General features: G+C 62.5%; 47 protein-coding genes and 2 pseudogenes. 17 read left to right on the top strand and 32 right to left on the bottom strand.

Going from position 1 to position 42,888, the window contains the following annotated elements; all coding sequences use genetic code 11:
- Positions 1-116: 116 nt before the first annotated feature.
- The 6 genes from AC0L25_RS26450 to AC0L25_RS26425 form a co-directional block, all read right to left on the bottom strand.
- The gene (locus tag AC0L25_RS26450) at positions 117-659 is read right to left on the bottom strand and encodes a MerR family transcriptional regulator (RefSeq protein WP_123147533.1); all 543 of its coding nucleotides are present in this window, start codon (positions 657-659) and stop codon (positions 117-119) included.
- Positions 660-855: 196 nt separating this feature from the next.
- Entirely contained in the window at positions 856-1,179 is a 324-nt protein-coding gene (locus tag AC0L25_RS26445) for an integration host factor subunit alpha (protein ID WP_095485783.1), read from the bottom strand.
- A gap of 104 nt (positions 1,180-1,283) precedes the next feature.
- The gene (locus tag AC0L25_RS26440) at positions 1,284-2,255 is read right to left on the bottom strand and encodes a beta-ketoacyl-ACP synthase III (protein WP_473598206.1); all 972 of its coding nucleotides are present in this window, start codon (positions 2,253-2,255) and stop codon (positions 1,284-1,286) included.
- Between the two features lie 9 nt (positions 2,256-2,264).
- On the bottom strand, positions 2,265-3,335 hold the full coding sequence (gene plsX, locus AC0L25_RS26435; protein WP_473598205.1) for a phosphate acyltransferase PlsX: 1,071 nt from the start codon (positions 3,333-3,335) through the stop codon (positions 2,265-2,267).
- A 131-nt stretch (positions 3,336-3,466) separates the two neighbouring features.
- The gene (locus AC0L25_RS26430; protein WP_473598204.1) at positions 3,467-4,015 is read right to left on the bottom strand and encodes a YceD family protein; all 549 of its coding nucleotides are present in this window, start codon (positions 4,013-4,015) and stop codon (positions 3,467-3,469) included.
- Between the two features lie 7 nt (positions 4,016-4,022).
- Entirely contained in the window at positions 4,023-4,565 is a 543-nt protein-coding gene (locus tag AC0L25_RS26425) for a ubiquinol-cytochrome C chaperone family protein (RefSeq protein WP_473598203.1), read from the bottom strand.
- Positions 4,566-4,679: 114 nt separating this feature from the next.
- On the opposite strand from AC0L25_RS26425, the gene AC0L25_RS26420 reads away from it, so the two are divergent.
- Positions 4,680-5,225 carry an outer membrane protein assembly factor BamE gene (locus tag AC0L25_RS26420; protein WP_473598202.1) on the top strand — a complete coding sequence of 182 codons (546 nt, stop codon included), beginning with the start codon at positions 4,680-4,682 and terminating at the stop codon, positions 5,223-5,225.
- Positions 5,226-5,482: 257 nt separating this feature from the next.
- Here the strand turns inward: AC0L25_RS26420 and AC0L25_RS26415 are convergent, their stop codons facing one another.
- Positions 5,483-7,624, bottom strand: a complete 2,142-nt coding sequence (locus tag AC0L25_RS26415; protein ID WP_473598201.1) for a sodium-translocating pyrophosphatase — start codon at positions 7,622-7,624, stop codon at positions 5,483-5,485.
- Between the two features lie 445 nt (positions 7,625-8,069).
- On the opposite strand from AC0L25_RS26415, the gene AC0L25_RS26410 reads away from it, so the two are divergent.
- Both AC0L25_RS26410 and AC0L25_RS26405 read left to right on the top strand, forming a co-directional pair.
- Positions 8,070-8,270 (top strand): type II toxin-antitoxin system HicB family antitoxin, encoded by a 201-nt coding sequence (locus AC0L25_RS26410; protein ID WP_023798395.1) that lies wholly within the window; start codon positions 8,070-8,072, stop codon positions 8,268-8,270.
- A complete protein-coding gene (locus AC0L25_RS26405) occupies positions 8,267-8,473 on the top strand; it encodes a type II toxin-antitoxin system HicA family toxin (RefSeq protein WP_473598200.1) in 207 nt (68 codons plus the stop codon). Before AC0L25_RS26410 ends, AC0L25_RS26405 begins: the two co-directional genes overlap by 4 nt.
- Positions 8,474-8,482: 9 nt before the next feature.
- On the opposite strand, the gene AC0L25_RS26400 is transcribed toward AC0L25_RS26405, so the two are convergent.
- From AC0L25_RS26400 to AC0L25_RS26325, 16 genes are all read right to left on the bottom strand, one after another.
- Positions 8,483-9,247 (bottom strand): ABC transporter permease, encoded by a 765-nt coding sequence (locus tag AC0L25_RS26400; protein ID WP_473598199.1) that lies wholly within the window; start codon positions 9,245-9,247, stop codon positions 8,483-8,485.
- Positions 9,244-10,182, bottom strand: a complete 939-nt coding sequence (locus AC0L25_RS26395; protein WP_473598198.1) for an ABC transporter ATP-binding protein — start codon at positions 10,180-10,182, stop codon at positions 9,244-9,246. The genes AC0L25_RS26400 and AC0L25_RS26395 overlap by 4 nt, the downstream gene beginning before the upstream one ends.
- Positions 10,179-11,345 (bottom strand): ABC transporter permease, encoded by a 1,167-nt coding sequence (locus tag AC0L25_RS26390; RefSeq protein WP_473598197.1) that lies wholly within the window; start codon positions 11,343-11,345, stop codon positions 10,179-10,181. Before AC0L25_RS26390 ends, AC0L25_RS26395 begins: the two co-directional genes overlap by 4 nt.
- A gap of 260 nt (positions 11,346-11,605) precedes the next feature.
- Positions 11,606-12,517, bottom strand: coding sequence for a glycine betaine ABC transporter substrate-binding protein OsmF (gene osmF / locus AC0L25_RS26385; protein ID WP_473598196.1), 912 nt, complete (start codon positions 12,515-12,517; stop codon positions 11,606-11,608).
- A gap of 252 nt (positions 12,518-12,769) precedes the next feature.
- Complete coding sequence (locus AC0L25_RS26380) at positions 12,770-13,990, bottom strand: MFS transporter (protein ID WP_473598195.1); 1,221 nt, start codon at positions 13,988-13,990, stop codon at positions 12,770-12,772.
- On the bottom strand, positions 13,987-14,487 hold the full coding sequence (gene nusB / locus AC0L25_RS26375) for a transcription antitermination factor NusB (protein WP_023759899.1): 501 nt from the start codon (positions 14,485-14,487) through the stop codon (positions 13,987-13,989). The genes AC0L25_RS26380 and nusB overlap by 4 nt, the downstream gene beginning before the upstream one ends.
- The gene (gene ribH / locus AC0L25_RS26370) at positions 14,484-14,978 is read right to left on the bottom strand and encodes a 6,7-dimethyl-8-ribityllumazine synthase (RefSeq protein ID WP_123147542.1); all 495 of its coding nucleotides are present in this window, start codon (positions 14,976-14,978) and stop codon (positions 14,484-14,486) included. Before ribH ends, nusB begins: the two co-directional genes overlap by 4 nt.
- A gap of 95 nt (positions 14,979-15,073) precedes the next feature.
- Positions 15,074-15,691, bottom strand: a complete 618-nt coding sequence (locus tag AC0L25_RS26365; RefSeq protein ID WP_473598194.1) for a riboflavin synthase — start codon at positions 15,689-15,691, stop codon at positions 15,074-15,076.
- 61 nt (positions 15,692-15,752) lie between these two features.
- A complete protein-coding gene (gene ribD, locus AC0L25_RS26360) occupies positions 15,753-16,874 on the bottom strand; it encodes a bifunctional diaminohydroxyphosphoribosylaminopyrimidine deaminase/5-amino-6-(5-phosphoribosylamino)uracil reductase RibD (RefSeq protein WP_473598193.1) in 1,122 nt (373 codons plus the stop codon).
- Between the two features lie 2 nt (positions 16,875-16,876).
- Positions 16,877-17,353: a transcriptional regulator NrdR gene (nrdR, locus tag AC0L25_RS26355; protein WP_023798407.1), complete on the bottom strand. Its 477-nt coding sequence runs from the start codon at positions 17,351-17,353 to the stop codon at positions 16,877-16,879.
- A gap of 150 nt (positions 17,354-17,503) precedes the next feature.
- Entirely contained in the window at positions 17,504-18,088 is a 585-nt protein-coding gene (locus AC0L25_RS26350) for an invasion associated locus B family protein (RefSeq protein WP_473598207.1), read from the bottom strand.
- Between the two features lie 82 nt (positions 18,089-18,170).
- Positions 18,171-19,484, bottom strand: coding sequence for a serine hydroxymethyltransferase (gene glyA / locus AC0L25_RS26345; protein WP_473598192.1), 1,314 nt, complete (start codon positions 19,482-19,484; stop codon positions 18,171-18,173).
- A 305-nt stretch (positions 19,485-19,789) separates the two neighbouring features.
- A complete protein-coding gene (locus AC0L25_RS26340) occupies positions 19,790-21,043 on the bottom strand; it encodes a L,D-transpeptidase family protein (protein WP_473598191.1) in 1,254 nt (417 codons plus the stop codon).
- 335 nt (positions 21,044-21,378) lie between these two features.
- Positions 21,379-21,894 carry a transcriptional regulator LdtR gene (ldtR, locus tag AC0L25_RS26335; protein ID WP_027154640.1) on the bottom strand — a complete coding sequence of 172 codons (516 nt, stop codon included), beginning with the start codon at positions 21,892-21,894 and terminating at the stop codon, positions 21,379-21,381.
- A gap of 274 nt (positions 21,895-22,168) precedes the next feature.
- Positions 22,169-22,591 (bottom strand): DUF6163 family protein, encoded by a 423-nt coding sequence (locus tag AC0L25_RS26330; RefSeq protein WP_473598190.1) that lies wholly within the window; start codon positions 22,589-22,591, stop codon positions 22,169-22,171.
- Positions 22,588-23,631, bottom strand: a complete 1,044-nt coding sequence (locus tag AC0L25_RS26325) for an enoyl-CoA hydratase/isomerase family protein (protein ID WP_473598189.1) — start codon at positions 23,629-23,631, stop codon at positions 22,588-22,590. Before AC0L25_RS26325 ends, AC0L25_RS26330 begins: the two co-directional genes overlap by 4 nt.
- A 206-nt stretch (positions 23,632-23,837) precedes the next feature.
- Between AC0L25_RS26325 and hemB the strand changes: the two genes are divergently transcribed.
- The 4 genes and pseudogenes from hemB (at position 23,838) to AC0L25_RS26305 (ending at position 26,368) form a co-directional block, all read left to right on the top strand.
- Positions 23,838-24,869: a porphobilinogen synthase gene (hemB, locus tag AC0L25_RS26320; RefSeq protein ID WP_473598188.1), complete on the top strand. Its 1,032-nt coding sequence runs from the start codon at positions 23,838-23,840 to the stop codon at positions 24,867-24,869.
- Positions 24,870-24,917: 48 nt separating this feature from the next.
- Entirely contained in the window at positions 24,918-25,214 is a 297-nt protein-coding gene (locus AC0L25_RS26315; protein ID WP_473598187.1) for a nucleotidyltransferase family protein, read from the top strand.
- Positions 25,214-25,565 (top strand): annotated as a pseudogene (locus tag AC0L25_RS26310) (HepT-like ribonuclease domain-containing protein). The gene AC0L25_RS26315 and the pseudogene AC0L25_RS26310 overlap by 1 nt, the downstream one beginning before the upstream one ends.
- Before the next feature lie 158 nt (positions 25,566-25,723).
- Positions 25,724-26,368, top strand: a complete 645-nt coding sequence (locus AC0L25_RS26305; RefSeq protein ID WP_473598186.1) for a dihydrofolate reductase family protein — start codon at positions 25,724-25,726, stop codon at positions 26,366-26,368.
- 240 nt (positions 26,369-26,608) lie between these two features.
- Here the strand turns inward: AC0L25_RS26305 and ppk2 are convergent, their stop codons facing one another.
- The gene (ppk2, locus tag AC0L25_RS26300) at positions 26,609-27,529 is read right to left on the bottom strand and encodes a polyphosphate kinase 2 (RefSeq protein WP_473598185.1); all 921 of its coding nucleotides are present in this window, start codon (positions 27,527-27,529) and stop codon (positions 26,609-26,611) included.
- 273 nt (positions 27,530-27,802) lie between these two features.
- Here ppk2 and AC0L25_RS26295 point away from each other — a divergent pair, with 273 nt between their 5' ends.
- A complete protein-coding gene (locus AC0L25_RS26295; RefSeq protein ID WP_473598184.1) occupies positions 27,803-28,846 on the top strand; it encodes an aldo/keto reductase in 1,044 nt (347 codons plus the stop codon).
- Positions 28,847-28,882: 36 nt separating this feature from the next.
- On the opposite strand, the gene AC0L25_RS26290 is transcribed toward AC0L25_RS26295, so the two are convergent.
- Positions 28,883-29,443: a glycosyl transferase family 90 gene (locus AC0L25_RS26290; protein WP_473598183.1), complete on the bottom strand. Its 561-nt coding sequence runs from the start codon at positions 29,441-29,443 to the stop codon at positions 28,883-28,885.
- Between the two features lie 616 nt (positions 29,444-30,059).
- Here AC0L25_RS26290 and AC0L25_RS26285 point away from each other — a divergent pair.
- Positions 30,060-30,218, top strand: a complete 159-nt coding sequence (locus tag AC0L25_RS26285; protein WP_023798419.1) for a hypothetical protein — start codon at positions 30,060-30,062, stop codon at positions 30,216-30,218.
- A 56-nt stretch (positions 30,219-30,274) separates the two neighbouring features.
- Here the strand turns inward: AC0L25_RS26285 and AC0L25_RS26280 are convergent, their stop codons facing one another.
- Both AC0L25_RS26280 and AC0L25_RS26275 read right to left on the bottom strand, forming a co-directional pair.
- Entirely contained in the window at positions 30,275-30,508 is a 234-nt protein-coding gene (locus AC0L25_RS26280) for a DUF982 domain-containing protein (RefSeq protein ID WP_473598182.1), read from the bottom strand.
- An 86-nt stretch (positions 30,509-30,594) separates the two neighbouring features.
- A complete protein-coding gene (locus tag AC0L25_RS26275; protein WP_473598181.1) occupies positions 30,595-31,260 on the bottom strand; it encodes a GntR family transcriptional regulator in 666 nt (221 codons plus the stop codon).
- Positions 31,261-31,440: 180 nt separating this feature from the next.
- On the opposite strand from AC0L25_RS26275, the gene AC0L25_RS26270 reads away from it, so the two are divergent.
- Positions 31,441-32,700, top strand: a complete 1,260-nt coding sequence (locus AC0L25_RS26270) for a multidrug efflux MFS transporter (protein WP_473598180.1) — start codon at positions 31,441-31,443, stop codon at positions 32,698-32,700.
- Between the two features lie 41 nt (positions 32,701-32,741).
- Positions 32,742-33,116: a DUF423 domain-containing protein gene (locus tag AC0L25_RS26265; RefSeq protein WP_473598179.1), complete on the top strand. Its 375-nt coding sequence runs from the start codon at positions 32,742-32,744 to the stop codon at positions 33,114-33,116.
- 98 nt (positions 33,117-33,214) lie between these two features.
- On the opposite strand, the gene AC0L25_RS26260 is transcribed toward AC0L25_RS26265, so the two are convergent.
- The gene (locus AC0L25_RS26260; protein WP_473598178.1) at positions 33,215-33,376 is read right to left on the bottom strand and encodes a hypothetical protein; all 162 of its coding nucleotides are present in this window, start codon (positions 33,374-33,376) and stop codon (positions 33,215-33,217) included.
- Positions 33,377-33,438: 62 nt separating this feature from the next.
- Positions 33,439-33,582, bottom strand: coding sequence for a hypothetical protein (locus AC0L25_RS26255; RefSeq protein WP_473598177.1), 144 nt, complete (start codon positions 33,580-33,582; stop codon positions 33,439-33,441).
- A gap of 136 nt (positions 33,583-33,718) precedes the next feature.
- On the opposite strand from AC0L25_RS26255, the gene AC0L25_RS26250 reads away from it, so the two are divergent.
- Positions 33,719-34,801, top strand: coding sequence for a LacI family DNA-binding transcriptional regulator (locus AC0L25_RS26250; RefSeq protein WP_473598176.1), 1,083 nt, complete (start codon positions 33,719-33,721; stop codon positions 34,799-34,801).
- A gap of 10 nt (positions 34,802-34,811) precedes the next feature.
- On the opposite strand, the gene AC0L25_RS26245 is transcribed toward AC0L25_RS26250, so the two are convergent.
- Complete coding sequence (locus AC0L25_RS26245) at positions 34,812-36,035, bottom strand: OpgC family protein (RefSeq protein WP_473598175.1); 1,224 nt, start codon at positions 36,033-36,035, stop codon at positions 34,812-34,814.
- A 205-nt stretch (positions 36,036-36,240) separates the two neighbouring features.
- Between AC0L25_RS26245 and AC0L25_RS26240 the strand changes: the two genes are divergently transcribed.
- Both AC0L25_RS26240 and AC0L25_RS26235 read left to right on the top strand, forming a co-directional pair.
- Positions 36,241-36,981: an alpha/beta hydrolase gene (locus AC0L25_RS26240; protein WP_473598174.1), complete on the top strand. Its 741-nt coding sequence runs from the start codon at positions 36,241-36,243 to the stop codon at positions 36,979-36,981.
- A gap of 2 nt (positions 36,982-36,983) precedes the next feature.
- A complete protein-coding gene (locus AC0L25_RS26235; RefSeq protein ID WP_473598173.1) occupies positions 36,984-37,451 on the top strand; it encodes a hypothetical protein in 468 nt (155 codons plus the stop codon).
- Between the two features lie 53 nt (positions 37,452-37,504).
- Here AC0L25_RS26235 and sthA read toward each other — a convergent pair.
- A pseudogene (gene sthA, locus AC0L25_RS26230) lies at positions 37,505-38,891 on the bottom strand (Si-specific NAD(P)(+) transhydrogenase).
- A gap of 203 nt (positions 38,892-39,094) precedes the next feature.
- Between sthA and AC0L25_RS26225 the strand changes: the two are divergent.
- The 3 genes from AC0L25_RS26225 to AC0L25_RS26215 all read left to right on the top strand — a co-directional run bounded on the left by AC0L25_RS26225 (position 39,095) and on the right by AC0L25_RS26215 (position 41,492).
- The gene (locus tag AC0L25_RS26225; RefSeq protein ID WP_258117860.1) at positions 39,095-39,565 is read left to right on the top strand and encodes an RDD family protein; all 471 of its coding nucleotides are present in this window, start codon (positions 39,095-39,097) and stop codon (positions 39,563-39,565) included.
- A 138-nt stretch (positions 39,566-39,703) separates the two neighbouring features.
- A complete protein-coding gene (locus AC0L25_RS26220; protein ID WP_473598172.1) occupies positions 39,704-40,468 on the top strand; it encodes an arginyltransferase in 765 nt (254 codons plus the stop codon).
- A gap of 127 nt (positions 40,469-40,595) precedes the next feature.
- The gene (locus AC0L25_RS26215; protein WP_473598171.1) at positions 40,596-41,492 is read left to right on the top strand and encodes a DMT family transporter; all 897 of its coding nucleotides are present in this window, start codon (positions 40,596-40,598) and stop codon (positions 41,490-41,492) included.
- Here the strand turns inward: AC0L25_RS26215 and AC0L25_RS26210 are convergent.
- Positions 41,480-42,688: an AI-2E family transporter gene (locus tag AC0L25_RS26210; RefSeq protein ID WP_473598170.1), complete on the bottom strand. Its 1,209-nt coding sequence runs from the start codon at positions 42,686-42,688 to the stop codon at positions 41,480-41,482. The two genes, AC0L25_RS26215 and AC0L25_RS26210, sit on opposite strands and share 13 nt — an antisense overlap.
- Between the last annotated feature and the right edge of the window lie 200 nt (positions 42,689-42,888).

Below are 42,888 nucleotides of genomic sequence, written 5' to 3'. Positions count from 1 at the left end.
TCCTATCCCACGCCGCGTCACTCAATATCAACCGATCCATTACACCCAAGGCTGCCTCCAAAAGCAGTCTTGAATCAGGCTACGGTCAAAAAGGGAATCCTAAGAGTCCACACCACCTAGCGCACCTGATCGAGCAGGCGCTTGCATTCCAGAAGGTCGAACAGCGCCTCCTGCAGCAAAGCACGGTTGTCGCGCGAGAGTTTCGACGTGCCCGGCTGCACCGGCCCGTCGTCGTCGGTCTTGCCGAGGCCGAAAAAGCGCCGGCTGGGTTTCACCTTGGGCTCGCCGACCAGCATCTCGTCATCGGCGCCGCGCGGTTGGGCCGCTGGCGTCAGCGGCACCGCATCGGCCTGCCGGCGTTGCGAGATCGCCTCGACGGCCGCCATGTCGCCACTGCCGATGGCGACGAGGAAATGGTTGCCGTTCTCGCGCAGCAGCTTCTGCACGCCCTTGATCGTATAACCCTGGTCGTAGAGCATGTGGCGGATGCCCTTGATCAGTTCGACATCCTGCGGCCGGTAGTAGCGGCGGCCGCCGCCGCGCTTCATCGGCTTGATCTGGTTGAAACGCGTTTCCCAGAAACGCAGCACATGCTGCGGCAGGTCGAGATCTTCTGCGACCTCACTGATGGTGCGGAAAGCATCGGGGCTCTTGTCCATGGGCGAAATCCTCACGCTGGAGCATGATCCCGAAAAGTGGGAATCGGTTTTCGGCCAAGATCACGCTCAACAAAGAGTCATTCCGATCCGGCTTGTTCTGCCGAATCGGGCCTTATATCAGCGGTTTATGAAACAATATTCAAGCCCGGCATCAAAGGTACCAACCGTTTTCAACCGGGCTTTTGAAGCGCAGGCGCTATTTGCTGCCCTTGGCCTTGCTGTTCTGGTGGGCGCGCAGGATACGGTTCTTCAGCACATTCGACGATTTGAAGGTCATCACGCGGCGCGGCAGGATCGGCACTTCCTCGCCGGTTTTCGGATTGCGCCCGATGCGCTCGTTCTTGGAGCGGACATGGAACGTCGCGAACGACGACAATTTCACCGTCTCACCGCGAACGATCGCTTCGCAAATCTCGTCCAGAACCGCTTCGACGAGCTCGGCTGATTCAGTGCGCGACAAGCCCACCTTGCGATAAACGGCTTCAGCAAGATCGGCGCGCGTAAGTGTCTTTCCCCCCATGCGAACCGTCCCCATCAGCTCAAAAACATAACTCTATACAAGCAAAGATAGAGCCTAAGTAATTGATCCGGCAAGGTCAAGGACCGAACCTGTCAGTTCGGCACTTACCAGCGAACCAAAACCGCGCCCCAGGTGAAGCCCCCGCCCATCGCCTCGATCAGCACCAGATCACCCTTCTTGATACGGCCGTCGGCGACCGCCACCGACAGAGCCAGCGGCACGGAAGCAGCCGAGGTGTTGCCGTGCAAATTAACCGTAACCACCACCTTTTGCTCTGCTATCCCGAGCTTTTTGGCTGAAGCGTCGATAATCCGCTTATTGGCCTGATGCGGCACGAACCAGTCGAGATCCTCAGCGGTGATGCCGGCAGCTGAGAACGTCGCCTCGATGACATCGGTGATCATGCCGACGGCGTGCTTGAACACTTCGCGGCCTTCCATCCTGAGATGCCCCACCGTTCCGGTGGTCGACGGTCCACCATCGACGAACAGCTTGTCCTTGTGGGCGCCGTCGGAGCGCAGGCTGGCCGCCAGCACGCCGTGGTCGGCAATGCTGCCCGCTCCCTCTCCTGCTTCCAGCACCATCGCGCCGGCGCCGTCGCCAAACAGCACGCAGGTCGAGCGGTCGCTCCAGTCGAGGATGCGCGAGAAGGTTTCCGAGCCGATCACCAGCACGCGTTTGGCCAGACCGCCGCGGATATAGAGGTCGGCGGTCGTCACGGCATAGACGAAGCCCGAGCACACCGCCTGCATGTCGAAGGCGAAGCCATGATGCATGCCGAGCCGGTTCTGGATGTCGACGGCGGTCGCCGGAAAGGTGTTGTTGGGAGTCGAGGTCGCCAGCACGATCAGGTCGATATCAGCCGGCGTCAGGCCAGCATTGTCGAGGGCTGCGCGCGCCGCCGCCTCGCCGAGCGAAGCCGTCGTCTCATCGTCGGCCGCGATATGGCGCTGGCGAATGCCGGTGCGCTGGGCGATCCATTCATCCGACGTCTCGACCATGCCTTCGAAATCGGCATTCTTCATGATGCGGCGGGGCAGCGCGGCGCCTGTGCCGCGCACGACTGATCTGATCAAGGCTCTTTCCTATTCCTCTGCGTCGGCAACGACGTCGGATTTCCGAGTTGTCTGGGCATGCGGATTGCGCGCATGGAACAGGTCGAGATCGGCTTCGATGCGATCGAGCAGATTGTTGCGTACCATGTCGTAGCCAAGCTCGATCGCCGCCGCGAAGCCGTCCGAATCGGCCCCGCCATGGCTTTTCACCACGATGCCATTCAGACCCAGGAAAACGCCGCCATTGGAGCGGCCGACATCCATCTTTTCGCGCAGGCGATCGAAGGCGCCCTTGGCGAATACATAGCCGATCCTGGCCATCAGCGTCCGGTCCATCGCGGCGCGCAGGTAACCGGCGATCTGTCGTACCGTGCCTTCCGCCGTCTTCAGCGCGATGTTGCCGGCGAATCCTTCGGTGACGACCACGTCGACCGTGCCCTTGCCGATGTCGTCGCCCTCGACGAAACCATGGTAGTTCATCGAGGCCATGTTGGCCTCGCGCAACATGCGGCCTGCTTCCTTGACCTCTTCCTGGCCCTTGATCTCCTCGACGCCAACGTTGAGCAGACCGATGCTCGGCCGTTCGATGCCGAAAACCGAGCGCGCCATGCCGGTGCCCAGAATGGCGAAATCAACCAGTTGATGCGCATCCGCGCCGATGGTGGCGCCGACGTCCAGCACCACGCTTTCGCCGCGCAGTGTCGGCCAGAGCGCCGCGATCGCCGGACGGTCGATGGTCGCCATAGTGCGAAGACAGAACCTCGACATCGCCATCAGCGCGCCGGTGTTGCCGGCCGAGATGCAGGCGTCGGCAGTACCTGCCTTGACCGCCTCGACCGCTTTCCACATCGACGACTTCCAGCGGCCATGGCGCAGCGCCTGGCTCGGCTTGTCGTCCATCCTGACTGCTATCTCACAGTGAATGAACTCGCACACTTCCGCCAGCTTGGGGAGTTTTGCGAGTTCGGGGCGCACCGCCTCCTCGCGACCATAGATGACGAAGCGGATGTCGGGACGCCGGGTCGCGACCGTCATGAGCGCCGGGATGACCACGCTTGGTCCGTGATCGCCACCCATGGCATCGATGGAAATCCTGATCACGCGGTGTTCATCTCACAGTTTGCTTGAGCGAGCGCCTGGCGCTGGCAACGGTTTTGGGGCTCGCGAAGGTTCGGCGAAAATAGCGTTTTTGGGCTGCCGCACAACCGGCTTTCTCTGATTGGGTCGGGTTTTCAGGATTTTCCCAGCAGGGAACGCAGCTTTTGCTGGAATTCGCTTTCCGCAGTCCCGGCATCGTCGGCAGCCTCCACTGAAACGCCTTGCTTGCGCGGATAGGGATCGATCGCCAACCCAAAGAACTGTTCGGCGAGCGCCCCGACATCGATCGTATTGCCGGAAAATGTTTCCGGGCTGTCCGGCCCTTCGGCATCGAGCATTATCTCGCCGCCGCCCTCGAAACCCTGCCGCCCGAGCTTGGACTGCTCCGGCAGGAACAGTCCGTCGACCGCCTCGTCGATATGCGCCTCGACCGGGTCGAGGGTGACGATGCAGGCCTGGGTGATATCGGCCTCGACGCGGCCGCTGACCTTGACGCCGTTGCGCTTCCATGGCGTCACCAGCAGTTCGGCACGGTAGTTCTCGACCGAGAGCAAATCGTGCTCGCCCGCCAGCGCGGCGCGCTGCGCGGCGTCGGCCTCGATCACCACCGGCAGTCCCTTTTGCGGCAGCCGAGCGACATTGGCCACGAAGGACACGGGGCTCTGGGAATCGGCGCGTTTCATCTTTTCCTTAGATAGTCTTGGGGACGGGGAATGCCACCGTGCCGGAAACAATCGATTTTGTCGGCTGTTCCGCGAGTCGCCTGGAGACATCGGCGAGGTAGCCGGCCAGATGCGTTGCTTGTGGCCAGGTGCCGGCATCTGGCCTGACATTGCGGGCAAGGGCGGCGATGAGTGCATCATGGTCGTCTCGTTCCAGCGCATCGTCATAGGCGGCGGTCCGGCCATAGAACATCTTCGCCAGTTTCTTCATGCGCTTCGGCACGCCGACGTCGCCGATGCCCAGTTCCCGCAGCGAATGCTCGACATCCATGAAGAATTCGTCGATCAGCACCTGCGCGACCTCCCCGGCAACACCGCCCTCGCCGCGCAGCCGGTGCTGAAACAGGAACATGTGCAGCGACAGCATCTCGAAGCGGCCAAGCGGCGTGTCCGGTACATTCCAGTCGGAATAAAACACGGTTTGCCGCGCCGCTGCCACGATTTGTGCGTAAAGCGCCTCGGTGATAGCGCGGTTGGCGTGACGTTCGCGACCAAAAAGGCGCTGGAACATTGAGGGTGGTCTCCCGGGGACCGTTTGTTGAATTGGCCTTGTTGCATCGACGAGCAAGCTGGTTTACCGGTTTTGCGGCCCAGCGCAAGTTGCGGCCAGCTAATGGAGTTGTAGTTGCGCGCGCTGAAATTCAAGTCGACTTTTCTGTCCAGGTCCGCTTTGTCCAGGTCCACGGGCGCGGTCTCGCTGCTGGTGATTGCTTCGGCGCTGTCCGCTTGCAACTCGTCGAAGATGATCGGTGATCTCAATCCGAGCGAGACGCTGACGCAAGGCTACGTCATCGACCAGCAGGCGATTGACCTGGTGCCGGTCGGCTCAAGCCGGGAACAGGTGCTTCTGGCGCTCGGCACCCCGTCGACGAAGGCGACTTTCGACAACGAGGCCTTCTACTACATCTCACAGACGCGCAAGCGTTACGTCGCCTTCGACAAGCCAAGGCTGGTCGACCAGAAGGTGCTGGCCGTCTATTTCGGCGAGGACGGGCGCGTTACCCAGATCGCCAATTACGGCTTGAAGGACGGCAAGGTGTTCGACTTCATCTCGCGGACCACGCCGACCGGCGGCAAGGACCAGAACTTCCTCAGCCAGATCATCAACGGCGCCAGCAAGCTGGCGCCCGGCCTCCCAGGTGGTGGCGGCAGCTCGCTCAGCGGCACCTGATCCATCCCGACAGAATCGGCTTCTCATCCTTTCCCTTTGCTTCCCTGGAAGCAGACCGAAAACCCGCGAGAGCGATCCTGCGGGTTTTTGTTTTGAGACAGCAGCTATTGTCGCAAGCTGCGGGCCCAAGACGACTTGAACGCGTCGACCCGTCACGGGCGTCAATGCCCTATGCTGGACGTCCAAAACGGAAGAACCCGCGGGATCGCTCCCGCGGGTTCGGTTCTGGATTTCGGGCCCGGAAGGGCCGAGCGGCCTCAGCCGTGCGCGAGCACGGCCAGCAGCAGCAGGGCGACGATGTTGGTGATCTTGATCGCCGGGTTGACTGCCGGGCCGGCGGTGTCCTTGTAGGGATCGCCGACCGTGTCGCCGGTCACCGAAGCCTTGTGCGCCTCGGAACCTTTGAGGTGCTTGACGCCGTTCTTGTCGGTGAAGCCATCCTCGAACGATTTTTTCGCGTTGTCCCAGGCGCCGCCACCAGAGGTCATCGAGATGGCGACGAACAGGCCGTTGACGATGACGCCGAGCAGCGAAGCGCCAAGCGCTGCAAAGGCGGACGCCTTCGAGCCCGAGATCAGCAGCACGCCGAAATACACGACCAGCGGCGCCAGCACCGGCAGCAGCGAGGGAATGATCATTTCCCGGATCGCCGCCTTGGTCAGAAGGTCGACCGCACGCGCATAGTTCGGCTTCGACGTGCCGGCCATGATGCCCGGATCCTCGCGGAACTGCTTGCGCACCTCCTCGACGATGGCGCCCGCCGCACGGCCGACAGCCGTCATGGCGATGCCGCCGAACAGATACGGGATCAGACCGCCGAAGATCAGACCGGCGACGACGTAAGGGTTGGAGAGGTCGAAAGAAACTTCGCCCATGCCCTGGAAGTAAGGATATTTGTCGCTATTGGCGGCAAAGAACTTCAGGTCGTTGGAGTAGGCCGCAAACAGCACCAGCGCGCCGAGACCGGCTGAACCGATGGCGTAACCTTTGGTCACCGCCTTGGTGGTGTTGCCGACCGCGTCGAGCGCATCGGTGGATTGGCGCACTTCCTTGGGCAAGCCGGCCATTTCGGCAATGCCGCCGGCATTGTCGGTGACCGGGCCGAAGGCGTCGAGCGCAACGATCATGCCGGCAAGGCCGAGCATCGTTGTGACTGCGATCGCCGTGCCGTAGAGGCCGGCGAGCTGGTAGGTCGAAATGATGCCGCCGACGATGACGATTGCCGGAAGTGCCGTCGATTCCAGCGAGACCGCAAGACCCTGGATGACGTTGGTGCCGTGACCGGTGACCGAAGCCTGGGCGATGGAGTTCACCGGGCGCTTGTCGGTGCCGGTGTAGTATTCGGTGATCACCACGATGAGGCCGGTCACCGCGAGACCGACCAGGCCGCAGATGAACAGGTTCGTGCCGGTGATGGTCATGCCGGCGACTGTGCCGATCTCGCCCCAGCCCAGCGTTGCCGAGGTGGCGATGCCGAGGCCGACGATCGACAGCAGGCCGGTGACGATCAGGCCCTTATAGAGCGCGCCCATGATCGAGCCGTTGGAGCCGAGCTTGACGAAGAAAGTGCCGACAATGGAGGTCAGGATGCAGGCACCGCAGATGGCCAGCGGATAGAGCATCGTGGCACTGAGAACGGCGGTGCCGCCGAAGAAGATGGCGGCGAGGACCATGGTGGCAACCACGGTCACCGCATAGGTCTCGAACAGGTCGGCGGCCATGCCGGCGCAGTCGCCGACATTGTCACCGACATTGTCGGCGATGGTGGCCGGATTGCGCGGATCGTCTTCGGGAATGCCGGCTTCGACCTTGCCGACCAGATCGCCGCCGACGTCAGCGCCCTTGGTGAAGATGCCGCCGCCGAGACGGGCGAAGATCGAGATCAGCGAAGCGCCGAAGCCGAGCGAAACCAGCGAGTCGATGACGACACGGTCGTTGGGCTGGAGGCCCATGAATTGGGTGAGGATCAGGTAGTAGATCGAGACGCCGAGCAGGGCCAGGCCAGCGACAAGCATGCCGGTGATGGCGCCCGACTTGAAGGCGATCTCGAGGCCGGCAGCGAGGCTGTTGGAAGCCGCCTGCGCGGTGCGGACATTGGCGCGCACCGAGACGTGCATGCCGATGAAGCCGGCAGCGCCCGACAGAACGGCGCCGATCAGGAAGCCGATGGCGGCGGTGATCGAAAGCAGCCACCAGGCGAGCAGCAGGACCACGACGCCGACGATGGCGATGGTGGTGTACTGGCGCGCCAGATAGGCCTGCGCGCCTTCGCGGATGGCCGCGGAAATTTCCTGCATGCGTGCATTGCCCTGATCGGCCGCGAGGACCGAACGTGTCGCCCAGATGGCGTAAAGGACTGAAAGCAGACCGCAGGCGATGACAGCCGAAATTATGGTCATTGCCGGATTTTCCTCGCTTGATGACCCAAAAGAACCCCTCCCTGGGCCGTTGAGACGGGGAGCGGATTCCGCGCGCGGAATCCGCTCCCTTCGTACCGGCTTATGCGAAACAGGGTTGCGAACGTCAAGATATTGTTCGGTTTTTGCCCGGCTTTCGCCCAAAAGCCACGGCTTTCGCCCAAAAGCAATGGGCGGCATCACGCTCGCCAGCGCCGCCGTCCCATAAGATCGATTGAAATCGGCTGGCGGTCGTCAGCCTTTGCACCGACCGCCGTCCGGCTGGACGACTAAGATCAGCAGACGGGCACCCACGGTCGAGGTGACGCTCGATCACCCGGCGCGAACCTGATCAGGCGTAGCAAGAAAGTTGCGATAGACGGCGCTCGTCCTGCTTTGCAAACACTGACGGGGTAGCCTATCTTCAAGGTCGAACTGGAGTTGACTCATGAAGTTCAAGGCGATCATTCACGAAGCCGAAGAAGGTGGCTACTGGGCCGAAGTGCCGGCAATTCCCGGCTGCGCGACCCAGGGTGAAACCTTGGACGAACTTGTCGAGAACTTGCGTGAAGCGATCGAAGGCTGCCTCTCGGTAGAGCCGCTATCTTTCACCTCAGAACCCGGCCGGGTCATGGAAATCGCTGTTTGAAGTCTGTTTCCGGCAAGGAGCTTGCACGCGCCATCGAGCGGCAAGGCTGGAAACTCTTGCGTGTCGCCGGCAGTCATCACATCTACGGCAAGGAAGGCAGCATCGTGCGTCTTTCAATTCCGATTCACGGCAACAGCCCGCTCAAAACAGGGCTCTTGCGACATCTCTTGGCGCTGGCCGAGATGAGCCAACGCGACATCTGAGTTTGGCGACTACGCCGTCTCCCGCCCCATGCGGCGCGCGGTGTAGCGCTCGATCGCCGACAGCCCGTCATAGATCAGCACGGCAAGGGCGGCAACGATCAGGCCGCCCTGCAGGACGAAGGCGAGGTTGTTCGACAACAGACCGGCGATGATCACCTCGCCCAGCGTCCTGGCCGCCACGGTCGAGCCGATCGTCGCGGTGGCGAGGCTGATGACCACTGACAGCCGGATACCGCCGAGAATGATCGGCGCGCTGAGCGGCAGCTCGACCCTAACCAGCCTTTGCCAGCCGGTCATGCCGGCGCCGCGCGCCGCCTCGACCACGTTTGCCGGCAGCGTCGTCAGTCCGGTCAGCGCGTTCTCGAAGATCGGCAGCAGGCCGTAGAGAAACAGCGCGATCAGCGTCGGCTTCTCGCCGAAGCCGACCGCCGGCACGGCAAGCGCCAGCACGGCCACCGGCGGAAATGTCTGGCCGATATTGACCAGGCTGCGCGACAGCGGCAGGAATTCGACGCCGGCCTGCCTGGTGACCAGGATGGCAAGCGCCACGGCAACGATGGTCGCCGCCACCGTCGCGATCAGCACGGTCCTCAGATGCAGGAGCGTCAAGGTCAAAAGGCTGCCCTGATTGTAGATCGCCGGCGCGTTGTTCTCGGTCAGCGGCTTCAGCAGCGGCTCGAACCAGCCGGGATTGGTCACGAAAGCAATGAGCAACACCACCAGGACAAGCCTGAGCAGCGACGGAAGCCAGGCTTTTACACCGGCATTCTTCATGCCGGCCTCGCGGCGCGTTTCACCAGCCCGTCCACCGTCACGCGGCCGAGCGGCTTGCCGTCGGCACCTTTCACTGGCAGCGCCGGGCGTCCTGACCAGAGGAGTTCGGCCAGCGCATCGCGCTGGCTGGCGTCGTCGGGGATAGCCTCGCCTTCGGCGGTGCCCTTCTCGACCGCGTCGCGGACGCGGCCAAGCGACAGCAGCCTGAACGGTTTTTCGCTGGCGCCGACCAGGGTCTCGACGAAAGCGCTGGCCGGCTTCGCCAGGATCTCGGCGGGCTTGGCATATTGCACCAGCTTGCCGGCATCCATCACCGCGATCTTGTCGCCCATATGCACCGCCTCCTCCATGTCATGGGTGACGAGGATGATGGTGGTGCCAAAGCGCTTCTGGATCGCCAGGAGATCCTCCTGCGCCTTGTTGCGGATGATCGGGTCGAGGGCGCCGAACGGCTCGTCCATCAACAGCACGTTCGGCTCCGCGGCAAGCGCGCGGGCGACGCCGACGCGCTGCTGCTGGCCGCCGGAGAGTTCGTGCGGATAGCGTGGCCCGAACGCTTGGGGATCGAGTTGGTAGAGCGTCATCAACTCGTCGACACGACTCTTGATGCGGGCCGCGTCCCAGCCGAGCAGCACCGGCACGGTGGCGATATTCTGCGCCACCGTGCGATGCGGAAACAGCCCATGGCCCTGGATGGCGTAGCCGATGCTGCGGCGCAGCTGGTAGCCGGGCAGCGAGCGGTTGTCGGCGCCGTCGAGCCTGATCACGCCCGCGGTCGGCTCGATCAGCCGGTTGATCATGCGAAGCAGCGTCGTCTTGCCAGAGCCTGAGGTGCCGACAATGACGGCGATGGTGCGCGGCTCGATCACCATCGACACGTCGTCAACTACCGCTGTGGCGTCGTAGCGCTTGGTAATGCCTTCGATCTCGATCATGCCGGTTGCGCCTCGCGTCTCCTGGTGGAGGTCATTTCGATCACCGCGTCGAGGATGATCGCGGCGGCAAAGGCCATAGCCACCGTCGGCACGGCGCCGAGCAGCACCAGGTCCATCGCCGTCTGGCCAACGCCCTGGAACACGAACACGCCGAAGCCGCCGCCGCCGATCAGCGCGGCAATGGTGGCAAGGCCGATGTTCTGGACCAGCACGATGCGGATGCCGGTGAGGATCACCGGGAAGGCCAGCGGAAATTCGACGCCGAACAGGCGCTGGCGATCGGTCATGCCCATGCCGCGTGCGGCGTCGTTGGCGGCGCGCGGCACGCCAGCAAGACCGACCACGGTGTTGGCCACCACCGGCAGCAGCGAATACAGGAACAGGGCGACGAAAGCGGGCGCGGTGCCGATGCCGCGAATGCCGAGGGAGGCTGCGCCGGGCACATGCGTTGCGACCCAGCCGAGCGGCGCGATCAAAAGGCCGAACAGCGCGATCGAGGGAATGGTCTGGATGATGTTCAGCACGTTGAGCACGCCGGCCCGCAATTTTTCGATGCGGTGGCAGAGGATGCCGAGCGGCAGGCCTGATATCACTGCTGCCGCCAGCGAGCCCAGCGCCAGCGTCACATGCTTGGAGCCTTCCGCCCAGAAACTGTCGGCACGGTTGGCATATTCCTTCAGGATCGACAGACTGTTCCAGCTTCCCGAGACCAGCAGCAGGCCGATGGCCAGAGCTGCGACGACGAGCACGCCGATCCGCCCCCATGGCGACAGGTTCAATCTCGTCAGCACATCGGCGAGCAAAAGCGTAAAGGCGAAGATGAGCAGCCAGAAACCGGAGGCCGGCGAGATGCGGGCAAAGGTGTTGCCCTCAGGCGTCAGGAAGCTGCCGGCGATACCGATCAGCAGCGCCAGTGCTGCAAGCGCGACCACACTGGCGGCCAGGCGCAGGATCAGCGGCGTCTTCAACAGCGCGATGAGCGCCGCGGCGACGACGATCGCCAGCAGCAGCGGGCCTGCCGCCGCAGGCAGAGCCTCGAGGATCGAGCGTGCCTCGCCGGGTACGATGCGGTTTGCGCGAAAAGTGGCGAACGGCGCCGCGAAGGCGGCATAGGCAGCGATCGCGGCGATGACCACGCCGAGCTTGTCGAACCGGACGGTCATGACGCACGCCTGTGCGAAACGACGTACGCTGGGGGAGATGCGGCTACGGGATTGAGACCTTGGCGCGCGGCGCCCCCCTCTGGCCTGCCGGCCATCTCCCCCTCAAGGCGGGAGATTGGCAGCGTCAGCGCCGGTACACACCTTGCACCGCTGAAAGGTGGCGAAAGCCGTCGGGACATCCGATCTCCCCCCTTGAGGGGGAGATGGCCGGCAGGCCGGAGGGGGGCGCCGCGCACCGATGTCACGATTTCAGGAACGGCCTACTTCAAAAACCCGTTCTGCTTCAAAAAGTCTTCGGCGACGCCCTTGACCGGCTCGCCGCCGACCTGCACGCGGCCGTTCAACTCCTGCAGGGTGACGAGGTCGAGCTTGGCGAAGACCGGCTTCAGCAGCGTCTCGATTTCGGGATGCTCCTTCAGCACCGCCTCGCGGATGATCGGCGCCGGCTGGTAGACCGGCTGTACGCCCTTGTCGTCTTCGAGCACGACCAGACCGGACGGCGCGATGCCGCCATCGGTGCCGTAGACCATGGCGGCGTTAGCGCCGTTGGTCTGGTTCGCCGCAGCAGCGATGGTCGCTGCCGTGTCGCCGCCGGACAGCGTGATCAGCTGGTCCGGCTTAAGCGTGAAGCCATAGGTGGTCTGGAAAGCCGGCAGGGCGGCAGCCGAATTGACGAATTCGGCCGAGGCCGCCAGCACCACCTGGCCGCCGCCGGAGACATATTTGCCGAAGTCGGACAACCTCGCCAGCTTGTTGGTCTCGGCGACGTCCTTGCGCAGCGCAATCGCCCAGGTGTTATTGGCCGGCGACGGCGATAGCCAGACGATCTTGTTGGCGTCGTAGTCGAGCTTCTTGGCCATTTCATAGCCCTTGGCGGCGTCCTTCCACACGGGATCGTCGGCCTTTTCGAAGAAGAAGGCGGCATTGCCGGTGTATTCCGGGTAGATGTCGATCTCGCCGGCGGTGATCGCCTTGCGCACCACAGGAGTGCCGCCGAGCTGGATGCGATCGGTGGTCTGGATGTTGTTGGCGTTCAGCACCAGCTGGATGATGTTGCCGAGCACGCCGCCTTCGGTGTCGATCTTCGACGACACGACCACCTGAGCGCTCGCCGAGGCTGCGGTGATGCCGAGCGCCAGAGCCGCGCCGGCCAGAACCTTGACTGAAAACATTTCACAAATCCCTTGCTGAGAACCGGATTACGGCTGCCGCATATGAGCATGGCTTCAATGCCCCGTCGGGGCACACGGTTTCATAAGAAGGGGGATGGGGGCAATAATTTTGTTCGGATGCGGGTGAATCCGCTGCTGTCTGATCCCGACAGCGTCATGTCACTACAGCGCCGCGCGTCCGCTCGGACGCACAAACGACGCTTTAGCACTTTTGATTTTGCGCATGATCCTTTCCGAGCCTTCGGTTCGGGATCATGCGCTGGTCGGCCGCGCACTCGTCATTTTTAATACGCCCAGAGCCACGAAGCACAGCACCGCCACCGGGAAGATGATCCAGTTCAGCATCTCCCAACCCCAGGCATTGTAGACCGCGCCCGACATCAGCGAGGCGAAGGCGACGGAGCCGAATAGGACAAAGTCGTGAAAACCCTGGACCTTGCCCTTTTCGGATGGCCGGTAGCTGTCGGCGACCATGGCGGTGGCGCCGATGAAGCCGAAATTCCAGCCAAGGCCGAGCAGGATCAGCGCCGTCCAGAACTGCCACAGCGCCAGGCCCGACAGCGCCACCACGGCGCAGCCGATCAGCAGCACAAGTCCGGTTGCGACAATCCGTTCAGCGCCGAAGCGATAGATCAGCGAGCCGGTGAAGAAGCTCGGCGCGAACATCGCCATGACATGCCAGGAAATGCCGAGCGTGGCGTCGTCCGTCGACAGGCCGCAGCCGACCATGGCGAGCGGTGCGCCGGTCATAACGAAGCTCATCAGCGCATAGCTGCCGACGGCACAAAACAGCGCTGCCACGAAGCGCGGCCTAGTCACGATCTCCGCGAGCGGCCGCGCGTCGCTGTCGGCGATTTCCGCTTTGCCCGTCGCCTTGGCAGGGATGCGCAGGAGCGACAGGATGGCGGCGCCGACCGCCGCCAGCACCAGGATGGACGCAAACGAGCCGGCAAACATCACCGGCGCAAACAATTCGCGAGTGAAGATGACGATTTGCGGCCCGAGTATAGCGGTGACGATGCCGCCGGCCAGGACGAAGGAGATGGCGCGCGCCTTGAATTCAGACGGCGCGTTGTCGGCGGCGGCGAAGCGGAATTGCTGGACGAAGGCACCGCCGATGCCGATCACCAGCAGGCCGAAGGCAAACAGCCAAAAGCTGGCCTGAAACAGCGCCAGCGTGGCAATCAGACCACCGAGCGCAGTGACGATCGTGCCGGTCATGAAGCCGTCGCGCTGGCCGAGCCGGCGGATGATGGCTGCTGCCGGCAGGGCGCCGAGCGCCACGCCGACGTTGAAGCCGGTGATCGGTGCGGTCGCCAGCGACTTGTCGGAGCCGAGCAGATAATGTCCGGCCAACCCACCCACGGAAATGGCTATCGGTGCGGCGGAACCGATGATCGCCTGCGAAGCGGCAAGGATGAGCGCCGTGCGGCGCGCTTCCCTGCCAGCCTCGGCGATAGCGACGGCCGTCATGAAGCGTCCTTGCCGCGGCCCTCGCCGCGCACCCGGCGCGACACGCGATCGAGCACCGCGTTGACCAGCTTCGGCTCGTCTTCTTCGTAAAACGCCTTGGCGATATCGACATATTCCGAAACGATGACAGCCACCGGTACGTCCTCTCGCTTCATCAGTTCGTAGACGCCGGCGCGCAATATGGCGCGCAGCGTCGAATCGAGCCTGGACAGCGGCCAGTCCTCGGTCAACGCCTGGCGGATGATCGGATCGATGGTCTTCTGGTTCTCGACGACGCCGGCGAGGATGGCGCGAAACCATTGTGCGTCGGCTTCGCGATAGAGCGCCCCGTCGACTTCCTTGCCGAGCCTGAACGCCTCGTATTCGGCGGTGATCTCGAAGACGCCGCTGCCGGCCACATCCATCTGGTAGAGCGCCTGCACGGCGGCCAGACGGGCAGCACCGCGCTTGTTGGCGTGGCGCACCGCGGGCTGGCCGGGTGATGCGGGATCGCTCACGATCGCTCCCCCAACTGTTGCTTGAGGGCAATCATGGTCAGCGCCGCACGCGCGGCAAAGCCGCCCTTGTCGCCTTCCGAACGCCTGGCCCGCGTCCACGCCTGCTCGTCATTTTCGGTGGTGAGGATGCCGTTGCCGATGCAGACCGCTTCCTGCACGGACAGGTCCATCAGGGCACGGCTGGATTCATTGGCGACGATATCGAAATGATAGGTGTCACCGCGCACGACGGTGCCGAGGGCGACAAAACCATCATAGCTCGGCCCGCCTTCGGCGGCGCCGTCGAGCGCGAAGGAAATCACCGCGGGAATTTCGAGTGAGCCCGGAACGGTAACGACATCGTATGTCGCGCCCGCTTCGTCGAGCGCGCTTGTCGCGCCTTCGAGCAGCGCGTCGGCAAGATCGTCATGGAAGCGTGCCTCGATTACAAGAAGGTGAGCCTTCTTCTTCGGGCGAATGAACGCTTTGCCGTGTTGGGATGTGCCAGCCATAGATGTCTCCGGGGATCGCCGGTGACTTAGGCCGAAGCGGCCGCGTTCGCAAGCTTTGTCAGAGGGTCGGACTGCGTCTAATTTCCAAGGGCGGCTCAAAGCCCCTCTTTCGCCGCCTCCATCAGGCGGGCAGCGTAGCGGGCCATGGTGTCGACCTCGAGGTTGACGCGGTCGCCGACGTCACGCTCAACCCAGGTGGTCACCGTCAGCGAGTGATGGATCAGCAGCACGTCGAAGCGGGTGCCTTCCACCTTGTTGACGGTGAGCGAGGTGCCATCGAGCGCGACGGAGCCCTTGGGTGCGATGAATTTGGCCAGGTCGCGCGGCGCTTCCAGCGTGAAGCGCACGGCGTCGCCCTCCTCCTTGCACGTCACGATCTCGGCCGTGCCGTCGACATGGCCTGAAACAATGTGGCCACCGAGTTCGTCGCCGATCTTCAGCGCCCGCTCCAGATTGATCCTGGTGCCAGATTTCCAGCCCATCGCCGTCGTCAGCCTGAGTGCCTCTTCCCAGGCCTCGACCTCGAACCAGCGCGCATTGGCACCGCTTTCCGGCAGCGCCGTCACCGTCAGGCAGACGCCGCCGCAGGAAATCGAAGCACCAATGGCGATCGTCTGCGGGTCATAGGCGGTGTCGATGCGCAAGCCGACGCCCTCTCTCAGCGGCTTCACGGCAGCGACGGTGCCAACATCGGTGACAATCCCGGTAAACATCAGACTCTGTCTTTCAGTTTGACCATGATCTTGTCCAAAAACCGGTTCCCACTTTTTGGGATCATGGTCTTATCCATTCCGCGTAACTGTCTTCGCCGAAACGCATGTCGCGCAATTTGCGAAATCCTGCAGGGATATGGTCGGCGTCGACGGGCGATGCAATGCCGCCCTTGCCTATCGGCTCCTGCCCCTGGAACAGCACGATGCGGTCGACCAGTCCTTCGGCGAGGAAGGCCTTGGCCACCTTGGCGCCGCCCTCGACCAGCACGCTGGCCATGCCGAGCGCCGCCAAATCCTCGAGCAGTTCCGGCAGCGCAATATCGCCTTCATACGTCTCGGTGCCGATGAACCGCACGCCGGCGCGTTCGAGCGCGGCCCGCCGGTGCGGGTCGGCTTCGGCGCAGGCGGCGACATAGAGCGGAACCCGGTCGACGCCGGCGACCAGTTTCGACGTTTCCGGCAGCCTGATCTGGCGGTCGAGCACGATGCGCGCCGGCGAACGGTTTTCCAGCCCCGGCAACCGCACTGTCAGCGCCGGATCGTCCTCCAGCGCCGTGCCGATGCCGATCAAAATGCCGTCGGCTTCGGCCCGCATCAGATAGACTTCGCGCCGGGCAATGTCGCCGGTGATCGAGACCTGTCCCTCGCCTTCCATGCCGATCTTGCCGTCGCTGGAAAGCGCAAGTTTCAGCATCACTTCCGGACGTTTTTTCAGAGATCGAATGAGATAGCCAGCCATCTGCTCGGCGGCTTCTGCCGCGAGCACCCTTTCGACAACCTCGACACCGGCGGCACGCAAGATCGCATAGCCGTTGCCGAACACGCGTGGATCGGGGTCGCTCACAGCCCCAACCACCCGCGTGACGCCGGCATTGAGCAGTGCATTGGCGCAAGGCGGCGTGCGGCCATGGTGGGCGCAGGGCTCCAGTGTGACATAGGCGGTGGCGCCGCGTGCGAGCTCGCCGGCCTCGGCCAGCGCCTCGGTCTCAGCATGCGGCCGGCCGCCGACAGCGGTGACACCGGTACCGACGATCATCGGCCCGGTGCCGTCGTCACGCACGATCAGCGTGCCGACCGAAGGGTTGGTCGCGGTCCGCCCGGCATTTTTCCGCGACAGCCTGAGTGCCGCCGCCATGAAGCGGCGATCAAGAACCTCTTGTTCGGCTTGGCTGGGCGTTGCCATGCTCAGCCGGCGTCCTCTTCCTTGAGCTCGTCACCTTTAAGCTCGCCCAGCACGTCGTGGAAATCCTTGGCCTCGCGGAAATTGCGATAGACCGAAGCGAACCGGACATAAGCGACGTCGTCGAGCGATTTCAGCGCCTCCATCACCAGGCGGCCGACCTCGCCTGAGGCGACCTCGGTCTCGCCCGAACTTTCGAGCTGGCGCACGATGCCAGTCACCGCGCGGTCGATGCGCTCGGGATCGACATTGCGCTTGCGCACCGCGATCTCGACCGAGCGCAGCAGCTTGTCACGGTCGAACGGCACCTTGCGCCCGGACTTCTTCACCACCACGAGGTCGCGCAACTGCACACGTTCGAAGGTGGTGAAGCGGCCGCCGCAATCGGGGCAGACACGCCGCCTGCGGATCGCTGCGCCATCTTCGGCGGGGCGCGAATCCTTCACCTGCGTATCTTCGGACTGGCAGTAGGGACAGCGCATGGACAGCCTTGTGTTCGCGATTCTCGTGGAGCGAAAGGCTTAGAGGTTTTTGCCGCGATGGCAAAGTATGGGAGATGGCCTCTCGCGCCTCAGAAATAGCGAGGTGCGAGAAAAATTGCCAGCATCATACCAGACGGCAACACCGGCCGATTACGGCGCGACGTCACCGGTCGGGAACCCACATGACACGCCGAGGCTGCGATAGGCCTTGGTGAAGCCGTCCATCGATACGGTCGCGACCGGAATGTCGGCGAAGCTGACATCGAGTGCGCTGGCGCGGCGCATGGCACGCAGCAGCGCCAGGCTGATCTCGGGCTTGTTGTTCAACATCCATTTTCCGCCGGCACCGGCCATGGTATCGACGGTGGCCTTGACCTTGCCGTTGCTGTCGCCGAACACCGCCGGAATATTCTCGCCGGTCGGCAAGTCCTTGTTCTTCATGGCGATGACAAGGGTCGGATAGCCAGAGGGCGGCAGTGCATCGCCGTTCGAGATCGCGAGCGTGAGAGTGCCGCTGGCACCGCTCGCGTCGAGAAAGGCGGTCGAGGCAACGCAGGTCTTACGCAGATCCTCGCCGGTATCGATCTCGTCCACAGTGGTGGACCACTTGCCGAAGGTTTCCGTCTTCGGTGTGGCTGGGGTGGGCGCAGATTGTGCCAAAGCGGACAGCGGCGAGGTGGTCAATGTGACCAACACGCCAAGCGCGGCAAAGCCAGCGACACGGAAAATCTGCATCATCGTCAAGGCTCCTGTCCGGACTCCGTCTCCACTGAAACGGTGCTTCTCATACGGCCGATAAGGGTGACCTTGCGTGAGCTCAACCGAGAAAGGGATAGAGCGGAAAACGATCGGTCAGCGCGGCCACCTTCGCCTTCACCGCTGCCTCGACGGCTGCATTGCCCTCGTCGGAATTCGCGGCCTTGAGCCCGTCCAGCACTTCGGCGATCAGCTTGCCGATCTCGCGGAACTCGGCCTGGCCGAAACCGCGCGTGGTGCCGGCCGGCGTGCCGAGCCGCACGCCCGAGGTGACGAACGGCTTTTCGGGATCGAAAGGGATCCCGTTCTTGTTGCAGGTGATGTTGGCGCGGCCAAGCGCTGCCTCGGCGCGTTTGCCGGTGGCGTTCTTGGGCCTGAGGTCGACCAGCATCAGATGGTTGTCGGTGCCGCCGGAGACGATGTCGAGACCGGTTTCCCGCAGACTGGAAGCCAGCGCCTTGGCATTGGCGGCAACACTCTCGGCATAGAGTTTGAAGCTCGGCTTCAGCGCTTCGCCGAAGGCCACAGCCTTGGCGGCGATGACATGCATCAGCGGCCCGCCCTGCAGGCCCGGAAACACGGCCGAGTTCATCTTCTTGGCGATGTCCTCGTCGTTGCACAGGATCATGCCGCCACGCGGGCCGCGCAGCGACTTGTGCGTGGTGGTGGTGACCACATGGGCATATGGCAGCGGCGACGGATGCACCCCACCGGCGACCAAGCCGGCGATGTGCGCCATGTCAACCATCAGATAGGCGCCGATCGAGTCGGCGATCTCGCGAAAGCGCTTCCAGTCCCAGACGCGCGAATAGGCGGTGCCGCCGGCCAGGATCAGCTTCGGCTTGGTCTCATGGGCGGTCTTCTCGATCGCATCCATGTCGAGCAGATGATCGTCCCTGCGCACGCCGTAGGAAACGACTTTGAACCATTTGCCGCTCATGTTGACCGGCGAACCGTGCGTCAGGTGGCCACCGGAATTGAGGTCGAGGCCCATGAAGGTGTCGCCGGGCTGCAGCAGCGCCAGGAACACCGCCTGGTTCATCTGGCTGCCGGAATTCGGCTGGACGTTGGCGAAGTTGCAGCCGAAGAGTTTTTTGGCGCGCTCGATAGCCAGTTCCTCGGCCACGTCGACAAACTGGCAGCCGCCATAGTAGCGCTTGCCCGGATAGCCCTCGGCGTATTTGTTGGTCATGATCGAGCCCTGCGCTTCCAGCACGGCGCGGGAGACGATGTTTTCCGATGCGATAAGCTCGATCTCGTGGCGCTGGCGGCCGAGTTCGTTGCGGATCGCGCCGAAAATCTCCGGATCGGCATCGGCAAGCGTGGTTTCGAAGAAGGATTCGAATTTGTTCGACACTGCCGCTGCTGTTGCCATGCTTGAGATCCTTGTCGTCCGGGGGGTCTGCCGCGCCATTAACACAGTTGCTTTCGCCCCGCCACGTTTGCAGCGCGAAATTTGCTGGCCGGATTGCGGCAACAAGCCGAAGAGCCCACCTATTCCTCGCCTGTCGACCCTTCAGCAAGGCCTCGCGACGCCACTAGGGCCAGCAGAGGACTTTCACCTCCAAGTCATTGACCGGCTACCACCCCGGCCGAACGGTGCTTGCGCACCACGCGCCATGCCATCAAAAAAGGCCGCCTCGATCGCGGCCTTTCATCAATTCAATAACCATCAGTCGCTTAGAGCGCGGAGGTGATCTGCAGCTCGTTGGCTCCGTCGAGCCCGTAGATGTCGTCGCGGAACTGCACGACGCCAGGCCCCGTCGACCAGGCCGAGATGTAGAGGAAATAGACCGGCACCGGATTGGTGACCTGCACCGGGATGTTCTCGCCGCTCTTGATCGCCGACTCGAAATACTGGCGGTTCCAGCCCGGCGTGTCGCGCAGGATCCAGGTGACGAGGTCGCGCACGTTCTGAACGCGCACGCAGCCCGAGGAATCGAACCGCATCATCTTGCCGAACAGGCTTTGCTGCGGCGTGTCGTGCATGTAGACGCCGTCCGGGCTCGGAAAATTGATCTTGACCGAGGCCATCGCATTGCCGGCGCCCGGATCCTGGCGAAAGCGGTATTTCTCCGCGTCGTCGGTCGACCAGTCGACGGTCAGCGGATCGACCTCGCTGCCGTCCGGTGCGAACAGGCGGATGTTGCTGTCTTTGAGGTAGTTGGGGTCCTTCCGCATCAGCGGAATGATGTCCTTGCGCACGATCGATACCGGCGCGTTCCAGTAGGGATTGACGATGATCTCGTTGATCTTGGAATCGACGATCGGGGTCTGGCGGTCGATCTTGCCGACAACGGCTGTGTGGCGGAGCACCACGCGGTCGTTCTCGACCGCCTCGATCTGGGCGCCCGGGATGTCGACCAGCACATAACGGTTGCCCAGCGTGCCGGCGCGTTCGTTCAGCCGCTGCAGATTGGTCTGCAACTGGCCAAGCCGGACCTGCGCCGAAACATTCATCGCCGCATAGGTATATTGGCCCAAGGTCCCGTCGGAAGGCAGGCCATGGCGCGCCTGGAAGCGCTTGACCGCCGCATCGACATAGGAATCGAAGGCCTCTGACAGGCCGGCGCTCTGCGCCAGGTCGCCCGAAATCATCAAGCGCCTGCGCAATGGCACCACGTCGGGGTCGACAACGCCGAGCTGCAATTTCTTGGTGTCCGGAACCCGCTCCCAGCCGCCCTGCGCAACGATATTCTGATACTGCGCTATCGCCTGCTCGGTGTACGCAACGGTCTGCAGGCTGACGATCGGCAGCGTCGAGGCCACCTTGCCGCCTTGGCTGGCGCGGGCATCGAACTGGTCGTTCCAGTTGCCGCGGCCCGAGGATTTCAGGATATCCGCGATCACATCCTGCGCGCTGGCGCCACCGGCAACCATCGTCGCGGCCAACGCGGAGGCTCCGGAAAGGAAGAAACGGCGACTGGTTCTCATGTACGCTCCAGACATTCCTGTAACAGTTTTTCACCGGGCGATGCCACCCGCACTCTAGGGTTGGCGTCCTTAACAATTAGCCAACCATGGCCCCTATCACTTCGATGTGAGAACGCGCCGAGCGCGACGCGCGTTCAGGGAGACGTTTGGCTCTCGCCCGGGACATCACCCGTATTCTCGCTTTCACCGGGAATATGGCGGCAACGTGACCCTGACCGCGATTTGGATCGGTTGGCGTGACGAAACGGAAAGACCGGTGCTTTTCGGCACCGGTTTTCGGGTCGCTCCCGACCGCGCTCCTATGGCGCGGTTCCCCTACATGCTACGGATATGCCTTACATGCGATAGGCGATGGTGTCGTTCCAGAAGCGGTCCAGCCGCTGCAGTGCGCGGTTCATCTGCTTGAATTCTTCCGTGTTGATGCCGCCGACCTGCTCGATCGAGCCGACGTGGCGCTCGTAGAGGCCGGCGACGACTTCCGCCACCTCACTGCCCTTCGGCGTCAGCGAGACCCGTACCGAACGGCGGTCGATGCGCGAGCGCTGGTGGTTGATGAAGCCGAGATCGACCAGCTTCTTCAGATTGTAGGAGACGTTCGAGCCGAGATAGTAGCCGCGCGAACGCAGTTCGCCGGCCGTCAGCTCCGAATTGCCGATGTTGAAGAGCAGCAGCGCCTGGATGGCGTTGATGTCGGAACGGCCGTTGCGGTCGAATTCGTCCTTGATCACGTCAAGCAGACGGCGGTGCAGGCGTTCCACCAGCTGCAGCGACTCCATGTAAAGCGAACGGATCGCTTCGCGGCGGTCATCGGATACGTTGGCGGTCTTCGCCGCCGGACGGGAATTGATCATTGTCTTTGCCTCTCGTTTGTCGCCTGGTGATTTTTTGTTTTTCACCTTGATCGCGACACTATCGAATACTCATAAAATTCGACTTAAACGCTAGGGCTAACAAGAGCTTACCGGTAACAGGTTTCGAAAGAGGCTTAACGAAGGGTCACCCGAACAAGGATGATTAACCTAAAGATTTAGCCAATGATTCCGGGCGGAAGCCATGGAAATTAGAGGGTCCTTTACGGGTAGACAGGAACGCGGCGCTATTCTTGTTGAGCATCGGTCCGATGTACTATTGCCGGGTCCGGCGCTTCTGCATCCAGATCACCACGCGAAAGACGATGTAGAGCAGCGCCACCGCCGCATGCGAGGCGAGGATCAGCGGCCGGTGGCCGAAGAGCTCGGGGAAACCGGCATACATGACGGTCTCGGTCGCCGCGCAGATAAACCAGATCACCGGCCCCCAGGAGGCCAGCATCCACAGGCCGGCGGCAGCGAAGGGGAAGAAGACGGCGAGCGTCACCGCCGCCACCTGCCAATGCACCGGCATCAAATCGAAGCGCCACAACGAGCCGGGGTAGAAGCCGATCAGCCGGACCCAGCACAAAATCCCAAACAACAGGCAGTAGCCCGATATGACGCGCTGGAACCAGGCAAAGATGATCTCTGTCGTCGAAGGCTGGAGCACGACGCGTCCTGACGTGACCTCGCTCACAGCTTGAGTTCCCGTTCGCCGAGCGGAGCAAAATAGGCATCGACGTCGGCAGCGCTGACGTCGTCGATGCCTGCCGGCCGCCATTGCGGCGTCGAGCCCTTGTCGATGATGGCGGCGCGGATGCCTTCGTAGAAATCGTGGCCCGCAAGCATGCGGTTGAGGATACGGAACTCCATCCGCATGCATTCGTCCATCGACAGCGTCAGCCCGGCGCTGATCTCGCGCCACGCGACATGCAGGCTGGTCGGCGAGCGGGTGCGGATCGTCGCCAGAGTCTTTGCCGCGAACGCATCTGCGGGTGCGGCGTGCTCCAGGCTGCCGATGACGTCACCCAGCGACGGTTGCGCGAAATGGCGGGCGATCGCTTCCAGTGTCGGGCTGTCCGTCTCGCGCTGGGCCGAGATGGAAAGGCCGCGCAACGCCGATTCCAGGTCGCCGGTCGCGACCAGCCGGTCGAGAAAACCGGCCTGGTCCTGCGCCTTGATCGTATGCGTCGCCAGGCCCGACCACAACGCATCGCCATACCGGATGCGGTTTCCCGTCAGGGCCAGATACATGCCGAAGCTGCCGCCAAGGTTCGGCAGGAGATGACTGGCGCCGACATCCGGGAAAAAGCCGATGCCGACTTCCGGCATGGCGAACTGGGCGTTCTCGGTCAGCACCCGCTGCGAGCCGTGGAACGATATGCCGACGCCGCCACCCATCACGATGCCGTCGATCAGCGCGACATAGGGTTTCCCAAACCGTCCGATGCGGGCGTTCAGCCGGTATTCGTCGGCGAAGAAATCGACTGGCGGCTTTCCCGCCCGGCCGGCCTCGTAGATGTGGAGGATGTCGCCGCCGGCCGAAAACGCCCTGCCCTCGGCCTTGACGACGACGACGTCGACGCCATCGTCGCGCTCCCAGGCGCGCAGAGCCTTACCGAGCGCGTTGACCATGCGATGGGTGACGGCATTGAGCGCCTGCGGCCGCGTCAGTGTGACAACGCCGGCCCTGCCCGATCGTTCGAAGCGGATCTCGTCGCCGCCGCCAAAATCCATCGCCTAAGAATCCCTCCCCCGCACCTCCGGACTGAAGTGCTAAAGCGTGGCGCATGGCTGCGTCAATGCCAAGGGCAATCCTGCCCGGCAACGGTCAGCCGGATTTGGTATACCGATATCCAGGTAATGCCAGCCTGGCACAATCGTGTCGCATTGGTCAGCGGCGGAGGCTCGTGGTAAAAGCCGGCCGATCCGGAGTTTTGGCTATGAACAAATTCACCCCAGCAAAGCCTGCCGGCGCGCGCAGCGTCGACGAGATCACCGGCAGCCGCCGTTTGCGCCGCATGCGCAAGGCCGACTGGTCGCGCCGCCTCGTCCAGGAGAACCGGCTGAGCGTCGACGACCTGATCTGGCCGATCTTCGTCGTCGATGGGAAGAATGTCCGCGAGCCGATCGCCGCCATGCCCGGCGTCTTCCGACTGTCGCTCGACCTTGCCGTCAAGGAGGCCGAGCGCGCGGCAAAACTCGGCATTCCGGCGATCGCCACCTTCCCGAATGTCGAGCTGGGCCTGCGCGACCAGACCGGCTCGCATATCCTCGATCCGGAAAACGTCATCAACCGCGCCACGCGCGCCATCAAGCACGCGGTGCCCGAGATCGGCATCATCACCGATGCGGCGCTCGATCCCTTCACCTCGCACGGCCACGACGGCATTTTGCGTGACGGCATCATCGTCAACGACCAGACCGTGGAGCAGGTCACGGCGGCTGCCGTCGTCCAGGCGGCCGCCGGCGCCGATATCATTGCGCCGTCCGACATGATGGACGGCCGCATCGGCGCCATCCGCGATGCGCTCGACGCCAATGGTTTCCAGGATGTGGCGATCATGTCCTATGCGACGAAATTCGCCTCCGCCTTCTACGGTCCCTATCGAGAGGCGGTCGGCACCGCCGGCCTGCTCAAGGGCGACAAGAAGACCTATTATCTCGACCACGCGAATTCCGACGAGGCGGTGCGCGAGGCCGAGCAGGACCTCGCCGAGGGCGCCGACATGCTGATGGTCAAGCCCGGCCTGCCCTATCTCGACATCATCCGCAGGCTGAAGGACGAATTCCGGATGCCGACCTTCGCCTATCAGGTGTCGGGCGAATATTCGATGATCAAGGCGGCCGCCGCCAATGGCTGGATCGACGGCGACAAGGCGATGCTGGAATCGCTGCTAGCCTTCAAGCGCGCCGGCTGCGACGGCATTCTTACCTATTTCGCGCCCGACGTGGCGGCGATGCTGAAGGGGTAGGCAATCGCATTGTTTTGGGATTTTGCTGCAATCCGCTAGAATGGATTCATGAGCAGAAATGAGGTCATCGAACGGTTGCAGAGAAACGCAGATGCCATCAAAGGCATGGGCGCGACTTCGCTTTATCTGTTCGGGTCGGCGGCGCGGGACGATGCACAGCCGGACATCGATCTTGATCTGTTCATCGACTATGATCCGGCGCGGCGCTTCTCTCTGATCGATCTGGTCGGCATCAAGCAATTTCTGGAAGAGCAGATGTCAACGGAAGTCGACATCACCACACGCGACAGTCTTCATCCTATGTTGAAGGCCGAGATCGAACAATCGGCCGTGCGCGTATTCTGATGGCAGTCCGCCGAATCGAGCCGATCCTAGCAAAGATCATAACGGCTTTGGATGGCATCGGCGCTGCCACCGCGGGCAAGACTCTTGATGATTTTCGTGACGACTGGCTGCTTCGTCATGGCGTTGAGCGCGGCATCGAGATTATTTCCGAAGCCACCCGGCACATTCCCGGACGATTTGATCGCTCTTGCTCCAGAAATTCCCTGGAAGCAGATTCGTGGAATAGGCAACATTTTGCGTCGCGAATACCACAAGACTTCCGACGCAATTGTCTGGACCGTAGTGACAGACAGTCTGCCGCCGCTGCGCATAGCTGTCGAGCGCATCCTTGAGGCATCGCGACGCAAGTAACTGCCGCTGCAACCACTCGTCTTGGCGGTGATCCTGATTCGGCTGGCCCAAACCAGCCGCCCATCGCTCGGCGCGATTCAAATACCGCTTGCAAAATGCAATCAGTCTAGCTAGGAACAAGACTGCTTGCACTTAACAGCTGGTTTAAGGAGGCAGTCATGTCCAAGCTGAGTGTCAACGCTTTCACCGTGTCAATCGACGGCTATGGCGCCGGTCCCGACCAGGATCTGAAAGAGCCGCTGGGCGTCGGCGGAGAAGCCTTGCACAACTGGATGTTCGGCACCCGAACCTTCCGCAACATGTCTGGCGAAGATCGAGGGACCACCGACACGGAAGACGGGTTCGTGGCGCGCAGCTTCGAAAATGTTGGGGCGTGGATAATGGGCCGGAACATGTTCGGGCCGATCCGCGGCGAGTGGCCGGACGAAAGCTGGAAAGGCTGGTGGGGAGACAATCCGCCCTACCATGTGCCGGTCTTCGTGCTCACCCATTATTCGCGGGATCCTATCGTGATGGAGGGCGGCACGACCTTCTATTTCGTGACCGACGGCATTCACTCGGCGCTGGAAAAGGCGAAAGCAGCGGCTGATGGCAAGGATGTACGGCTGGGCGGTGGCGTCGCCACGATCCGGCAATATCTCCAGGAAAAGCTCATCGACGACATGCATCTGGCGATATCGCCGATGCTGCTCGGCTCAGGCGAGAACCTTTTTGCCGGCATCGACATGCCTAGGCTCGGCTACCGGTGCAGCGAGCAGGTCGCGACGCCGAATGCCACGCACGTCATCATCAAGCGCGCGTAGTTCTTCGATAGCGGTCGTAACTCCGCACGCCGAGATCCTTCGCGCCCGCCTCTATCCTGCCGGACATCTCCCCCACACGGGGAGATCGGATGTCGCGCCGGCTTTCGCCAATCATCAGCGTTGCAAAAGTGGCGCCGTCGGCGACGCTGCCAATCTCCCCCCGCGTGGGGGAGATGTCCGGCAGGACAGAGGGGGCGCGAAGGAATGCCGCCCGTCCGGGCCTTTAGCAGTCCCAGATGATCAATACTTCTCCGGCACATACAGCTCGCGCGGCAGCACCTGGCGCTCGTATTCGGGATTGAAGACGCGGTCGGGTAGCGTGATCTCTTCGTGCGGCACTTCTTCATAAGGCATTTGCTTGAGGAGATGGTCGATGCAGTTCAGGCGTGCGCGCTTCTTGTCATTGCCTTCGACGATGAACCAGGGGGCTTCGGGAATGTTGGTGCGGGCGAAGGTCTCTTCCTTGGCCTTGGTGTACTGCTCCCAGCGCACGCGCGACTGCAAGTCCATCGGCGACAGCTTCCACTGCTTCATCGGATCATGGATGCGCATCTGGAAGCGCATCTGCTGCTCCTCGTCGGTGATGGAGAACCAGTATTTGACCAGCGTGACGCCGGAGCGGACGAGCATGCGCTCGAACTCCGGCACGTCGCGGAAGAACTCCTCGACCTGATCCGGCTCGGCGAAGCCCATCACCCGTTCGACGCCGGAGCGGTTGTACCAGGAGCGATCGAACAGCACGATCTCGCCGCCTGCCGGCAGATACGGGACGTAGCGCTGGAAATACCATTGCGACTTCTCGCGCTCGGTCGGCGCCGGCAGTGCTACGACGCGGCAGATGCGCGGATTGAGCCGCTGGGTGATGCGCTTGATGACCCCACCCTTGCCGGCCGAGTCGCGGCCCTCGAAAACCACCACCAGCTTCTTTTTGGTGTAAGCCACCCAGGACTGCAGCTTGATCAATTCGGATTGCAGGGTGATCAGGTCGCGAAAATACTGCATGCGATCCATCGAGGGCGGATGCGCGTTCTTGTAGATCTTGGCGATTTCCAGCGACAGCGCCGGTTCCGACATTTCCAGCTCGTAGTCTTCGTCGAGCGTGTCGGCGAGCTCCGCTTCCAGCCAATCCCTGGCAGGAGGATTCTGTTTTGCTTCGGTCATTCATGCTGCTCCGCGTGCACGCCCGTGTCGGCTGCTGTCAGGCGCCCTACCTCCCGGTCAGCCGAAGATGGAACCCTGAGCCGACTTGATATAGACCCGCAATGACGGTTTTATTGCAGCCGGCCTGCGTACCGTTCATCACTACAATCCGCGAGATGTGATTGCTCCGCTCCGGCGGCACGGGGCGACAAGCCGCGCGAATTGTCCTACTCAGGCAATTTCGGGCTAGCTTCGAGGCACCCCCTCTCTCAAACATAACCGCGAGGATCTGACATGGAATACCGCACACTCGGCCGTTCCGGGCTGAAGGTTTCGACGCTGACCATGGGCACCATGACCTTTGGCGGCGCCGGCGCATTTTCGGCGGTCGGCAAGACCGATCTCGACGAGGCACGCCGGATGATCGACCTCTGCATCGATTCCGGCATCAATCTCATCGACACTGCCAACGTCTATTCGAACGGGCTTTCGGAAGAGATCATCGGCGAAGCGCTCGGCGGCAAGCGCAAGGGCGATGTGCTGATCGCCTCCAAGGCGCGCATGCGGATCGGCAACGGCCCCAATGAGGAAGGCCTGTCGCGCTACCATCTGATCCGCGAGTGCGAGAAGAGCCTGAAGCGCCTCAGGACCGATGTCATCGACATCTATTTCCTGCACGAATGGGACGGCACGACGCCGCTCGAGGAGACCATCGCCGCGCTCGACACGCTCGTCAGCCAGGGCAAGGTCCGCTATGTCGGCTGTTCCAACTATTCCGGCTGGCAAGTGATGAAGGCGCTGGGGATCAGCGACCGCCAGCATCAGCCGCGCTTCGTCACCCAGCAGATCCACTACACGCTGGAAGCACGCGAAGCCGAATATGAACTGCTGCCGATCTCGGTCGACCAGGGGCTTGGCGTGCTGGTGTGGAGCCCGCTCGCCGGTGGACTGCTGTCCGGCAAATACCACCGCGACCAGGCCACCGCCCGCCAGCTCAGTGGCTGGAAGGAACCGCCGATCCGTGATGAGGACCGGCTGTGGCGGATCGTCGATGTGCTTGCCTTTATCGGCAAGAACCATAGCGTCTCGGCAGCGCAGGTGGCGCTTGCCTGGCTGCTCGGCCGGCCGGCCGTCAGCTCGCTGGTGATCGGCGGACGGACCGAAGCGCAGTTCAAGGACAATATCGCCGCTGCAAGCCTGTCACTGACCAGCGACGAACGAGCACGCCTGGACGCTGTGAGCCGGCCGCCCGTTCTGTATCCCTACTGGCACCAGCAGTTCACGGCAAAGGACCGGTTCGGTCCGGCCGATCTGGTTCTTGACCGGGGAGGTATCTGACAACGGGTCGGGATCAGGTCGAAGGCCGCCGCGGGCTTAGCCTGAGATAAAACGCCAGACCTCGGGATCAGGCTCGATCTGGCCGCTGAGCACGAAATATTTGTAGAGCACGAGCAAGCAGATCGCCTGCTCGGCCAGTTCATCGGCGAAATTGCCGCAATAGGCGTTGGCGGCGGCAACGATGCGCTCGGCCTCAGTCGGATGACGTTCGAGATATTGCACCCGCTCGGCGAGATCCGTGAAATCCGGTTCGAGCGGCACATAGTGGACGTTGGCTATGAGTTCGCTTTCGGCGAACCATGTCTCGTACGTCGGCGGCGGCATCAGGCACAGCGAATTCGAACTCATGATCCATTTTAGGTTGGTCGCCACATCGTTGCCTTCGAGCGAAATGATGTAGCGACAGCGCCGTTGCTGATCGATGCTCAGATAAGGCTTGCGATACTCTGGCGCTGCCGTCGGTTTGGGCGTGCCGACATCGCAAAAGGGCAGATCGCGCGCGGCCTCCAGAAGCAAGGTCCTTATCGGATTGTTGAGCTCGCCGCGCCACACCGCAACCGACAGCTTGTCCGCGAAGGCAACATCGTCGGCGGGCATGTGGAAGTGGCGGAATTTGTTGAGCTTGAACAGGGACCCCGTTCCTGTTGTCGCCGGCGATCGGCCGATCCTTGACGATCGCCGGCGTCGCAGGCACCTCGATGACGTCGCCGAATTCGAGGTCGATGCGCAAATCGGGATCGAAGTAGCGGGTAAATTCCTTCAGATCGTAGTAATACATGCTCCGGCCTCTCGGCAGCCGGCTGACCGGCACGGCTCCGGCGCTCGGCGCGAACGCATCCTGCAATCTATTGTAATAATTGAGTCGCGCGCGGACCGATCCGTCCGAAAGCCTGGCCTGATCGAGCAGCCCGGCGAGCCTGCGACGGAACAGTGCCTGCGGTGCGATATCGCGCACGGCGTTGCGCGCATAGTAGAATAACTTCTGTGCATTTCTTTGAAGGGTGGCCATCAGTCACTTGGTAAAAAAAAGTCGGCTTGTGATTTGCCCCCCGGCCCTCCTACACCATTGTGCCAGTCATCTTGCAAGCCACGGAACCGTGTTCAGCCGGCCTGCCGGCTGTGTATGGAGCCGATCGCCCTTTGTGGTGTTGTGTTTGTAGCCCAATGCTCCTAGGCAGGGCTAAGAACCTTTGGGATTGTGAAAGGAAGAGATATGGCGCGAGCACCGAATTACGGCCAGGAACGCAAGGAACGTGACCGGCAGAAGGCCGCCAAGAAGGCCGAAAAGCAGGCGGCCAAGGTGGCAGCCAAGGAACGTTCGAAACCGGAAGACGAGACCACGTCCGAGACCGAAACGGAAACGGCAGAGTAAAAACGCATCCGGCCCGCGAGGCGGATCGGATTTGGCCTAGGAATCCCGCTGCGTCTTCAGGCCGGCGCCTTGTCGCTGACGAACACGTTCACCTCGCGGGCGGCGGCGATGAAGGCGCGCCTTGCGGTCATCGCCGGTTTGTCGCCGGCCAGCGCATCATGGCAGGCTTGGAGCGCTTCGCGGTGCTTTGGACTGCGCTTGCCGGGCCAGCTGTTGAGGAGGTAATCGGAAGCCTCGCGGGCCGTACGCAAGAGCTGAGTGGTTCCCTCCGCGCCCGACTTGACGGTCACGGGTGTTTCAAATCGGTTGTTTTCCATCGCCGCTCTTACGCCATCGGCGCTCGCGAAGCGAGGGCGAAAGTGGTTGCCCTCCGCAATCACGCCGCGACGACGGCAAATCCTCTGGCACGCAGGCCGCGCCGATCGTTGTGCAATGACGTCACCAGCCGGTCGCGGCTGCCGACGATATGGACCGAAAGCCGGTGTGCCGCCGCATCGGCATCGCCGGCCCGCACCGCTGCCAGAATGGCACGGTGTTCGGCCCAGGCACGGCCGAGTGCCGCCTCGTCGCGCACCTCCAGCCAACGCGCCCGCGACAGGCGCGTCATGGCATCGCGGACCGCCCTGAACAGGAACTCGTTGCCGGACAGGCGTGCCAGCTCGATGTGAAAATCCATGCCGACGCGATGCCATTCCTCGCGCGGGGTGCCGGCGTCGCAGGAGTCCAGCATCGCCTCGATGACGTCGACGGCGCTCCTGTCCGCCAAGGCACAGGTCAGCTTGACTGCCGCGACCTCGACCGCCTCGCGGTAGACGGCGATCTGCTCGATCTCGGCGAGGTTGATCGGCGATACCGTCCAGCCGCGCCCGTCGCGGCAGACGAGGCCTTCCGTCTCGAGCCGCAGCAATGCTGCCCTGACCGGCGTGCGCGAAGCCCCGAAGCGGCTTTCGATCCAACGTTCCGTCAGCCGCTCGCCCGGACCGATCTCGAGGCCGAGGATCATCTCGCGAAGCCCAATTTCGACATTCTGCATCTGCGACATGGCGGTTCCGTTCTGGCCATTTTGTTTCGGCGATCGGGTCGCTGGCCAGCGTTTGCCGATTACGTTTGAGAGTGGCCGCATTGACAGCGGCCAGACTTGCGTCCATGACGAATACCAGCTTGGTATCCCAAAACGGTATCCACAGCAAGCCGCCGACAGACTTGCCCGACAGGACATGACATGCCGCAAGACGCCACCCCTGCCTCGCAAGGCACCCACAACATCCACTGGCGCCGCAATCTCGCCGTGTGTTTTGCCGGCTCGTTCAGCACGCTTGTCGCCATGACCCTGCTGTTGCCCTTCCTGCCGCTTTATGTCGAGCAGCTGGGCGCCGAGGGGCACGCGGCTGTTGTACAGTGGTCCGGCATCGCCTATGGCGCGACGTTCTTCGCCGCCGCGCTGGTGGCGCCGCTGTGGGGACGGCTGGGCGACCGCTACGGCCGCAAGCTGATGCTGGTGCGCGCCAGTTTCGGCATGGCCGTCTGCATGTCGCTGACCGGCATGGTGGAGACTGCCTGGCAATTGGTGCTGCTGCGCCTGCTGATCGGTTTCGCCGGCGGCTATTCCTCGGGTTCGACCATTTTGGTCGCCATGCAGACGCCGAACGACCGGTCAGGTTGGGCGCTCGGCGTGCTGTCGGCCGGCATCACCGCCGGCGCCCTCGTCGGCCCCCTGCTCGGCGGCGCGCTGCCGCCCTTGATCGGCATCCGCGCCACCTTCCTGCTCGCCGGCGGCGTCATTTTCCTGGCGTTCCTGGCAACGGCTTTTCTCATCAAGGAGAACCCTCGCCCGGTAGCCGACAAATCAGCACCAACTGAGAAGCCGAAAGGTGGCTGGTCGCAAATCTCGGACAAGCGCCCCGTCGTTGCCATGCTGGCGACCGGCACGCTGTTGAGCTTCGCCACCATGTCGATCGAGCCGATCATCACGGTCTACGTGCGGCAGCTCATCGAGGATCAAAGCCTGCTAACACTGACCTCCGGCGTCGTCATGTCGGCGGCAGCACTTGGCGCCATCCTGTCGGCCTCGCGCCTCGGCAAGCTTGCTGACCGCGTCGGCCACTGGAACGTCATCATTGGGGCGCTTGCCGTCTCGGCGCTGCTGCTGATCCCGCAGGCCTTCGTCACTCAGGGCTGGCAGCTCGTCGGCCTGCGTTTCCTGATGGGGCTGGCGCTTGGCGGCCTCTTGCCCTGCATCACCAGCGTCATCCGCCACAATGTTCCGGACGGCATCGGCGGCAATGTGCTGGGCTTGTCGATCTCGGCGCAATATGCCGGACAGGTCGCCGGGCCGCTGCTCGGCGGCTTCGTCGGTGGTCATTTCGGCATGCGCGCTGTATTTCTCGGCACGTCCGTGCTGATGGCGGGCGGAGCGGCGTATAACTGGCTGGTCCAGTCACGCCGCGCACGCGACATGCTGGTGCAGGCGGGCAAATCCTGACACGGTTTGCGGGCTATCACTACTTCACGGAGACCAGAGACATGAGCACGGCCGAGCACCCAGCAAGCGGCAGCGGCCGCACCCTCGTTTTCGTCGGCGGCCTGTGCGGCGCGGCCGGCGTGGCGCTGTCCGCCGCGGCGGCACATCTGGGCGGCGCTTTCGTCGGCACGGTTGCGTCCTTCCTGCTCATGCATGCGCCGGTCTTTCTTGCTATCGGGCTCATCGGCGCAAACCGGATCCTGCGAACCGCAAGCCTTATCGTTCTCGTCGGGCTTGTATTGTTCTGTAGCGATCTCCTCGCCCGAGACTTCCTCGGCTCGCGGCTTTTCCCGATGTCGGCGCCGATCGGCGGCACCTTGCTCATCGCCGGCTGGCTGGCGGTTGCAGCCTCGGCGCTGGCGCGCCCGCGCTCCTGAGACGGCATTCCCCGCACCAATCGGGGAGTCCGACACTCCCCACCTCAAAGTGCGGCGCTTGCAGGCAAAACGGCCGGGTTCAGCCAAACCACGGTCACTCAGACGATGGCCAATCTTGCCGGCGTTTCGGGCCGGACCGGCAGGTCGCGATTGCGTGCCGCCGGTTTGGTCCGGCGGCGCCGCTCCGGCCTATCGAGGGCCGGCGAGATGCCCCAGTAGTTGCGATAGATGTCTTCGAACAGATGATTGATCGGATGCATGGCTTGGCTCCTTTTTCAAATTTGAATCGATCCAATTGACTGGCCCGAAAATGCCGTGCCGATCAGCTCCGCTTGCGTTCCACAAGAAAACGCAGATCGCGGATCCACGGGCCGGCGTTGCCGCGACGTGTCCGGGTCACCGCGTTGGAGGTAATGCTCCAGTCATTGCGATAGATGTCTTCGAACAGATAGTTGACGGGGTGCATGGCTCGCTCGTTCCTGAATCGATTCAATCGAGCTGTTCACTTGAATCGATACAAAAATATACCCAACCGCACCAATGTCAAGCAAAAATTTGAATCGATCCAACAAAGATGCTAAATGGCAATCCGGAGGCAGAAAATGGCGTCATCCACCGAAGGCAATACACGACCCATCCGGCTGGCCGACATAGCCAAAGCCGCCGGGGTTTCGCACGGCACTGCCTCCAACGTGTTCAGCCGTCCCGAGATCGTACGCGAGGAAGTCCGCGAGCGGGTCAAGGCAGCGGCCGAGGCGATGGGCTATGCGGGCCCCGACCCGAAGGGTCGGCTGCTGCGCGCCGGCAAGGTCAACGCGATCGGCGTCGCCACGACCGAGCCGCTGTCCTATTTCTTCGACGATCCCTTTGCCCGCGCAATGATGGCCGGGATTTCCGAGGCATGCGACGCCACCGGCGCCGGCATCGCGCTGGTATCGGCCGGCAATCAGGAGAAGCTTGCCTGGAACATCCAGAGCGCGCTGGTCGACGGCTTCATCCTGTTCTGCATCGAGGGCGGCTCACGCCTTGTCGAACTGACGCGCGAACGCAAGCTCCCCTTTGTCGCGCTTGAGCTCGGCTTCGATGACGACACTGTTTCGGCAATCGGCGTCGACAATGTCGCCGGCGCCCGCCTGGCGGCGCATCATCTTGCCGAGCTTGGCCATCGGCGCTTCGCCGTTCTGTCGCTGCCTTTCGCCGACGACAGGACCGGTCCTGTCTCGCCGGAGCAGGTCCGGACGGCCGTCTACCCCGGCACGCGCGATCGCCTCGTCGGCTATTTCGAGGCGCTTTCCCGGTTCGGCGTCGATACCGCCGGGATTCCGGTATACGAGACCGAAAACGACGAAGCCAGCACTAGGGCTGGCCTCGAGGCGATCTTCGCAGGCGGCGAGCCGCCGACCGCAATCCTGGCGATGTCGGACCGGATCGCCATGGTCGCGATCGAATGGTTGGCCGCGCGTGGTATCGCGGTTCCCGGCGACGTCTCCATCATCGGCTTCGACGGCGTGCCTGACGCCGCCCTTTGCGATCCTCCGCTCACTACGATCGCCCAACCGATCGCCGAGATCGGCCGCCGGGCGGCGCGAACGATCTTCGATTTCGACGGCACGGCGCGGCGCGAGACGCTCGGCGTCGAGCTTGTCGTCAGGGCCTCTTGCGGACCGCCGCCCAAAACAGCTTGAGCCCGGACGCTCATCGATTGATGCCTGTCGCCATGGCACCTACACCGAAGGACGCATGGACAGGCGACGCCTCGCTGCGGACCGGCCTGCTCCTGCCGGACCGCCCAATACCCGACAGCCATTCGAGATAATAGGCGAGCGCGAACTGCATGGCGATGCCGGCGGCGATCAGCAAGCTGTCATAGGCAAACCCGCCCGGGTTGATCAGCTTCATCACCTGCGCCGCCATGGCCATCACCGTGCCGGCGATGAAAACCGGCAGCGATCGTTTGCCCAATATGGCGAGCGGATGGTCCCGGCCGGTGCGTAACAGGTTCGAGACAAAAGGAAAGGCCACGATCAGATAGCTCACCGCCAGGATGTGCAGCAGCCTCGGCAGCGACAGGAATGTCTTGTCGAAGCCGGTCAGCACCACGGGCAGGTCCAGCCACGACACCTGCCCCCATAGCGGGCTGTGCACCCAGACCAACGCCGCCGCGACATAGATCGCCGAGGCGCCGACCAGCCAGCGATTGACCGGAATGGTGCCGCCGCGCCTGATATGCAGCATGCTCGCCAGGCCGATGTTGAAGAGGAATTGCCACGACAGCGGATTGAGGAACCAGAAGCCGGGCTCAGGATAATTCGGCGGAGCGATCTGGTAGATCCCGGCAACCAGCCACAGAGCTCCGGATATCGCCAGCGCCGCCAAGGGTCTGTGGCTGATGAACAGCAGGAAGGTTGGCGCCATCAGCAGCAGCACAGCATAGACCGGCAGGATGTTGTTGTAGCCGAGCTGATGGCCAAGCGTGACGATGCCGATCAGCGCTTGCTGCGGGTTCCCGATCAATGGCTCGATGTTGATCAGCGTCAGCATGTCCGGCCGCTTCGCGAACACCGCCGCCGCGCAGAAGATGGCCAGCACCACCATCGTCGTGACAATGTGGGCGACATAGAGCACACCGGCGCGGCGCCACAATTTCAGTGTTGCCATGAGCTGGTTTCCGGACTGGAATTTTGAGCCGTAGGCGAGCGCGACTGACATGCCGGAGATCAGCACGAAGGCCTCGGCGGCATCCGAAAAACCAAAATTCTTATAGGTCGGGGTTTCGAAAATCGTGCCCGGGACATGGTCGACAAATATGATCAGCAGAGCGAGAGCGCGGAATACATCGATTCGCGTATCGCGATCCGGGATACGCACATCGCGATCCGGGATACGCGTGCCGCGATCCGGTAAATTTGGCATGGTCATCGATAAAAGGCCTCAAAGCTGGTTGTTCATGCCGGCGATTGATGCGACCGCCCGGCGCACCACTTCGATTCCTCCCGCAGGAGCATATCGGCGAACAAACGGACCGAAATGCGCCCGGTCCAATCAACTTTGAAGGGGCTCGAAAATATTCCGTTTTGAAGCCGGCAAACGAACAAAAACGACGCGAAATCAAAAGGATGCAACTATGGCCGAAAAACCTCCGGAAGACGGCTTTTTGCGGCGCGACCTGCCATTTTTCTATCGCCTCTACAGACCAGCAGAACCAACCGGCGAATGGCTTTTTCTGCTGCATGGATCCGGTGTCGACGAGACGACGCTGGTGGCGCTGGGGCAGCGAATCGCGCCGCGCGCGGTGCTGGTGGCGGTGCGTGGCCGTATCGCCCAGGAGGACGGTTTCCGCTGGTTCGCGCGGATTACGCCGACGCGCTTCGAACAGCAGAGCATCCGTAGCGAGGCCGACGCCTTCGCGGATTTCATCACTAACGTGGCGAAGTACCATCGCCTCGATTTTTCCCGAACGACATTTCTTGGCTATTCGAATGGCGCCAATCTGGTTTCGAGTGTGATGCTCACGCATCCGCACCTCATCGAACGGGCAGCATTACTGCGCCCGATGCCGGTGCTCGACGACGTGCCGCCTGCGGACCTTTCCAGAGCGCGCGTGCTCATCATTGCCGGGGCCGCCGACTTGACCTACGGGCCGTTTACGCCGGCGCTGGTGACGCTACTCCACGGACGCGGCGCCGGGGTCGATGCGCGGATCGTGCCTTCAGGTCACGAAATCGGCGACTCCGATGCCGCCATTGTCCGGCAGTGGCTGTCGGTGCTCGCCCAGATGAAGGCTGAGCAGCCCAAAGGAGGGAGTGACAAAGGCGACGGAGGCAACGACAATGACAGAAGTCAAGATATGTCGGGGACGCAGTGACTGTGGGCACGGAAGCCGGGATTTTTGAGAGAATATTCGCTCCAGTATCCGTCTGGGCTTTGGCGGCGACGATTCCTGTTTCGGTAATTTGGGGCGATTCCGTCTGGATGGTGGGTTTTGTCGGGGCGGTGGTCGTCGCCTCTTTTGCATTCCCAAGACGGTTAGCGGAACTTCTAAACAAGCTTGAGCTGTATAAGTATTTTCAGAATCCTATCAGCTTTATGGAAAACCAATTTAGATCCGACTGGACAGGGTGGTCATACACCAAGTCAACCATCCACATGATATACCATCTAAGAATGATAGAAAAATATCACTATTTATTGCTATTTCTTCTCGCTGCGCACTTCCTGATTGCAGGATCAAGAGAAGATGTGCGGTTCGTCATGGGGTATTTCTTAATTTTTGGTGCCTTCTCGATATTTTCTATGATTCTTGTGTTCCGCTCACACAAGAGGAATATTAGCTAAAACAATTCTGTCGCTGCTCGCCCAGATGGGAGGCTGAGCAGATACCCGCCTAACTACCCTCGCCCCATCCGGTTCCAGGCATCCAGCCCGGCGATCTTGTAGGCTTCGGCCAGCGTCGGATCGTTGAAGGTGTTGTTGACGAAGAAATCGACGGTGCCACCGAGATTGATCACCGCCTGGCCGATATGGATCAGTTCGGTCGCGCCCTCGCCGACGATATGCGTGCCGAGCAACCGGCGCGTTTCGATCGAAAATAGAAGCTTCAGGAAGCCGGTGTTGACGCCCATGATATGGCCGCGCGAGGTTTCGCGGAAGCGCGCCACGCCGACCTCATACGCGCCGCCGCTCTCGCGTACCTGCTCCTCGGACTGGCCGACGGTCGAGATTTCCGGCACCGCGTAGATGCCGTAGGGAAAGGTTTCCGGCGGCGGCGGCAAGGGCACGCCGAAGGCGTGGCAGGCGGCCACCCTGCCCTGTTCCATCGAGGTCGAGGCGAGGCTCGGAAAGCCGATGACGTCGCCGGCGGCATAGATGTTCGGCGCGCTGGTCCGGAAGGTCTGCGGATCGACCTTGATGCGGCCCCGGGAGTCGGACTCGATGCCGACCACGTCCAGGCCGAGCGCGCCGACATTGCCGTTGCGCCCCGCGGCATAGAGCACCATCCTCCGAGCGTATGGTGCGGCCGTCGGCAAGCGTCACCTCGGCGTAGTCGGGTTTCGAGGCGATCTCCTTGATCGCACTGCCGAGCCGGATCGTCATGCCGCGGTCACGCATCTGATGGATGAAATCGTCGACGATCTCGCGGTCGACGAAATCGAGAATGGTGTTGCGCGGCTCGACCAGCGTCACCGCACGTCAAGCGCCGAAAAGATCGTCGCGTACTCGACGCCGATGACGCCGGCGCCGATCACCGTCAATGTCCGCGGCAAGCGCTCGAGCTCCAGCATCTCGTCGCTGTCGAAGATACGGATCTTGTCGGAAGGCACATCGCGCGGCCGGTGCGGGCGGGTACCGACCGCGATCAGCGCGTGCGCAAAACCGACTTCGCTATAGGCCGGTGTCCGTCGTCAGGCTCGCTCTGTTGGGCCCGAGAAACTTGACTGCGGCGCGCGCGCTCTTGACCGTGTTGCGCATGAACTGGTGCTGCAGCACCTCGACCTCGTGATCGAGCGTCTTGTGCAGGCGTTCGATCAGATCGCCGACCGAAATGTCCTGCTTGACCCGGTAGCCGCGCCCGTAGAAGCCGCGCTCGCGCCAGCCGGAGAGATTGAGCACTGTTTCCCGCAGCGTCTTCGACGGGATGGTGCCGGTATGCACGGAAACACCGCCAAGACGCCGGCCCCTGTCGACCACCAGCACGGATTTGCCGAGATTGGCCAACTGCACCGCGGCGCGGCGCCCGGAAGGGCCGCAGCCGATGACCAGCATGTCGTAATCCATGTCGCCCCGTCCCTCGCCTGCACTTTGTTGCGCTGCAGCAAGCTGACGCCATCCGCGCTGCAAATTCAACCGATCCAGGCTGCGTTCAGCGCTGCTTCCCACCGCATGCCGTGGAAAGGCCCGATCTTGATTCCGTCACAAGACTTCACCATTTCAACATCAGGCGGCCCGCACCTAGCCCGGGCCTGATTACGAGGAATGTTATGAACGCGCGCGTTCTCGACGGCGAAATCATCACCTCCCGGCTCGATGATATCAGGGCCTATGACGGCGTGCGCACGCGGCGTGTCCTCGCCTTCATCATCGACTATTGCATCGTCGCGCTGCTCACCATTCCGTTCGCGATCCTGGTGTTCTTCCTCGGGATTCTGACGCTCGGCCTCGGCTGGATGCTGTTTTCCGTCCTCGTGCCGGCCGTCGCCATCCTCTACATCTGGAATACTCTCGGCAGCGCCGACCAGGCCACGACAGGCATGAAGATGATGGGAATCCGGCTCGACCGTCTGGACGGCACCCGCATCGACGGGCTGACGGCCGTAGTGCATTCGGTGCTGTTCTGGGCCGGCAACGTCATCCTGACGCCGCTGGTCCTTCTGGTGTCGCTGTTTGCCGACCGCAAACGCACGCTGCACGACCTGCTGCTGGGCACAGTGGTCAGCCGCAGTGACCGCTAAGATCAGCTTTTCACCGTCCCCGCGAGCTTTTATGTGCAAAGTGACGGCTTCCGATCCCCCACGCCTTCACAATCCTGTTGAATTTTTTGCCGTGCGCGCCAAAGGTATGATAATTCGCAGGAGTGTTTCCCAGGTTCGATGACGCACCATCCTACCCAGTCGCCGCAGTTCTTCCTGACCGCGCCGTCGCCGTGCCCGTATCTTGAGGGCCAGTTCGAGCGCAAGGTGTTCACGCATCTGGTCGGCGACAAGGCATCGGAGATGAATGACTTGCTGACGCAAGGCGGCTTCCGGCGATCGCAGAACATCGCCTACCGGCCAGCCTGCGAGACCTGCCGCGCCTGTGTCTCGGTACGCATACTGGCCCAGGAATTCACTGCCAGCCGCAACATGAAGCGGGTGATACAGCACAATTCAGACCTCATCGGCGCCATGCACGACGCGCAACCATCCACCGAGCAGTATTCGCTGTTCCGCAGCTATCTCGATGCCCGCCATCGCCGCGGCGGCATGTCCGACATGACGGTGCTCGACTACGCCATGATGGTCGAGGACACCCATGTCGACACCAAGGTCATCGAATACCGGCGCCGCGGCCCAGACAGCTTCATCACCGGCAAGGGCCATGGCGAGCTGATCGCAGTGGCGCTCACCGACAAGATGGCCGACGGCCTGTCGATGGTCTATTCCTATTTCAATCCGGACTTCGAGGACCGCTCGCTCGGCACCTTCATGATCCTCGACCACATCGCCCGCGCCAGGGCGATGGGCTTGCCCCATGTCTATCTCGGCTACTGGGTCAACGGCTCGCGCAAGATGAACTATAAGATGCGCTTCATGCCGCAGGAGCATCTCGGCCCGAAAGGCTGGGAACGCTACGACCACGAAGCGGTTTCGCGCTGATCCGCTCTTTCGCCAATCATCCTTAAAACTGTTTCAAGGAGGATGCCGCTGGTTTTCGGCCGCTTGGCTGGAACGACAGACGCTGGGCCAATTTTGTGCCTGCCTCCACATCATCGCGAGAACTGCCATGTCGTCCCACAACGATCACCAGAAGGGTCTTCTCATCACAGCCATCGGCGGGATGACGCTGACCATCGACATTCCACTGATCCGCCTCGCCGACGGCGGCGCGTGGACGATCCTCCTGCTGCGCACCGGCACCACCCTTGTCGCGGCGCTGATCATCTGGACCGTCTGGCGCTCGCTGAGCAGGAACGCGCCGCAGCTCATCCCCGGCTGGTCGGGGCTCGTTGTCGCCATATGCTACGGGCTGACCTCGGTCACCTTCGTTACCAGCATCTATCACACCACGACCGCCAATCTGGTCTTCATCCTGGCCTTCAACGCCGTGTTCGCGGCGCTGCTGTCCTGGCTGTTCCTGAAAGAGCGGCCGCGACTGGTCACGGTGGTCGCGATGCTGATCATGATCGTCGGCGTCGCGATCATCGTCGGCGATTCGATCGGCACCGGGCACCTGTTCGGTGATCTCATGGCGCTGTGCTCGGCTTTCTTCATCGCGCTGGCCATCACCATCTCGCGCGCCAGCGGCAAGGACATGGGGTTCACATCGCTGATCGGCGTCATCCTGCCGCTGGCCGTCGCGGTGTTCATGGTCTCAGGCGAAGGCCTTCAAGTGAACGCGCCGTGGTGGATTATCTTCAACGGCGCCGTAATCATGCCGATCTCGTTCTTCTGCCTCGCCAATGGGCCGAAATATATTTCGGGACCGGAAGTGGCGATGTTCTATCTGCTCGAAACCGTGCTGGCGCCGGTCTGGATGTGGATGATCTTTGCCGAGATGCCCTCGCGCAACAGCCTGATCGGCGGCGCGATCCTGATCGTCACGCTGGTCGCCCATGCGCTATGGCAGCTGCATGAGGGGCGCAAGCGCCGCGCAACCCTTGCGGTCAGTCACCCGGCCTGAGACTTCTTCTCGCCAACGATTTCGATTTGCGGCGGCGCCTCGTCGAGTTCGACCGGTGCTGCGGGGGCAAGCTCGTCGGCCAATTCCACCTCGCGTAGCCATTCGCGCCAGATCGCGACCAGCAATGCCATCAGCACCGGGCCGATGAACAGGCCGAGAAAGCCCATCGTCTTGACGCCGCCGATCAGGCCGAAAAAGGTCGGCAGGAACGGCAGCTTTATCGGGCCGCCGACCAGTTTCGGGCGCAATGTCTTGTCGACGATGAACAGTTCGACAGACCCCCAGATGAACAGCGCCAACCCGGCCATCGGCGAGCCGCTGGCGGCGAGATAGATCGAAACAAGCGTGAAGGACAGCGGTGCGCCGCCGGGGATCAGCGCCATGATGCCAGTCAGGGCGCCGAGCGTCACCGGCGACGGCACGCCGGCCAGCCAATAGGCCACGCCCAGCACCACCCCCTCGCCGATGGCGATAATGGTCATGCCGGTTACCGTCGAGGAAATCGTCGCCGGCACGACGCGTGAAATCCGCTCCCACCTGGTCGGCAGGATGCGTTCGCCGAGACGGTCGATTTGCCCGGCGAAATGCTCGCCGTCGCGATAGGCGAAGAACAGCGCGATCATCATGAACAGCAGCGCCAGCAGAAGGCCGAAGGCGCTGCCGCCGGCGGCCAGCACGCCGCGGTAGATGCTGCCAATGTTGGCCCCGCTGATCAGCTGGATCAGTTCGCCGATGCCGCCGGGATGGCCGAGATTGCGCGTCCACTGCTCGTTCAGCCAGTCGCCCACCACGGGCAGCGTGGCGATCCAGTGCGGCGTCACCGCGCCTTCGCGGTTGGTCTCGATCGCCCAGCCGACCCATTCGCGGACTTCGTTGCTGGCGTAGGCGCCGGCGAGCGCGATCGGCACCACCAGGAAGGTGAGAATGAACAGGATCGCCAATGTCGCGGCGATCGTGCGGTTGCCGCCGACAGCAGCGAGCAGCCGCCGATAGAGCGGCCAGCTGGCAAAGGCGATGACGAGAGCGGCCAGCACCGGGACCAGGAAACCGTGAAAGAAATAGACCCCGGCGGCAACGATCAGCACCAGGAGCCAGCGCGCCGCCGACAACGGCGGAATGACGGCGGATCTGACCGGCGTCGACAGGCCGAACAGGCGCTGCTGCCCTTCCGGGTTCTTAGTCCTGGCTTCTTTCAAATGCCCATTTCTCCCAAAGGCGTACGTCGCCGCCTTATGTAGCGGTGCTTATGTACCATGATAGTGCAGCAATCGTGACGACATTCCAAATGTTTGCAAGTAGGTGCTAATCTCCCCCCTTGTGGGCAGGGGAATCGCGTTTGAGTAGATGGGAAATTGCTTGCCAATTGGCGGGTTGTGGATTCTTGGGAGGACTCCGT

This window comes from Mesorhizobium sp. WSM4813 (genome assembly GCF_055811555.1).
Note: the sequence above shows the minus strand (reverse complement) of the source record. Positions and strands in the feature narration are given on the sequence as shown.

Coding starts and splice junctions, on each gene's coding strand:
- AC0L25_RS26450 (WP_123147533.1), bottom strand. CDS start 659: ATGGACAAGAGCCCCGATGCTTTCCGCACCATCAGTGAGGTCGCAGAA.
- AC0L25_RS26445 (WP_095485783.1), bottom strand. CDS start 1,179: ATGGGGGGAAAGACACTTACGCGCGCCGATCTTGCTGAAGCCGTTTAT.
- AC0L25_RS26430 (WP_473598204.1), bottom strand. CDS start 4,015: ATGAAACGCGCCGATTCCCAGAGCCCCGTGTCCTTCGTGGCCAATGTC.
- AC0L25_RS26425 (WP_473598203.1), bottom strand. CDS start 4,565: ATGTTCCAGCGCCTTTTTGGTCGCGAACGTCACGCCAACCGCGCTATC.
- AC0L25_RS26415 (WP_473598201.1), bottom strand. CDS start 7,624: ATGACCATAATTTCGGCTGTCATCGCCTGCGGTCTGCTTTCAGTCCTT.
- AC0L25_RS26410 (WP_023798395.1), top strand. CDS start 8,070: ATGAAGTTCAAGGCGATCATTCACGAAGCCGAAGAAGGTGGCTACTGG.
- AC0L25_RS26400 (WP_473598199.1), bottom strand. CDS start 9,247: ATGAAGAATGCCGGTGTAAAAGCCTGGCTTCCGTCGCTGCTCAGGCTT.
- AC0L25_RS26395 (WP_473598198.1), bottom strand. CDS start 10,182: ATGATCGAGATCGAAGGCATTACCAAGCGCTACGACGCCACAGCGGTA.
- AC0L25_RS26390 (WP_473598197.1), bottom strand. CDS start 11,345: ATGACCGTCCGGTTCGACAAGCTCGGCGTGGTCATCGCCGCGATCGCT.
- osmF (WP_473598196.1), bottom strand. CDS start 12,517: ATGTTTTCAGTCAAGGTTCTGGCCGGCGCGGCTCTGGCGCTCGGCATC.
- AC0L25_RS26380 (WP_473598195.1), bottom strand. CDS start 13,990: ATGACGGCCGTCGCTATCGCCGAGGCTGGCAGGGAAGCGCGCCGCACG.
- ribH (WP_123147542.1), bottom strand. CDS start 14,978: ATGGCTGGCACATCCCAACACGGCAAAGCGTTCATTCGCCCGAAGAAG.
- AC0L25_RS26365 (WP_473598194.1), bottom strand. CDS start 15,691: ATGTTTACCGGGATTGTCACCGATGTTGGCACCGTCGCTGCCGTGAAG.
- ribD (WP_473598193.1), bottom strand. CDS start 16,874: ATGGCAACGCCCAGCCAAGCCGAACAAGAGGTTCTTGATCGCCGCTTC.
- nrdR (WP_023798407.1), bottom strand. CDS start 17,353: ATGCGCTGTCCCTACTGCCAGTCCGAAGATACGCAGGTGAAGGATTCG.
- AC0L25_RS26350 (WP_473598207.1), bottom strand. CDS start 18,088: ATGCAGATTTTCCGTGTCGCTGGCTTTGCCGCGCTTGGCGTGTTGGTC.
- glyA (WP_473598192.1), bottom strand. CDS start 19,484: ATGGCAACAGCAGCGGCAGTGTCGAACAAATTCGAATCCTTCTTCGAA.
- AC0L25_RS26340 (WP_473598191.1), bottom strand. CDS start 21,043: ATGAGAACCAGTCGCCGTTTCTTCCTTTCCGGAGCCTCCGCGTTGGCC.
- ldtR (WP_027154640.1), bottom strand. CDS start 21,894: ATGATCAATTCCCGTCCGGCGGCGAAGACCGCCAACGTATCCGATGAC.
- AC0L25_RS26325 (WP_473598189.1), bottom strand. CDS start 23,631: ATGGATTTTGGCGGCGGCGACGAGATCCGCTTCGAACGATCGGGCAGG.
- hemB (WP_473598188.1), top strand. CDS start 23,838: ATGAACAAATTCACCCCAGCAAAGCCTGCCGGCGCGCGCAGCGTCGAC.
- AC0L25_RS26315 (WP_473598187.1), top strand. CDS start 24,918: ATGAGCAGAAATGAGGTCATCGAACGGTTGCAGAGAAACGCAGATGCC.
- AC0L25_RS26305 (WP_473598186.1), top strand. CDS start 25,724: ATGTCCAAGCTGAGTGTCAACGCTTTCACCGTGTCAATCGACGGCTAT.
- ppk2 (WP_473598185.1), bottom strand. CDS start 27,529: ATGACCGAAGCAAAACAGAATCCTCCTGCCAGGGATTGGCTGGAAGCG.
- AC0L25_RS26295 (WP_473598184.1), top strand. CDS start 27,803: ATGGAATACCGCACACTCGGCCGTTCCGGGCTGAAGGTTTCGACGCTG.
- AC0L25_RS26290 (WP_473598183.1), bottom strand. CDS start 29,443: ATGCCCGCCGACGATGTTGCCTTCGCGGACAAGCTGTCGGTTGCGGTG.
- AC0L25_RS26285 (WP_023798419.1), top strand. CDS start 30,060: ATGGCGCGAGCACCGAATTACGGCCAGGAACGCAAGGAACGTGACCGG.
- AC0L25_RS26275 (WP_473598181.1), bottom strand. CDS start 31,260: ATGTCGCAGATGCAGAATGTCGAAATTGGGCTTCGCGAGATGATCCTC.
- AC0L25_RS26270 (WP_473598180.1), top strand. CDS start 31,441: ATGCCGCAAGACGCCACCCCTGCCTCGCAAGGCACCCACAACATCCAC.
- AC0L25_RS26265 (WP_473598179.1), top strand. CDS start 32,742: ATGAGCACGGCCGAGCACCCAGCAAGCGGCAGCGGCCGCACCCTCGTT.
- AC0L25_RS26260 (WP_473598178.1), bottom strand. CDS start 33,376: ATGCATCCGATCAATCATCTGTTCGAAGACATCTATCGCAACTACTGG.
- AC0L25_RS26255 (WP_473598177.1), bottom strand. CDS start 33,582: ATGCACCCCGTCAACTATCTGTTCGAAGACATCTATCGCAATGACTGG.
- AC0L25_RS26250 (WP_473598176.1), top strand. CDS start 33,719: ATGGCGTCATCCACCGAAGGCAATACACGACCCATCCGGCTGGCCGAC.
- AC0L25_RS26245 (WP_473598175.1), bottom strand. CDS start 36,035: ATGACCATGCCAAATTTACCGGATCGCGGCACGCGTATCCCGGATCGC.
- AC0L25_RS26240 (WP_473598174.1), top strand. CDS start 36,241: ATGGCCGAAAAACCTCCGGAAGACGGCTTTTTGCGGCGCGACCTGCCA.
- AC0L25_RS26225 (WP_258117860.1), top strand. CDS start 39,095: ATGAACGCGCGCGTTCTCGACGGCGAAATCATCACCTCCCGGCTCGAT.
- AC0L25_RS26220 (WP_473598172.1), top strand. CDS start 39,704: ATGACGCACCATCCTACCCAGTCGCCGCAGTTCTTCCTGACCGCGCCG.
- AC0L25_RS26215 (WP_473598171.1), top strand. CDS start 40,596: ATGTCGTCCCACAACGATCACCAGAAGGGTCTTCTCATCACAGCCATC.